51 protein-coding genes, 1 tRNA gene and 4 pseudogenes (1 of these 56 only partly in view) are annotated in these 56,183 nt (G+C 63.8%); 33 read left to right on the top strand and 23 right to left on the bottom strand.

The window, feature by feature from the left end; all coding sequences use genetic code 11:
* On the bottom strand, window positions 1–423 hold the 5' portion of the coding sequence (locus tag EN885_RS22905) for a ferritin-like domain-containing protein (protein WP_095484717.1). The gene continues 84 nt to the left of window position 1, outside the view; only the first 423 of its 507 coding nucleotides appear in the window; it begins with the start codon at window positions 421–423; its stop codon lies off the left edge, out of view.
* Between the two features lie 407 nt (window positions 424–830).
* Between EN885_RS22905 and EN885_RS22900 the strand changes: the two genes are divergently transcribed.
* From EN885_RS22900 to EN885_RS22890, 3 genes and pseudogenes are all read left to right on the top strand, one after another.
* On the top strand, window positions 831–977 hold the full coding sequence (locus EN885_RS22900; RefSeq protein ID WP_023801394.1) for a hypothetical protein: 147 nt from the start codon (window positions 831–833) through the stop codon (window positions 975–977).
* Window positions 978–1,170: 193 nt separating this feature from the next.
* On the top strand, window positions 1,171–1,614 hold the full coding sequence (locus EN885_RS22895; RefSeq protein ID WP_095484718.1) for a DCC1-like thiol-disulfide oxidoreductase family protein: 444 nt from the start codon (window positions 1,171–1,173) through the stop codon (window positions 1,612–1,614).
* Between the two features lie 60 nt (window positions 1,615–1,674).
* Window positions 1,675–3,270: pseudogene (locus tag EN885_RS22890) on the top strand (DUF4166 domain-containing protein); the annotation flags it as partial.
* 44 nt (window positions 3,271–3,314) lie between these two features.
* Here the strand turns inward: EN885_RS22890 and EN885_RS22885 are convergent.
* From EN885_RS22885 to EN885_RS22875, 3 genes are all read right to left on the bottom strand, one after another.
* On the bottom strand, window positions 3,315–3,692 hold the full coding sequence (locus tag EN885_RS22885) for a DUF1850 domain-containing protein (protein ID WP_126104206.1): 378 nt from the start codon (window positions 3,690–3,692) through the stop codon (window positions 3,315–3,317).
* Window positions 3,689–5,779, bottom strand: coding sequence for a TRAP transporter permease (locus EN885_RS22880; RefSeq protein WP_126104207.1), 2,091 nt, complete (start codon window positions 5,777–5,779; stop codon window positions 3,689–3,691). Before EN885_RS22880 ends, EN885_RS22885 begins: the two co-directional genes overlap by 4 nt.
* 159 nt (window positions 5,780–5,938) lie before the next feature.
* Entirely contained in the window at window positions 5,939–6,898 is a 960-nt protein-coding gene (locus tag EN885_RS22875) for a TAXI family TRAP transporter solute-binding subunit (RefSeq protein ID WP_126104208.1), read from the bottom strand.
* Window positions 6,899–7,158: 260 nt separating this feature from the next.
* Between EN885_RS22875 and EN885_RS22870 the strand changes: the two genes are divergently transcribed.
* Together EN885_RS22870 and EN885_RS22865 are read left to right on the top strand one after the other, a co-directional pair.
* A complete protein-coding gene (locus EN885_RS22870; RefSeq protein ID WP_095485097.1) occupies window positions 7,159–7,512 on the top strand; it encodes a YciI family protein in 354 nt (117 codons plus the stop codon).
* The gene (locus EN885_RS22865; RefSeq protein ID WP_128242796.1) at window positions 7,512–8,768 is read left to right on the top strand and encodes a DUF6596 domain-containing protein; all 1,257 of its coding nucleotides are present in this window, start codon (window positions 7,512–7,514) and stop codon (window positions 8,766–8,768) included. The genes EN885_RS22870 and EN885_RS22865 overlap by 1 nt, the downstream gene beginning before the upstream one ends.
* Before the next feature lie 15 nt (window positions 8,769–8,783).
* Here EN885_RS22865 and EN885_RS22860 read toward each other — a convergent pair whose 3' ends face one another.
* The 5 genes from EN885_RS22860 to hrcA form a co-directional block, all read right to left on the bottom strand.
* A complete protein-coding gene (locus tag EN885_RS22860) occupies window positions 8,784–9,410 on the bottom strand; it encodes a glutathione S-transferase family protein (RefSeq protein ID WP_128242789.1) in 627 nt (208 codons plus the stop codon).
* Between the two features lie 340 nt (window positions 9,411–9,750).
* Window positions 9,751–10,731 carry a cysteine synthase A gene (cysK, locus tag EN885_RS22850; RefSeq protein WP_095484723.1) on the bottom strand — a complete coding sequence of 327 codons (981 nt, stop codon included), beginning with the start codon at window positions 10,729–10,731 and terminating at the stop codon, window positions 9,751–9,753.
* Between the two features lie 226 nt (window positions 10,732–10,957).
* Window positions 10,958–11,575, bottom strand: a complete 618-nt coding sequence (locus EN885_RS22845) for a LysE family translocator (RefSeq protein WP_095484724.1) — start codon at window positions 11,573–11,575, stop codon at window positions 10,958–10,960.
* A 217-nt stretch (window positions 11,576–11,792) separates the two neighbouring features.
* Window positions 11,793–11,990, bottom strand: coding sequence for a hypothetical protein (locus EN885_RS22840; RefSeq protein ID WP_029347942.1), 198 nt, complete (start codon window positions 11,988–11,990; stop codon window positions 11,793–11,795).
* 148 nt (window positions 11,991–12,138) lie between these two features.
* Window positions 12,139–13,266 carry a heat-inducible transcriptional repressor HrcA gene (hrcA, locus tag EN885_RS22835; protein WP_127205582.1) on the bottom strand — a complete coding sequence of 376 codons (1,128 nt, stop codon included), beginning with the start codon at window positions 13,264–13,266 and terminating at the stop codon, window positions 12,139–12,141.
* Window positions 13,267–13,400: 134 nt separating this feature from the next.
* On the opposite strand from hrcA, the gene rph reads away from it, so the two are divergent.
* The 6 genes and pseudogenes from rph to EN885_RS34325 all read left to right on the top strand — a co-directional run.
* Window positions 13,401–14,117, top strand: coding sequence for a ribonuclease PH (rph, locus tag EN885_RS22830; RefSeq protein ID WP_095484726.1), 717 nt, complete (start codon window positions 13,401–13,403; stop codon window positions 14,115–14,117).
* Between the two features lie 14 nt (window positions 14,118–14,131).
* The gene (locus EN885_RS22825) at window positions 14,132–14,542 is read left to right on the top strand and encodes a VOC family protein (RefSeq protein WP_095484727.1); all 411 of its coding nucleotides are present in this window, start codon (window positions 14,132–14,134) and stop codon (window positions 14,540–14,542) included.
* A complete protein-coding gene (gene rdgB, locus EN885_RS22820) occupies window positions 14,542–15,204 on the top strand; it encodes an RdgB/HAM1 family non-canonical purine NTP pyrophosphatase (protein ID WP_128242787.1) in 663 nt (220 codons plus the stop codon). Before EN885_RS22825 ends, rdgB begins: the two co-directional genes overlap by 1 nt.
* Window positions 15,201–16,364, top strand: coding sequence for a radical SAM family heme chaperone HemW (gene hemW, locus EN885_RS22815; protein WP_128242786.1), 1,164 nt, complete (start codon window positions 15,201–15,203; stop codon window positions 16,362–16,364). The genes rdgB and hemW overlap by 4 nt, the downstream gene beginning before the upstream one ends.
* Window positions 16,365–16,431: 67 nt before the next feature.
* Entirely contained in the window at window positions 16,432–16,755 is a 324-nt protein-coding gene (locus EN885_RS22810) for a low molecular weight protein tyrosine phosphatase family protein (RefSeq protein WP_128242785.1), read from the top strand.
* 72 nt (window positions 16,756–16,827) lie between these two features.
* A pseudogene (locus tag EN885_RS34325) lies at window positions 16,828–16,947 on the top strand (transporter); the annotation flags it as partial.
* Window positions 16,948–17,020: 73 nt separating this feature from the next.
* Here the strand turns inward: EN885_RS34325 and EN885_RS22800 are convergent.
* Window positions 17,021–17,212 carry a hypothetical protein gene (locus tag EN885_RS22800; RefSeq protein ID WP_101954466.1) on the bottom strand — a complete coding sequence of 64 codons (192 nt, stop codon included), beginning with the start codon at window positions 17,210–17,212 and terminating at the stop codon, window positions 17,021–17,023.
* 167 nt (window positions 17,213–17,379) lie between these two features.
* Between EN885_RS22800 and rsmI the strand changes: the two genes are divergently transcribed.
* From rsmI to EN885_RS22770, 6 genes are all read left to right on the top strand, one after another.
* Window positions 17,380–18,309 carry a 16S rRNA (cytidine(1402)-2'-O)-methyltransferase gene (gene rsmI / locus EN885_RS22795; protein ID WP_128242784.1) on the top strand — a complete coding sequence of 310 codons (930 nt, stop codon included), beginning with the start codon at window positions 17,380–17,382 and terminating at the stop codon, window positions 18,307–18,309.
* On the top strand, window positions 18,302–18,679 hold the full coding sequence (locus EN885_RS22790) for a YraN family protein (RefSeq protein ID WP_126104219.1): 378 nt from the start codon (window positions 18,302–18,304) through the stop codon (window positions 18,677–18,679). Before rsmI ends, EN885_RS22790 begins: the two co-directional genes overlap by 8 nt.
* Window positions 18,680–18,931: 252 nt before the next feature.
* Window positions 18,932–20,071, top strand: coding sequence for a TRAP transporter substrate-binding protein (locus EN885_RS22785; RefSeq protein WP_128242783.1), 1,140 nt, complete (start codon window positions 18,932–18,934; stop codon window positions 20,069–20,071).
* A gap of 75 nt (window positions 20,072–20,146) precedes the next feature.
* Window positions 20,147–20,815 carry a TRAP transporter small permease subunit gene (locus tag EN885_RS22780; RefSeq protein ID WP_095484735.1) on the top strand — a complete coding sequence of 223 codons (669 nt, stop codon included), beginning with the start codon at window positions 20,147–20,149 and terminating at the stop codon, window positions 20,813–20,815.
* A complete protein-coding gene (locus EN885_RS22775; RefSeq protein ID WP_095484736.1) occupies window positions 20,812–22,563 on the top strand; it encodes a TRAP transporter large permease subunit in 1,752 nt (583 codons plus the stop codon). The genes EN885_RS22780 and EN885_RS22775 overlap by 4 nt, the downstream gene beginning before the upstream one ends.
* 177 nt (window positions 22,564–22,740) lie before the next feature.
* Entirely contained in the window at window positions 22,741–24,774 is a 2,034-nt protein-coding gene (locus EN885_RS22770) for a winged helix-turn-helix domain-containing protein (protein WP_128242782.1), read from the top strand.
* 17 nt (window positions 24,775–24,791) lie between these two features.
* Here the strand turns inward: EN885_RS22770 and EN885_RS22765 are convergent, their stop codons facing one another.
* Together EN885_RS22765 and EN885_RS22760 are read right to left on the bottom strand one after the other, a co-directional pair.
* The gene (locus EN885_RS22765) at window positions 24,792–25,118 is read right to left on the bottom strand and encodes a hypothetical protein (RefSeq protein WP_126104223.1); all 327 of its coding nucleotides are present in this window, start codon (window positions 25,116–25,118) and stop codon (window positions 24,792–24,794) included.
* A gap of 288 nt (window positions 25,119–25,406) precedes the next feature.
* Window positions 25,407–26,213, bottom strand: coding sequence for an undecaprenyl-diphosphate phosphatase (locus EN885_RS22760; RefSeq protein ID WP_126104224.1), 807 nt, complete (start codon window positions 26,211–26,213; stop codon window positions 25,407–25,409).
* 192 nt (window positions 26,214–26,405) lie between these two features.
* Between EN885_RS22760 and EN885_RS22755 the strand changes: the two genes are divergently transcribed.
* The 13 genes from EN885_RS22755 to EN885_RS22695 all read left to right on the top strand — a co-directional run bounded on the left by EN885_RS22755 (window position 26,406) and on the right by EN885_RS22695 (window position 38,067).
* Window positions 26,406–27,098: a glutathione S-transferase family protein gene (locus tag EN885_RS22755; RefSeq protein ID WP_095484740.1), complete on the top strand. Its 693-nt coding sequence runs from the start codon at window positions 26,406–26,408 to the stop codon at window positions 27,096–27,098.
* Window positions 27,079–28,239 carry a tRNA epoxyqueuosine(34) reductase QueG gene (gene queG, locus EN885_RS22750; protein ID WP_126104225.1) on the top strand — a complete coding sequence of 387 codons (1,161 nt, stop codon included), beginning with the start codon at window positions 27,079–27,081 and terminating at the stop codon, window positions 28,237–28,239. Before EN885_RS22755 ends, queG begins: the two co-directional genes overlap by 20 nt.
* The gene (locus EN885_RS22745) at window positions 28,236–29,138 is read left to right on the top strand and encodes an SDR family oxidoreductase (RefSeq protein ID WP_126104226.1); all 903 of its coding nucleotides are present in this window, start codon (window positions 28,236–28,238) and stop codon (window positions 29,136–29,138) included. The genes queG and EN885_RS22745 overlap by 4 nt, the downstream gene beginning before the upstream one ends.
* Before the next feature lie 138 nt (window positions 29,139–29,276).
* Window positions 29,277–30,395 (top strand): penicillin-insensitive murein endopeptidase, encoded by a 1,119-nt coding sequence (gene mepA, locus EN885_RS22740; RefSeq protein ID WP_128242781.1) that lies wholly within the window; start codon window positions 29,277–29,279, stop codon window positions 30,393–30,395.
* Between the two features lie 188 nt (window positions 30,396–30,583).
* A complete protein-coding gene (locus EN885_RS22735; protein WP_128242780.1) occupies window positions 30,584–31,600 on the top strand; it encodes a glucokinase in 1,017 nt (338 codons plus the stop codon).
* Window positions 31,601–31,728: 128 nt separating this feature from the next.
* A complete protein-coding gene (locus EN885_RS22730; protein WP_128242779.1) occupies window positions 31,729–33,582 on the top strand; it encodes an ABC transporter ATP-binding protein in 1,854 nt (617 codons plus the stop codon).
* Complete coding sequence (dapB, locus tag EN885_RS22725) at window positions 33,579–34,421, top strand: 4-hydroxy-tetrahydrodipicolinate reductase (RefSeq protein ID WP_126104229.1); 843 nt, start codon at window positions 33,579–33,581, stop codon at window positions 34,419–34,421. Before EN885_RS22730 ends, dapB begins: the two co-directional genes overlap by 4 nt.
* A gap of 32 nt (window positions 34,422–34,453) precedes the next feature.
* On the top strand, window positions 34,454–35,074 hold the full coding sequence (locus tag EN885_RS22720) for a 2,3-bisphosphoglycerate-dependent phosphoglycerate mutase (RefSeq protein WP_126104230.1): 621 nt from the start codon (window positions 34,454–34,456) through the stop codon (window positions 35,072–35,074).
* Between the two features lie 67 nt (window positions 35,075–35,141).
* Window positions 35,142–35,226 (top strand) — tRNA-Leu (locus EN885_RS22715).
* A gap of 359 nt (window positions 35,227–35,585) precedes the next feature.
* Entirely contained in the window at window positions 35,586–36,551 is a 966-nt protein-coding gene (locus tag EN885_RS22710; protein WP_128242778.1) for a glycine betaine ABC transporter substrate-binding protein, read from the top strand.
* Window positions 36,548–37,240 (top strand): L,D-transpeptidase, encoded by a 693-nt coding sequence (locus tag EN885_RS22705; protein WP_128242777.1) that lies wholly within the window; start codon window positions 36,548–36,550, stop codon window positions 37,238–37,240. The genes EN885_RS22710 and EN885_RS22705 overlap by 4 nt, the downstream gene beginning before the upstream one ends.
* A gap of 145 nt (window positions 37,241–37,385) precedes the next feature.
* The gene (locus EN885_RS22700; protein WP_337124585.1) at window positions 37,386–37,604 is read left to right on the top strand and encodes a hypothetical protein; all 219 of its coding nucleotides are present in this window, start codon (window positions 37,386–37,388) and stop codon (window positions 37,602–37,604) included.
* 223 nt (window positions 37,605–37,827) lie between these two features.
* A complete protein-coding gene (locus EN885_RS22695) occupies window positions 37,828–38,067 on the top strand; it encodes a hypothetical protein (RefSeq protein ID WP_126104234.1) in 240 nt (79 codons plus the stop codon).
* Between the two features lie 302 nt (window positions 38,068–38,369).
* Here EN885_RS22695 and EN885_RS22690 read toward each other — a convergent pair whose 3' ends face one another.
* The 4 genes and pseudogenes from EN885_RS22690 to EN885_RS22675 form a co-directional block, all read right to left on the bottom strand.
* Window positions 38,370–39,191: an aspartate/glutamate racemase family protein gene (locus EN885_RS22690; RefSeq protein ID WP_245493127.1), complete on the bottom strand. Its 822-nt coding sequence runs from the start codon at window positions 39,189–39,191 to the stop codon at window positions 38,370–38,372.
* 11 nt (window positions 39,192–39,202) lie between these two features.
* A pseudogene (locus tag EN885_RS22685) lies at window positions 39,203–40,449 on the bottom strand (D-amino acid dehydrogenase).
* A gap of 196 nt (window positions 40,450–40,645) precedes the next feature.
* Window positions 40,646–41,395 carry a GntR family transcriptional regulator gene (locus EN885_RS22680; RefSeq protein ID WP_128242775.1) on the bottom strand — a complete coding sequence of 250 codons (750 nt, stop codon included), beginning with the start codon at window positions 41,393–41,395 and terminating at the stop codon, window positions 40,646–40,648.
* Between the two features lie 282 nt (window positions 41,396–41,677).
* Window positions 41,678–43,642, bottom strand: coding sequence for a BTAD domain-containing putative transcriptional regulator (locus EN885_RS22675; RefSeq protein WP_128242794.1), 1,965 nt, complete (start codon window positions 43,640–43,642; stop codon window positions 41,678–41,680).
* Between the two features lie 312 nt (window positions 43,643–43,954).
* Between EN885_RS22675 and EN885_RS22670 the strand changes: the two genes are divergently transcribed.
* The 3 genes and pseudogenes from EN885_RS22670 to EN885_RS22660 form a co-directional block, all read left to right on the top strand.
* Window positions 43,955–45,043: a pyridoxal-phosphate dependent enzyme gene (locus tag EN885_RS22670; protein WP_128242774.1), complete on the top strand. Its 1,089-nt coding sequence runs from the start codon at window positions 43,955–43,957 to the stop codon at window positions 45,041–45,043.
* A gap of 20 nt (window positions 45,044–45,063) precedes the next feature.
* Window positions 45,064–46,335, top strand: coding sequence for an aminotransferase class I/II-fold pyridoxal phosphate-dependent enzyme (locus EN885_RS22665; RefSeq protein ID WP_206616838.1), 1,272 nt, complete (start codon window positions 45,064–45,066; stop codon window positions 46,333–46,335).
* 106 nt (window positions 46,336–46,441) lie between these two features.
* Window positions 46,442–47,009 (top strand): annotated as a pseudogene (locus tag EN885_RS22660) (pyridoxal-dependent decarboxylase); the annotation flags it as partial.
* A 110-nt stretch (window positions 47,010–47,119) separates the two neighbouring features.
* Here the strand turns inward: EN885_RS22660 and EN885_RS22655 are convergent.
* From EN885_RS22655 to EN885_RS22620, 7 genes are all read right to left on the bottom strand, one after another.
* Complete coding sequence (locus EN885_RS22655) at window positions 47,120–48,763, bottom strand: ABC transporter substrate-binding protein (RefSeq protein WP_128242773.1); 1,644 nt, start codon at window positions 48,761–48,763, stop codon at window positions 47,120–47,122.
* A 172-nt stretch (window positions 48,764–48,935) separates the two neighbouring features.
* A complete protein-coding gene (locus EN885_RS22650) occupies window positions 48,936–49,907 on the bottom strand; it encodes an alpha/beta hydrolase (protein ID WP_128242772.1) in 972 nt (323 codons plus the stop codon).
* A 33-nt stretch (window positions 49,908–49,940) separates the two neighbouring features.
* The gene (locus EN885_RS22645; RefSeq protein ID WP_128242771.1) at window positions 49,941–50,621 is read right to left on the bottom strand and encodes an isochorismatase family protein; all 681 of its coding nucleotides are present in this window, start codon (window positions 50,619–50,621) and stop codon (window positions 49,941–49,943) included.
* A gap of 17 nt (window positions 50,622–50,638) precedes the next feature.
* On the bottom strand, window positions 50,639–51,943 hold the full coding sequence (locus EN885_RS22640) for a Xaa-Pro peptidase family protein (protein ID WP_095484758.1): 1,305 nt from the start codon (window positions 51,941–51,943) through the stop codon (window positions 50,639–50,641).
* Between the two features lie 292 nt (window positions 51,944–52,235).
* The gene (locus tag EN885_RS22635; RefSeq protein ID WP_128242770.1) at window positions 52,236–53,213 is read right to left on the bottom strand and encodes a GlxA family transcriptional regulator; all 978 of its coding nucleotides are present in this window, start codon (window positions 53,211–53,213) and stop codon (window positions 52,236–52,238) included.
* 321 nt (window positions 53,214–53,534) lie between these two features.
* Window positions 53,535–54,716, bottom strand: a complete 1,182-nt coding sequence (locus EN885_RS22625; protein WP_128242769.1) for a cystathionine gamma-synthase — start codon at window positions 54,714–54,716, stop codon at window positions 53,535–53,537.
* Complete coding sequence (locus EN885_RS22620; RefSeq protein WP_095484762.1) at window positions 54,713–56,137, bottom strand: pyridoxal-phosphate dependent enzyme; 1,425 nt, start codon at window positions 56,135–56,137, stop codon at window positions 54,713–54,715. The genes EN885_RS22625 and EN885_RS22620 overlap by 4 nt, the downstream gene beginning before the upstream one ends.
* Window positions 56,138–56,183: the final 46 nt, after the last annotated feature.

The raw sequence follows: 56,183 nt of genomic DNA, 5'->3' as shown, positions 1-56,183 counted from the left end.
GGCCAGGACATTGGCGCAGTCGCTGCGGCCAAGCTGCTTGGCCCAGGCAATCAACGTGCCGTAACGAGTTATCTCATAGTGCTCGACCGCTTGCGCGGATGCGATCAGGGCGGCGTCGAGAACATCCTTGTCGTCGATGTCGCCGCTGACTTCATCGGCTTCCTCGAGAATGCCGTCGATGGCCGGACAGTTGACCGTCTTGGCCTTCACGCCGTGCAGTTCGAACACGTTCTCGACGCGCGCGATATGGCCCTTGGTCTGCCCGAGGTGCTTCTCCAGGCCGGCTTTCAATTGCGGATTGGTCGCCTTGTCGATCATCTTCGGCAGCGCCTTCTCGATCTGTTTTTCGGCGTAATAGATGTCGCGCAGCGTGTGGACGAAGAGGTCGTCCAGCGTCTTGATGTCTTTCGAAAAGAAACCCATGGCTTTTGCCTTTCCATCGTTCTCGCTGTGTTGGGATTCGGCGGCGGTTCCGCACGGAAGCCGCTGTCTGCTGGAGCCGGGTTGGTGCGGCTCTTGTCGTCAACGTGCGGCTATCGGACGGGTTCCTGACTTTCCCTGGGCAAGCACGGAAATTTCGCGGCACCGGCCAAGGCTGAAACAGAAGCGCGCCGCAGCGACATCCAAACGAAACATATGTGATGCAAAAGTCACATCGACCGAAATGTCGACGCACTGCATGGAAAGACCCCGAATCAGCCGCATTGCGGCCATGAACCAAGGCATTTTCGACCAGATATTAACATCGTGTTCACCGACTATTCACGCCTCGACGCTATGATCCTCGCAATTCGGAAGGGACATCCGAAATCGGGACAGGGACAGGTAAAATGAACTTCTTGACGCACCTCATCGGCTACGCTGCCGCCATCCGCGAATTCGTCGCGCCGACCTACCGGCCGGAGCGCTATTACATGCGCGGCCCAGGCCCTGCTTGCGCACGCCGCGGCCACACGCTCGGCATCAGCGCGCACTGATGACGACCATGGAAAGCCGTCATGACAGCCGGATCTGCAGGCCGGCCGCCGATCACCGTGCGACCACCTATCGCACGGAGCGTTCTGCGCTCGCCGACCGGCGGCGTGCGACAACAAGGTTCTGAGATTCTGGGGCTTTGATCTCGCCTCCGGCAAGCTTAGTGTCGTTTGACACCAAGCAGCCGGGACCCGCGTGACCACCCAGCCAAACCATCCTCCTGAAAAGCCAGCCTTCGATGCAAGCCATCCGTTGATCGTGTTCGACGGCGTCTGTGTGCTGTGCTCGGGCTTCGTGCGCATGGTGGTCAGGCTCGACCGCAAAAGCCGCTTCCGCTTCGCCACGGCGCAGTCGCCGCTCGGCGAAGCGCTGTTTCGAAAATACGGGCTGCGGACGGATAGCTACGAGACCAATCTGGTCCTCATCGACGGCGCCGCCTTCACCCGCCTGGACAGTTTCGTCGCCGTCATGGCCGAACTGGGCTGGCCGTGGCGGGCGGCGAGGTCTTTCCTCCTGCTGCCGCGCCCGCTTCGCGACTGGCTCTATGACCGCATTGCGAAGAACCGGTACGCGCTGTTCGGCAGGAAAGAGAGTTGCGAGATCCCCTCCGCTGAACTGAAAGGGCGGCTGATTGGCTAAGCGAAGGCTCCTGGGAAGCTTCTGCGCTACCCGAGGCGGCAGCGCTTGGGAGAGCAGCCGATGAAGGTTCTCATCGTCGGCGGCTACGGCACATTTGGCGGCCGCATCGTCGAACTGCTGGAGAACCAACCGCGCCTGACGCTGATCATCGCCGGCCGCTCGCTTGCCAAAGCCAATGCCTATTGCGGGAGCCGTCACGGCGCTGAGGCGCGGCTCGTGCCGGCGCAGTTCGACCGCGACGGCGATCTTGCGGCGCAACTGGCCTCATTGCGTCCCGACACGATGGTCGACGCCAGCGGTCCGTTCCAGGCCTATGGCGAGGGGCGCTACCGCGTTATCGAGGCCTGTATCGCCCAGGGCGTCAACTATCTCGATCTCGCCGACGGGTCGGATTTCGTCGCCGGCGTTTCTGCATTCGACGCGGCGGCGCGCGAGACCGGTCTTTTCGTGCTGTCCGGAGTTTCCAGCTTTCCGGTGCTGACGGCAGCGGCGGTGCGCCGGCTATCTCTTGATATGGCGCGGGTCGAGACCATTCGTGGCGGCATCGCGCCGTCGCCCTTTGCCAGGGTCGGCGAAAACGTCATCCGCGCCATTGCCGGCTATGCCGGACAACCAGTGCAGCTCGCACGCGACGGCGAACCGTCGCAGGGCCACCCGTTCACCGAACAGATGCGTTACACGATCGCGCCGCCCGGCCGCCTGCCGCTGAGGAGCACGTTGTTCTCGCTGGTCGACGTGCCGGACCTGCGGGCGCTCGCCGATCTCTGGCCGCAGGCACAGACGATCTGGATGGGCGCCGGGCCGGTGCCGGAAGTGCTGCACCGCGCTCTGATCGGTCTCGCCTGGCTCGTGCGCGCCGGCCTGGTCCGCTCGCTCTTGCCCTTGGCTTCGCTCATGCACCGGGCGAGCAACCGGCTGCGCTGGGGCGAGCATCGCGGCGGCATGTTTGTCGCGGTGGAAGGCGCGGATCGGTCGCGTACGCCGGTCAGGCGCTCATGTCATCTGCTGGCGGAGGGCAATGACGGGCCGCTGATCCCGTCGATGGCGGTCGAGGCGCTGGTGCGCAAGGCGCTGGACGGACATATGCCTGCGCCAGGAGCGCGGGCGGCCGTGCGCGACCTGGAACTCGAGGACTATGAAGCGCTGTTTACCAACCGGACGATCCATACCGGCTTCAGGGACGATACCGCCGATGCGGACAAGCCGCTCTACGCCGCCTTGCTCGGCGACGCCTGGCAAAACCTGCCCAAGGAGATCCGCGCCATGCACGATGGCACGACCAAGGCGCAGGGACGCGCCAGCGTCGAGCGCGGAGGCAATATGTTTGGCCGGCTTGCAGCCTGGCTGGTCGGGTTTCCGAAGACCCGTGACGACATCCCGGTCGATGTCCGCTTCCACGCCAACGAAAACGAAGAAACCTGGACGCGGACATTCGGCGGGCAGGGTTTCTCCAGCCGCCAGTTCGCCGGATGCGGCCGATCCGAGCGGTTGCTGTGCGAACGCTTCGGCCCGCTGACCTTCGCCATGGCGCTGGTCGCCGAGGAGAACCGGCTGTCGCTCGTGCTGAGCCGCTGGAGCATTATTGGCCTGAAGCTGCCGATGTGGCTTTGCCCGCGCTCGACATCTTTTGAGAGCGTGGAGAACGGCCGCTTCCGCTTCCATGTCGAGATCTCGCATCCGCTCACTGGATTAATCGTGCGCTATCGCGGCTGGCTCGAACCCTCGCACGGTTCCAACACGATCGTGCCGCCGGCCGCCTTGCCCAGTTCGCGGCAGTCTTCAACCGTGCACAGTGTCCAGCCTTCGCCGGTGGCGCCGGATGCGGCGAGCACGAGGCGCGGCTGAGGCTTGATCGGGGGCGTGTAGGCCCACCAGCCGTCCCGCAGAAGCGCGCCCTCGGGCGGCTCCATGCCGGCGCCCGAGCCCTTGATCCGTGCCTCGACGATTTGCAGGCCGGAAGGCATCACCTTCCAGTCTTCCTGCCAATGCGTCTTTTCCACCGAATGCGTCCAGGACAGCGTGAAAGCGGCGACAGCCAGCGTCACCGTCTTGCCGGCGGCCAGGATACAAAGGCTCATGCGGTCCCGGACGCCTGCCGTGCACGCCAGCAGTGCCAGCCGATCCAGACAAGAGAGAGCGCCCAGCCGGCCTCGTCGGTGAGCGGCAGCGCGGCAACCAGCAGCGCGCCTGCGCAGAAGGCGACGAGACGTTCCCACCAGGCCATGCGCCGGGCGAGGAACCCGACAGCGGCCGCGCCCCACAGGACGATGCCCATGCAGGCCTTGGCGACGATATAGGCGACCTCGACGGGATAGCCGAACTGGGCGGCGATCGGACCGGCGTCCTGCAACATCAGCGCCGGGGTGTAGACCGCCATGAACGGCACGACGAAGCCGGCGACGGCAAGCTTGGTGGCTTGGATGCCGATCTTGAGGCCGCTCTCCTTGGCCATTGGCGCGGCGGCGAAAGCGGCCAGCGCCACCGGCGGGGTGAGGTCGGCCATGATGCCGAAATAGAAGACGAACATATGGCTGACCAGCAGCGGCACGTCGAGCGCCAACAGGGCCGGCCCGGCCAGCGACGAGGTGATGATGTAATTGGGGATGGTCGGGATGCCCATGCCGAGCACCAGGCAGGTCAGCATGGTCAGCAGCAGCGACAGGAACAGGTTGTTCTCGCCGATGGAGATGATCCAGCCGATGAAGGTCGAGGCGATGCCGGTGAGCGTCAGCGTGCCGATGACGATGCCGACAATGGCGCAGGCGATGCCGACCGGCAGCGCGTTCTTTGCTCCCTCGGCAAGCGAGTCTATGCATATCTGCAACGTCTCGCGTCCGCCCCTGAAGGTGAAGCAAGCGATGACGAGCGCCGCGATCACAAGGCTGAGGATGTTGACGCCGAACTTCATGAAAGAGGCGGCGGCAAGCCCCAGCGCCAGCCAGAAGACAATGCGGAAGGCAAGCGGCCCGATCAACGCCGCCAGCGGCGTGCCGAGGATGAGCACGATGGTCAGCGCCAGCCCCATGGTGCCGGCGAAGATCGGCGTATAGCCGGCAAACAGCAGATAGATGAGCGCGGCAAGCGGCAGCACCAGCGGCCAATGTCTTCTCACCGCGTCCCACGGATTGGGCAGATCCGCTTTGGCCATGCCGTGCAGGTCGGCCTTGCCGGCTTCCAGATGCACCTGCCAGAAACAGGCGCCGAAATAGAGCAGCGCCGGGATGATCGCCGCCTTGACCACTTCGGCATAGGGGATGTTCAGCGTCTCGGCCATGATGAAGGCGACCGCACCCATCACCGGCGGCATGATCTGGCCGCCCATCGAGGAGGTCGCCTCGACGGCGCCGGCGAAAGCCGGGCGGAAGCCGAAGCGCTTCATAAGCGGGATGGTGAACTGGCCGCTGGCCACCACGTTGGCGACGCCGGAGCCGGAAATGGTGCCCATCAGCGCCGATGACAGGACGCAGACCTGGGCCGGGCCGCCGCGCCACGACCCGACCAGGCCAAGGGCGAAATCGTTGAACAGCGCGATCATGCCGGCGCGTTCGAGAAAGGCGGCGAAGACGACGAAGATGAAGATGTAGGCGGCCGAGACGTAGACCGGCGTGCCGTATATGCCTTCCGTGCCAAAGGCGAAGGTGTCGACGAGCTGGGCGAAATCATAGCCGCGATGGATGAAGGGCGACGGTAGGTGATTGCCGGCAAATGCGTAAGCGAGGAAGATCAAGGCGATCAGGGCAAGCGGCAGCCCCATCAACCGCCGCGCGGCCTCGAAGACCAGCACGACCAGCACCGTGCCGACGATCAGGTCCGGCGTGGTGAGGAAGCCGGAGCGCCGGATGAGGTCGGCATAGAACACCCAATTATACAGGCCGGTGGCGAATCCGAGCACGCCGAGTGCCCAGAACGCTGCTTTCGCCGGGATGCTTGTGGCGCGCAGATTGGCGATCAGGCCAAAGCCGAGCAGCAGCAAGAAGCCGACATGCATGGCGCGCACCACCTGGCTCGGCAGGCTGCCATAAGCGGCGATGTAGATCTGGAAGATGGAAAAGGCGACGGCGATGAGAAAGGCGGCCTTGCCGGCGATGCCTTCGCCGAAACCCGGCGGCAGCCCTTCGACCGGAGCTTCGGCGGTGGGGGAGAGAATGGTCGGGGTATCGGTCATTGGCGGGGTTCCTGGCGGGCGCCCCTCCCCTCGAGGGGAGGGTGGACAGCCGCCGAAGGCGGATGGACGGGTGGGGTCGTTGCGGCAGTGCGCGGCCTGAACCGACCCCACCCGCCTCGCTTCGCTCGGCACCCTCCCCTCAAGGGGGAGGGAGCGCCCTTACTTCACCAGCCCCTTCTCCTTGTAATACCTCTCGGCGCCTGGATGCAGCGGCACCGGCATGCCGTCGAGCGCCTTGGCCGGGTCGATCGCCTTGGCGGCGGCATGGGCAGCGGTGAGCTGGTCGAGATTTTCAAACAGCAGCTTGGTCATCTGATAGGCGGTCTCGTCGGAGACGTCGGCGCTGGTGATGAGGAAGTTGCCGACGGCGGCGGTCGCAACATCCTCGGTCTGGCCCTCATAGGTGCCCTTAGGAATGGTCACCGAAAGATAGGGCGAGCCGATCTTGGCGACATCCTCCGCCGGCACGGCAACGACGTTGATCGGCACCGAGGTGGCGAGGTCGCGGATCGAGGCGACGCCGAGGCCGGCCGATTGCAGCGTGGCGTCGAGCTGGCGGTTCTTGATCAGCTCGACCGATTCGGCGAAGGGCAGATACTCAACCCGTCCGAGATCCTCGTATTTCAGCCCGGCGGCGGCGAAGATGGCGCGGGCGTTGAGCTCAGTGCCGGAGGCCGGCGCGCCGACCGACAGGCTCTTGCCCTTGAGGTCGGCGAGCGTCTTGATGCCGGACTCCTTACTGGCAACGATCTGGATGTAGTTGGGATAGATGGCGGCGATGCCGCGCAGCTTGTCGAGCTTGCCCGGATAGCCGGCTTCGGTATTGCCCTCGGCGGCCAGCTTGACGGAATCGCCGAGCGCGAAGGCGATCTCGCCCTTGCCCTGCTGCAACAAATTGAGGTTCTCGACCGAAGCTTTCGTCGCCTGGACCTGGGTGCGGGCACCTTCGATGCCCTTGCCGTAGATTTCCGACAGCGCGACGCCGAGCGGATAGTAGACGCCCGAGGTGCCGCCGGTCAGCACGTTGATGAATTCCTGCGCCTTGGCCGACACCGCGCCAAGGCCCAGCGACAGCGCCAGCGCGCCGGCGGCAACAAACTTCGTCCTGAAATTGAGCATACGATTTCCTCCCTGAAATATCAGCGGCCGTGCCACCCTCCCAGCACGAGCCGAGGCGAGTTTAGACAGCGGGCGGGAAATGCCAACCCGCAATAGTATCCATTAGACGAACGGCTGAGTGATGCCGCAACGCATGGCCGCTTGCGTAAAACGCCATCGGAGCCGAAAGATTTTTCCGACGCCTGTCGAAATCGGGCCGGGCCGCGCGACATACGTCCGGCTCGCAATGATGCGGCCCTGTGAACATGGGAGAGAAGACCATGCGATACATGCTTTTGATCTACGTGAACGAAGCCGCGATGGCGGCCGCGCCGACCGACAAGACCTACGAGATCAGCGCAGCCTATGGCGCCTATACCGAGGCGTTGAAGAAGTCCGGCGCCTGGTTGGCCGGCGACCGGCTGAAGCCGACCCAGGCCGCGACCTCGGTGCGGATGGCCAATGGCAAGACCAACGTGCTCGACGGCCCGTATGCCGACACCAAGGAACAGCTCGCAGGCTTCTACATGATCGAGGCCGAGGATGCCGATGCCGCGATTGCCTGGGCGGCGCGCTGTCCGGGTGCCAGCACCGGCACGGTGGAGGTGCGGCCGATCTGGGAACAGACAATGTGATATCGGAACGGCCTGACATCGCGCGGGCGGCGGCGGAAGCGGCCGCCCGGCAAAGCTACGGCAAGCTGATCGCCTATCTCGCCGCGCGCATGCGTGATGTAGTCAGCGCCGAGGACGCCCTGGCCGACGCCTTTGCGGCGGCGCTGGAGCGCTGGCCGCAAACCGGCGTGCCGCAGAAGCCCGAAGCCTGGCTGCTGGCGGTGGCGCGCCGGCGCCGCGTCGACGCCATCCGGCGGCGGCTGACCAGCGAGGCGGGCCGCGACCATCTCAGGCTGATCGCCGAGGAGATGGAGGCTCGCATCATCGATGAAGACCTGCCCGACGAGCGGCTGCGGCTGATGTTTGCCTGCGCCCATCCGGCGATCGAGGCGGGCGTGCGAGCGCCGCTGATCCTGCAGGCCATTCTGGGCTTCGACGCGGCGACGATCGCCTCGGCCTTCCTGGTGTCACCGGCAACGATGGGCCAGCGCCTGGTGCGCGCCAAAAACCGCATCCGCGAGACCGGCATTCCGTTCCGGGTGCCTGAAAGAACCGAGCTCGGCGAGCGGCTGGATGCGGTGCTGGAAGCGATCTACGCCGCGTTCGCCGAGGGCTGGTCCGACCCGGCCGGCACCGAAACCCGGCGCCGCAATCTCGCGACCGAAGGCATCTGGCTCGGCCGTCTGGTGGCGTCGCTGATGCCGGATGAGCCGGAAGCGCTTGGCCTGCTGGCGCTGATGCTGTTTGCCGAGGCGCGGCGTGCGGCGCGGCGCAGTGCCTCCGGAGACTATGTGCCATTGGCCGAGCAGGAGCTTGCGCTGTGGGACGGCGCCTTGATCGACGAAGCTGAGACACTGCTCCGGCGCGCCGCGACCAAGGGCGTCGTCGGTCGCTACCAGCTCGAGGCGGCCGTGCAATCCGCCCATACGACAAGACGGCTGACCGGCCGGACCGACTGGGTCGCGATCAGACATCTCTACGACGCGCTGTCGGTGATTGCCGCCTCGCCGGTGGTATCGATCAACCGCGCGGTGGCCATTGCCGAAGCCGACGGCGCCGCGGCGGGATTGAGCGCACTTGATGAGCTTGGCGATGACAAGCGGCTGCATGATTATCAGCCTTATTGGGCCGCCCGCGCGGGCCTCCTGGCCAGGCTCGGCAAAACTCGGGAAGCGACTGAGGCCTATGACCGGGCGATCGGCCTCGAACGCGATCCTGCCGTGCGCCGGTTCCTGCAGGAACGACGGGCTGGGCTCAGCCGCGCGGCAAAAGACTGACGCAACACGATCCGTTCAGGCCGGCCACATGGCGTGGGAGGCGTTCAGCGTCCTCATCACCTGATGCTCCCGCAACTTGGCCCACAGGCGTTCGATGTTCGGCCAGGCGCTGGGGACCTTTTCAATCTCGGGATGCCAGGCCACCAGCATGATAAGATAGATGTCGGCCAGCGAGAGCCGGTTGCCGACCAGCCAGTCACGGCCTTCGAGGGCAGCATCGAGAATGGCCAAGCCGCGATCCATTTCCGAGATCGCCGCCTGCTTGACGGCGTCCACGCCGCCGGGATCGGCGGTGTAGCGATGAGCGTAGAAGAACCGCAGGTCAGCCTGATAGATGACCGACGACATGAAGGTCATCCAGCGCAGGAAATCGGCGCGGGCGGGCGAGTTCGCTGCCGGCGCCAGAGCTGCCTCCGGGTGGCGTTCGGCAAGCAGGATGCAGATCGCCGCCGACTCGGTCATCGAGCTTCCGTCCGGCAAGACCAGGACCGGCACCTGGTTCAAGGGGCTGATGTCGAGAAAGGCCTGATCGGGCGAGGTCGATTTCGGAACGTCGACCTGGTCGAAAGGCACACCCGCCAAAGCGAGCGCCGCCTCGACGACAAAGCCGCCGGTATTGGCACGGGTATAGAGCTTGTACATGAAATCCTCCGCCAGCCGATGCAAGGCCGGCGACGATCTGACCGGAAGCGCCACTTTACTCAAGCGAGCGGCGGCCGCCACAGGTATTCAGCGGTCCAGACCGAAGTGTCGCCGCGGAACTTTTGATGCCGGCGGGACAGCGCCCCCTCTGTCCTGCCGGACATCTCCCCCACACGGGAGGAGATCGGCCATCATTCCGACTTTCGCCAACCGCCAACGTTGCAGGAGTGAGCTGCGCGCTGAAGCTGCCAATCTCCCCCCAAGTGGGGGAGATGCCCGGCAGGGCAGAGGGGGGCGCGAAGGAATGCTACGAATCTATCGGAATTCCCGTGTCGAGGACCTAAGCACCCAGCCCTTCGAACAGGATCGTCGACAGATAGCGTTCGGCGAAGGATGGAATAACGACCACCAGGTTCTTGCCCTTGTTCTCCGGCCGAGAGCCAACGACGATCGCCGCCTGGAGGGCGGCGCCCGAGGAGATGCCGACCGGCACGCCTTCGAGGCGGGCGACGAGCCGGGCATTGGCGACCGAATCCTCGTTGGAGACCTTGACGATCTCGTCATAGATCGTCGTGTCGAGGATCTTCGGCGCGAAGCCGGCGCCGATGCCCTGGATCTTGTGCGGGCCGGGCTGGCCGCCCGACAGCACCGGCGAGGCTTCCGGCTCGACGGCGACGACATGCACGGAGGGCTTGCGCTGCTTCAGCACCTGACCGACGCCGGTGATGGTGCCGCCGGTGCCGATGCCGGCGACGAAGATGTCGACCTCGCCTTGGGTGTCATTCCAGATTTCCTCGGCCGTGGTGCGGCGGTGGATTTCCGGATTGGCCGGATTTTCGAACTGCTGCGGAATGATGGCGTCGGGCAGTGTCGCGGCCAGCTCGTCGGCCTTGGCGATGGCGCCCTTCATGCCTTTCGGCCCTTCGGTAAGCACCAGTTCGGCGCCGAGCAGCGCCAGCATTTTTCTGCGTTCGACCGACATGGTCTCCGGCATGGTCAGGATCAGCTTGTAGCCCTTGGCGGCGGCGGCGAAGGCGAGCGCGATGCCGGTGTTGCCCGAGGTCGGCTCAATCAGCGTGGTCCTGCCGGGCGCAATCCTGCCCGATGCCTCCAGCGCCTCGATCATCGAGACGCCGATGCGGTCCTTGACCGAGCCGATCGGGTTGAAGAATTCGAGCTTGGCCAGCAGATTGGCGACGACGCCCTTTTCATTGGCGAACTTGTCGAGCCGCACCAGCGGGGTGTCGCCGATCGTTTCGGTGATCGAATTGTAGATGCGGCCGCGGCCGGGCACATGCGCGGTGGTGGCGGGCTTGTTCATTGGTTTCGCTCCCCGAGTTCAGATGGGCCAGAGGTCAGACCGGCCAGAGTCAGGTTGGCCAGAGTCAGTCAGGCAAGTGTCAGGCGGGCATAAGATAGGGCCATCCGCCGCGCAAGATAGTCTGTCGGTTGAAAATATCCGAGTGGGACGCATGCTGAAAACAGCTTCGGCCTGGAAAAGCATTTCAGGCGGTGTCCTGTTTAGGAATGGCTCGACCGCGAGATGCCTATTGCCGGGCGGCGATCGCAGCCGCTGCTCCGACCATGAAACCGGCGGCGGTGCGGTTCAGCACCCGCAGCGCACGCGGCGACTTCAGGAGCCCGCGCGCCTTGGCCGCCAGCGCCAGATAGGGCACCAGCACCACCAGCAGCACGAAGAGCGTCAGCGCGACGAGGATGCCGTAATCGGCGAGCGTGATGGTCTTCAGATCGACGATGGTCGGCGTGATGGCGAGATAGAAGATCATCGTCTTCGGATTGCCTAGCGTGACGGCGAGGCCGGCAATAAAGCTCGACACCAGCCCGCCCCTGCCTTTCTTCGCCTCCACCGTTTCGGGCGTGATGCCGCTCGTCCAGAAGCGCCAGCCAAGGAAAGCGAGATAGGCGACGCCCAGCCACTTGATTACCAGGAAGGCCATGCCGAAGGTCTGAGCGACGAGGGCCAGGCCGAGCACCACGGCGGTGAGATAGGTGAGATCGCCGAGCATCAGCCCGAAAGACATGGCGAGCGCCGAGCGAAAGCCGGAACCAAGCGCACGCGCAATAAGCGCGGTGAGACCTGGGCCAGGAATGGCGGCGGCGATGCCGAGGGCCGCGCTGTAGGCGAGGAATCCGGTGAGGGTCATGATTTCGGCCTTAGCGCATGACCCCAAAACGGAATCGACTTTTAAGACTGCGCCTTGTCGCACAAAGGCTGGCAGGCGTGTACTCCCTGAGGCCCGGATTCGATTGCACCAGAACTACCGGCCGGGCGAACTCGCCGATCAGGACGGACTTTTGCCGTAGGTGACGCGCATGACGCGCACACGGAGAGTTGAAACGGAATCGATCGGTTTTCAGAACTCAGTTTCCGGCTGCGTAGAAATCGTCGTCGAGGCGCTTTTCCAGCGCGACGAGATCGGCCGGCAGCGGCAGGCCCATGGCGCGCATTTCCCTCAGCTTTTCGCGTAGCTGCTCCTGCACTTCATGCTGATCCTCGGGCTGGTTGATCATCTGCTCGAGCAACAGGCTGATCTGGGCCTTGAACGATTCCAGCGCCATTTTTTTCTCCTTAGGTCCGGCCTAAGCGCGTCGCGTTTGAAGGGTTCCTGCGACGCGCTTTGCTTTCTTGTTTTTATGCATGTCGTTATCCCAAAACCGCTTGCGCATCACAGGTCAAGCCCGAGGGCAGGCTTTTGGGCGACATGCATTATCGCAGCATGCGGGAAATAAGCTGCGCGGTATAGTCGACCATCGGCACGATGCGTGCGTAGTTCAGCCGGGTCGGGCCGATGACGCCGAGCGCGCCGATGACGCGGGCATCCTTGTCGCGATAGGGCGCCACGACCAGCGACGAGCCCGACAACGAAAACAGCTTGTTTTCCGAGCCGATGAAGATGCGCACGCCGGACCCTTCCTCGGCAAGATCGAGAAGCTGGATCAGCCCGTCCTGCGTCTCCAGATCCTCGAACAAGTGCCGCAACAACTCGATGTCGGCCTGGGCCGTGACGTTTTCCAGCAGATTGGCGCGGCCGCGCACGATGAGACGCGCCGGCAGGCCGCTGTCGGCGCCTGCCCAGACCGCCAGGCCCTTTTCGACCAAGTCCTGCGACAGCGTGTCGAGGGCGGCCCTGGTTTCTTCCTTGATGCGGGCGATCTCGATCCGCGCCTCGGCCAGCGTGCGGCCGCGGATGTGGGCGTTGAGGAAGTTCGAGGCTTCATGCAATTGCGAAACGGTGATGCCGGCGGGCAGATCGACGACGCGGTTTTCGACGTCGCCGTTCTGCGATACCAGCACGGCCAGCGCCTTGGTCGGCTCGAGCTGGATGAACTCGATGTGCTTCAGCGCCACCTCGTTCTTGGCGGCAAGCACGAGGCCGGCGCCGCGCGACATGCCTGATAGCATCTGGCTGGCTTCGGTAAGCATATGCTCCAGCGTCGCGCCCGAGCCGGAGGCGCGCACCTGTGCCTCGATGGTGCGGCGCTCCTCATCGGAGAGGTCGCCAAGCTCCATGAACGCATCGACGAAGAAGCGCAGGCCGGCCTGGGTCGGCAGCCGGCCGGCCGAGATATGCGGCGCGTAGATCAGTCCGAGATGCTCGAGATCGCTCATCACGTTGCGGATGGTCGCGGGCGACAGCGAAGACGGCAGAATCCGCGACAGGCTGCGTGAGCCGACCGGCTCGCCGTCCTTCAGGTAGGAATCGACGATGCGCCGAAAGATGTCGCGCGAGCGCATGTCGAGCGATTGAAACGCGGGCGATTGAAACCCGGGCGATTGAAATGCGGGCGACTGAAGCACGGGCGACTGGGAACTGGGATCGACTGCCTTGGTCATTCGAGCCAAATACCTCCGGCCCAAAGATATAGACTTCGGCGGTGCCCGCGCAACCGGCCATTTTCCTTTGCGCCCTGCGCGCCATGCGGCTACAAGCCGGCCACGATTCCGAAAAAGATAGGAAAAAAGCCTGAATGCGCCCTTCCAAACGCCAATTCGACGAAATGCGCGCCATCTCCTTCGAGCGTGGCGTCTCCAAGCACGCGGAAGGTTCGTGCCTGGTGAAATTCGGCGACACACATGTGCTGTGCACGGCCAGCCTCGAGGAAAAGGTGCCGGGCTGGATGCGCAATTCCGGCAAGGGCTGGGTGACGGCGGAATACGGCATGCTGCCGCGCTCGACCGGCGAACGCATGCGCCGCGAAGCTTCGTCCGGCAAGCAAGGCGGCCGCACGCTGGAAATCCAGAGGCTGATCGGCCGTTCGCTGCGCGCCGTGGTTGATCTGCAGGCGCTCGGCGAGCAGCAGATCACCGTCGACTGCGACGTGATCCAGGCCGATGGCGGCACGCGCACCGCTTCGATCACCGGCGGCTGGGTGGCGCTCTACGACTGCCTGCGCTGGATGGAAGCTCGACAGATGGCCAGCGTCGCCAAGGTGCTGAAAGACCATGTCGCGGCGATCTCCTGCGGCATCCATGACGGTCAGCCGGTCATCGACCTCGACTATCTCGAGGATTCCTCGGCCGGCACCGACGCCAACTTCGTCATGACCGGCAAGGGCGGCATCGTCGAGATCCAGGGCACGGCCGAGGGTGAGCCTTTCTCTGAAGAGCAGTTCACGGCGCTGATGGAACTGGCCAAGAAGGGCATTGCGCGACTGGTTAGCCTACAGCAGATGGCTGTAGGTTAATTTTCGGTTCTGTCATGATTCCTACCGCCATCCTCGAATCAGCCCTCTATGTGACCGACCTCGATGCCGCGGAAGACTTCTATTCCGGCGTGCTTGGGCTCGATCTGCTGGGCAAGGTCGACGGCAGGCATCTTTTCTTCCGTTGCGGGGACGGCGTGCTGCTCATCTTCAACGCGGAGGCGACCAAGGTGCCGCCGGCGCCCGACGCCAGGCTGAAAGTGCCGCCGCACGGCACGGTCGGCGACGGCCATCTCTGCTTTGCCGCAAGCGCGGACGAGATAGTGCGCTGGAAAGCGCATCTCGAGCAGAAGAAAATCGCCATCGAAAGCGAGTTCGAATGGCCGCAGGGCGGCCGGTCGATCTATATTCGCGACCCCTCCGGCAATTCGATCGAATTCGCCGAGCCAAGAATCTGGGGCATCTGATGCATTCGCTTGATGGACATAAGATCGTCGTCGCCAGCCACAATGCCGGCAAGCTGCGGGAATTCGCCGATCTGATGGCACCATTCGGCATAGAAGCGAAGTCGGCCAAGGAATACGGCCTGCCGGAGCCGGACGAGACCGGCACCACCTTCGAGGAGAACGCCTTAATCAAGGCTTCAGCCGCAGCCAAGGCGACAGGCCTGCCGGCATTGTCGGACGATTCCGGCCTATGTGTCGATGCGCTGGGCGGAGCGCCCGGCGTCTACACCGCCAACTGGGCCGAGGCGCCGGACGGGTCTCGCGACTTCGGCATGGCGATGCAGCGAGCGGAAGTGGCGTTGCAGGAAATCGGCGCGGTCGCGCCGGCTCAGCGCAAGGGCCGCTTCGTCGCCGTCATCTGCCTCGCCTTTCCAGACGGCGCGGCCGAATATTTCCGCGGCGAGGTCGAGGGCACGCTGGTATGGCCGCCGCGCGGTGAACTCGGTTTTGGCTACGACCCGGTGTTCGTGCCGGACGGTTTCGAAAAGACCTTCGGCGAGATGACCGCTGAGGAAAAACATGGCTGGAAGCCCGGCCAGCCGACGGCATTGTCGCACCGCGCCCGCGCCTTCCAGAAATTCGCGCAAGCCAGACTGGATTTGGCACGATCGGGCGTGAAATGACCATGCTGCTCGACCGTAGCCCCGGCTTCGGCGTCTACATCCACTGGCCGTTTTGCGCGGCCAAGTGCCCCTATTGCGACTTCAACAGCCATGTCCGCCACCAGCCGGTCGACCAGGAGCGTTTTGCGCGCGCCTTCGAGACCGAGCTTGCGACGATGCGCGACCGGACCGGACCGCGCGAGGTGACCAGCATTTTTCTCGGCGGCGGCACACCGTCGCTGATGAAGCCGCAAACCGTGGCGACGGTGCTGGACGCGGTGGCGAGGAACTGGACGGTGCCCGATGGCATCGAGGTGACGCTGGAAGCCAACCCCTCTTCGGTCGAGGCCGAGCGCTTTCGCGGCTACCGGGCGGCAGGCGTCAACCGGGTGTCGCTCGGCGTGCAGGCGCTGAACGACAAGGATCTGCGGTTCCTCGGCCGGCTGCACGATGTCGATGAAGCACTGCATGCGATCGGCCTGGCGCGTGAAATCTTTCCGCGGCTGTCCTTCGACCTGATCTACGCACGGCCCGGCCAGACACCGGAAGCGTGGCAGGCCGAGCTCGAGCGGGCGATCGGCCACGCCGCCGACCATCTGTCGCTCTACCAGCTGACCATCGAGGAAGGCACGCCATTCCACGCGCTCCATGCGGCCAGGAAATTCGCCATTCCCGACAACGACCACGCCGCCGATCTCTATGCGCTGACGCAAGAGATCACCGCCGCGCATGGACTGCCGGCCTACGAGATTTCCAACCACGCCAGATCAGGTGCCGAGAGCCGGCACAATCTCACCTATTGGCGCTATGGCGAATATGTCGGCGTTGGTCCCGGAGCGCATGGCCGCTTCGTCGAGAACGGCCGCCGCGTGGTGACGATCGCCGAAAGAATGCCGGAGACCTGGGCCAATCTGGTCGAGGCCAAGGGCCATGGCATCACCGGCGGCGAGACCCTGACGCGCTCGGAAGAGGCCGACGAATTCCTGCTGATGGGGCTGAGGCTGGCCGAGGGAATCGACCTCTCCCGCTACGAGGCGTTTTCCGGCCGCGGCCTGTCGACCGCGCGGCTGTCGGTGCTGCAGGGCGAGGGGCTGGTGGCGCCGATCGGCAATGCCCGCCTGCGCGCCACGCCGGCTGGCATGATCGTGCTCGACGCCGTAGTGGCGGATCTGGCGCGGTAGAGCATGATCCCGAAAAGTGGGATCCGGTTTCGGACCAGATCATGTTCAAACTGGAAGATGGGACCCGTTGAAGAACGTCCTCTTCGTCTGCAGCCAGAACCGCTTGCGCAGCCCGACCGCGGAACAGGTGTTTTGCGGCCGCAGGGATATCGAGGTCGCATCGGCCGGTACCAACCATGATGCCGACAACCCGTTGACGCACGACCTCGTCTCCTGGGCCGACATCATCTTCGTGATGGAAAAGGCGCACCGCGCCAAACTGCAGAAGAAATTCAAGGCCAGCCTGAAGAAGGGTCGTGTGATCTGCCTCGATATTCCGGACGATTATGAATTTATGGACCCGGTCTTAGTTCGCCTTCTGGAAGCGCGCGTCTCGAAATATCTGGGTTGATGATGTGGCTGAGCGTTTTCACCGGCGCTTTCGTGAGAAGTGTCTCGGCCAATCGCGAGGTTGCGGTAGTCAAGCGTCGTGCTTGTGGCGGCGCTTGGCGTGGTCTTTCTCGGCGTCCGTCTCACCGGAGCGAGCCGGCTCGGCGTCGCCCTTATCGCGGCGGGCACGGTTTTGATCGCTTATGGGGTGTGAGGGCGCTCCATTGCGGGAGCTTTTCGTTTCAAGGCGGGTGATGAAAATGTCGAAGCGATTGGGCATCGTCTGGTCAGTGCTCCATCGTGCTACCGGTCGAAGGCTCGATTTCCAGGTTGGTTGCCTTTGAAGGACGACGCTTTCGCGGCTTTTTGGCCAGGCCCGCGCCGGCTTTGGCAGGCTGGCGCTTGTCCTTTCGCGCGGCAAAGCGCTTGCGCCCTGCATAGTAGGGTTCGAAAGCGTCCTGTATCTTGAGGCTGTCCATCCTGCTCCTCCCGAGATCAGGGGTAAATCTGCCGGGCATGGTTTCGTTCCGTACTGTGGCGAAGGCATGGCGGCCGCTTCACTTCGGCGCAGGTTTTGCAACCAGGCGTGAGCCGTGCCAAACAGGGCCGGATGCATTCAAGTGTCAGAGCTTGACAGGGGACACCGGTGGCCGGCGAGTTGGCAAAACGCAGCTATGTAATCGGCCAGACCGAGATATCAGCCCGCCCGCTCGCGCCGGCGCTCTATTTGGTGGCGACGCCGATCGGCAATCTCGCCGACATCACATTACGCGCGCTTGAAACGCTGGCCGCCGCCGATATCGTCGCCTGCGAGGATACGCGGGTCAGCCGTGTGCTGCTCGACCGCTACGGCATCCGCCGTCGCACCACTGCCTATCACGAGCACAATGCCGGGGAGGCCGGGCCGAAACTGATTGCGGCCTTGCTGGCCGGCCAGAGCGTGGCGCTGATCTCGGACGCCGGCACGCCGCTGATCTCCGATCCCGGCTACCGGCTGGTCGGCGAAGCCCTCGATCAAGGCATTCGCGTCGTGCCGATCCCCGGCCCGTCGGCGCCGCTTGCGGCGCTGACGGCCTCCGGCCTGCCCTCCGACGCGTTTCTGTTTGCCGGCTTCCTGCCGGTGAAGACCGGACAGCGGCTGACGCGGCTGGAAGCGCTCAAAACCGTGCCGGCGACGCTGATCTTCTTCGAATCACCGCGCCGGCTGGCCGAGACGCTCAGTGCCATGGTCGAGGCGCTGGGCGGCGCCCGCAAAGCTGCGATCGGCCGCGAATTGACCAAGACTTTCGAGGAAATGCGGACCGGCACCTTGCAGTCGCTCGCCGAACACTATGAGGCAGCCGACACCCCGAAGGGAGAGATCGTCATCTGCGTCGGCCCGTCGGAAGCGACCGCCGACGAGCCTGAAGACATTGATCGGCTGCTACTTTCGCTTGCCGCCGAGATGCCGGCCTCCAAGGCGGCGGCGGAAGCCGCCAAGATGACCGGCGGCCAGAAGCAGGCGCTTTACCGGCGACTGCTCGAGCTCAAGGAGACCGGGAAGAACGGGGAGATCAAGAAAGACGGCGATGGCTGAACGCCCGGTCGCCAGCCGCCGGCAGGCCTATCGGCGCGGCCACCGCAGCGAGTGGCTGGCGGCCGCGGCATTGATGGTGAAAGGCTATCGGATCCTGGCGCGCCGCCATCGCACGCGGTTCGGCGAGATCGACCTGATCGCGCGGCGCGGCGACCTGGTGCTGATCGTCGAGGTGAAGGCGCGCCGCACGCTGATGGAAGCCATGGAGGCTATCGCTTACGAGTCGGAGCGCCGCATCGAAAGCGCTGCCGATCTTTGGCTGTCGCGCCAGTCCGACTATGGACGATTGTCGGTGCGCTTCGACATGGTCGCGGTGCTGCCGTGGCGCTGGCCGGTGCATGTCGAGAATGTTTTCTACGGGCGAAACTAGCTCAGGATTCATTGATCAGCGCCAGAATGTAACAGTAGCCGCAACACTTATCGCCGGGAAGAACGTGTGGGCGCTATCGTCGCGCGCGTAACTGCTATTCGCCCATTGCTTGGGAAAGTACCGGCCCCTGTCCTTAAGAGAGAACCGCACTAGTTTAGGCGAATGGGACGTGCGCTGCAATTTTTGCTGGGCCGTCTTTGAGTAGTATTGTCGGACGTGGGCTTGAAAAGCCGACACCTTCGGGAGGAACCGATGACCAAAGCAAGTATCCAGAATATGAGGTCGCGCCGCAAGTTCCTTGGCGAGGCGGCCGTGGCAGCTGCGGCGATCGTTGCCGCGCCGAGCGTCGTCAAGGCACAGGGGCCGGTCAGCATGCGCTGGCAGAGCACATGGCCTTCCAAGGATATCTTTCACGAATTCGCGCTCGATTTCGCCAAGAAGGTCAACGACATGACCGGCGGCGACCTGAAGATCGAGGTGCTGCCGGCGGGCGCCGTGGTGCCGGCCTTCGGCCTGCTTGACGCGGTGTCGCAAGGAACGCTCGACGGCGGCCACGGCGTGGTCGTCTATCACTATGGCAAACAGTCGGCGCTGGCGCTGTGGGGTTCCGGTCCGGGCTTCGCCATGGATGCCAATATGCTGCTCGCCTGGCACAAATACGGCGGCGGCAAGGAGCTGCTCGCAAAGCTCTACGCATCCATCGGCGCCAATGTCGTTTCGTTCCTCTACGGGCCGATGCCGACACAGCCGCTCGGCTGGTTCAAGAAGCCGGTGGCGAAGGCCGAGGATCTCCAGGGCCTGAAATTCCGCACCGTCGGCATCTCGATCGACGTCTTCACCGCGCTCGGTGCCGCAGTCAACGCGCTGCCGGCCGGCGAGATCGTCGCGGCTCTGGATCGCGGCCTGATCGACGCGGCCGAGTTCAACAACGCCTCGTCCGATCGGGCCCTCGGCTTCCCGGACGTCTCCAAGATCTGCATGCTGCAAAGCTATCACCAGAATGCCGAGCAGTTCGAGATCTTGTTCAACAGGGCGAAATACGACGCCTTGCCTGACCAGATGAAGGCTATCATCACCAATGCGGTCGAGGCGGCCTCGCAGGACATGCACTGGAAGGCGATCGACCGCTATTCGAAAGACTATGTGGAGATGCAGACGACCGATAAGGTCAAATTCTACAAGACGCCGGAGGCGATCCTCAAGAAACAATTGGAGGTCTACGACGAGGTCGTGAAGAAGAAGGCGGCGGAAAACCCGGCTTTCAAGGAAATCATCCTCTCCCAGATCGCCTTTGCCGAGCGGGCAACGCGGTGGGAGCAGGACACCGTCGTCGGCCGGCGACTGGCGTTCGATCACTACTTCGGACAGGGCGGTGTGGCGAAGGAGTTCTGACCCGTGAGTTCGGGCATCACCGGGCAGCGGCCCGGTGATGCTTCTGACCAAGGTACCCGTCATCCGGGGGCGCGCATGAACGTCCAGCATTTCCTGAATACAGTCGATGCAATCAGCACGTGGGTCGGCAAGGCCGCGGCGTGGCTTATCATCGGGCTGATGACGCTGGTCTGCGTCGAGGTCTTCAAGCGCTACATCCTGAACATGCCCACGGCGTGGATATTCGACGCCAGCAACATGTTCTACGGCTCGCTGTTCATGCTCGCCGGAGCCTATGCGCTGGCGCAGAATGCACATGTGCGCGGCGACTTTCTATACAGCTCGATGCGGCCCCGCACCCAAGCCGCGCTCGATCTGTTGTTGTATGTGGTTTTCTTCCTGCCGGGGATCGCGGCCCTCGTCTATGCAGGCTACGACTATGCCGCGATTTCATGGCGGATCGGGGAGCATTCGACCGTGACAGCGGAGGGTCCGCCGATCTACCACTTCAAGTCGGTCATTCCGCTGGCCGGCGCCTTGGTGATGCTCCAGGGTGTGGCCGAGATAGTGCGCTGCATCGTCTGTCTCAGGGCCGGGCAATGGCCCAGCCGGCGCAAGGACGTTGCGGAGATCGACGTCGTGGAGGAACAGCTCGCGCTCAGCGAATATGTGGATGAAGAGACGCGCAAGACCGCGATCGAGCGCGCACAAAAGATAGACGAGCAAGCGCGCCAGCGCGGAATGGGTGGAGACCTGCAGAGTTGAGCGATCCAGCCCTCGGACTCACGATGCTCATGCTCATCGTGGTCGTCATAGTCATGGGTTTCCCGACAGCCTTCACGCTGATGGGCCTTGGCATGTTCTTCGGGTTCTACGCGTTCTACAACCCTGCGGAGCACTGGATCGACAACCGCGTCTTCGATCTGATGGTCCAGCGCACCTATGGGGCAATGACCAACGACGTCCTGATCTCCATCCCGCTTTTCGTGCTCATGGGATACGTGATGGAACGCGGGGCGCTGGTCGACAAGATGTTCTACAGCATCCAGCTTTCGTTCCGACGAGTACCGGCGTCGCTGGCCATCGCTACGCTCATTGTCTGCACCTTCTGGGGCATCGCCAGTGGCCTCGTCGGCGCCGTTGTGGTTTTGATGGGGGTGATTGCCTTCAATCCGATGCTGCGCGCCGGATACGATGTGAAGCTCGCTTCCGGCGTGATCACCGCGGGCGGCACACTGGGCATTCTGATCCCGCCGTCAGTCATGATCATCGTCTATGCGGCAGTTGCAGGCCAGTCCGTCGTGAAGCTCTACGCTGCGGCGATGTTCCCCGGTTTTTTCCTCGCCTTCCTCTATCTCGTCTACATTCTTGGCTGGGCGACAATCAGTCCGAAGATCGCCCCGCCTTTGCCGGAGAATCAAACAAAGGTTCCGGTGCCTGCGTGGATGGGAAGCCTTCAGACAGTTTACTCGCGCAACATGCTTGTTGGACTTCTTTCCGCCTTGTTCTCGCCGTCCAGGGCGATGGCGCTCGAGACGGAGAACGGACGCCTCACATATTGGGAGCTGTTCAAGAATTTCTGCGCTGCGCTGGTGCCCCTCGCCTTGACAGCACTCACCCTCCTGCTGGTGTGGTGGTATGTCGTCATCCATCCGCAGGCATCGGCCGACGTCGAAGCTCCAGAGGGATTGGAGCAGCTCGGCGCTCCGGCGGTGGAGGAACTCGGCGCACCCGCAGTGGACGCAGGGCCGGCAACCAGCTTCTACGCCACCTTCGGCATCATCGCAGCACTCGCCGCAGTGGTGCTCGTCCGTTACTACCGGAACATGACTGCCGAACGGCTCGAGGTCGTAAAGCTCCTGGTCTCGTCGGTCATGCCGCTGGCCATACTTACTGTCGTCGTGCTCGGCGTCATCCTGTTCGGAATCACGACGGCGACCGAGTCCGCGGCAGTCGGCGCCGCTGGTGCCTTTCTGCTGGCGTTACAGGCGCGAACGCTCGACTGGAAGCGCATCAAGGAAGCAGTGTTCCTGACGGCCAAGACCACAGCCATGGTTTGCTGGCTCTTTGTCGGCTCGGCGCTGTTCTCCGCCGTTTTTGCGATCCTCGGCGGCCAGGCACTTCTCGAGCAATGGGTGCTCGCGCTTGACCTGACGCCCGTGCAATTCATGATCCTGTCGCAGGCGATCATCTTCATTCTCGGCTGGCCGCTCGAATGGACCGAGATCATCATCATCTTCGTGCCGATCTTCCTACCGATGCTGACGCACTTCGACATCGATCCGGTTCTCTGGGGCGTTCTCGTTTTCGTCAATCTGCAGGCGGCGTTCCTGTCACCTCCGGTCGCGATGTCGGCCTACTATCTCAAGGGCGTTTCGCCCCCGCATGTCACGCTCAACCAGATATTCGCCGGGATGATGCCCTACATGCTGATCGTCATCCTCTGCATGGTCCTCATGTATATCTGGCCCGGCATGGCGCTTTGGCTTCCGAATTATCTTTACGGCAGCTGAGAAGACTCCGCCATTTCCGGACTTTTGCGATCGCAGCGCGAAGGTTTCTTCCCGGGGAGATAATGCCGACTTTCAAACGCCAGTTGACTTTCGGCGACAGGCGCCGATTCTCAAGGTCAAGGCGGCCTGCCGAGCAACATGCCGCCCGAACGATCAGAACGATGATCGAGAGCAGCTTTGACCCTGGTCAATCCGCCGAGCCTTGTTCTAAACGGTGTCGAGTTCGATTTCGACGCCGGTCTCCTGCACGGCGAGCATGGTGAAGATGTCCCGCTGAGGCCTCAATCGCTCGCGGTGCTGAAGCATCTGGTCGCCAACGCCAACCGTGTTGTGACCAAGGAGGAGCTCCTGGACACCGTCTGGCCCAGCATCGCGGTGACGGAAAACAGCCTTTCCCAGTGCATCAGCGAAATCAGGAAAGCCATCGGCGACGAGAAGCAGAGCCTGCTAAAGACAGTCGCGCGACGGGGATATCGCTTTGTCCCCGAAACCGAAGCGCCCGGCATACCGCACGATTCCTACCCGCAGATTTACGGCACTGCCTCTTCTGATCCGCGCGAAATTAAAGCCCGGCGCGGCCTGATGTTTGTAGTCGCTGTACTGGCGATCGCTGCCGCAGTCGCGGTGTTCATCTGGAGGCCCACATTTGAAACGGAAGTGCCGACCTCCCTGTCGATCGCGGTTCTGCCGTTCGCAAATCTCAGCGAAGCCGAGGCACAGGCTTATCTTGCCAACGGTTTCGCGGACGATCTGACGACAGAGCTGGCGCGCGTTCCCGGCCTGTTCGTGGTCTCGCGCAATGCCGCGCGTGCATATCGCGACAGCGGTCTGCCGCCGGCGAAGATCGCAAAAGAGCTCGGCGTCCGCTATCTGCTGGAGGGCTCCGTTCGACGTCTCGGCGATGAGGTGCGCATCAATGCGCATTTGGTTGATGCCTCGACTGTTGGGCAGATCTGGGCCGAGCGGTTCGAAGGTCCATTCACCGACGTGTTCAAGCTCCAGGATCAGGTGATCGGTCAAATTGTCGCCGCGCTGCAGCTGAAGCTGGTCCCGGGAAAAGCAAACCTCGCCGTGTCCGGTGATACTGACGACCCGGAAGCTTACCAGGCGTTTCGACGCGCTATCGAGGCGCGACGAAGGGATACACCATCGGGCACGGTGGAAGCATCGGGCTTCCTTCGCCAAGCCTTGGCGCTGGACGCCGATTTCGGCGCGGCGGCCGCGGAATTGGCGTGGCTCCACTGGGACGCCGACGAGGTAAGGAGGCAAGCTCTCGGGATCAGTTGGACCGAAATCGACAACGAGCTCTACGGCAGTCTGGCCATCGCTGCCGGAAATCCGTCTCCCGGTTACTATCAGCTGATTTCCGAACTTCTGGTCCGAGAGCATAGGTCCGACGAGGCGGTGGCTGCCCTGCAAAAGGCGATAGCGCTCGACCCGAGCGATTCCTGGACCTACGAAGGGCTGAGCCAGGCCCTCAACTTCAACGGCAGGCCGGCCGAGGGGCGAACCTTTCTCGATGCGGCCTTACGCGTCGATCCCGGATGGACGGAGTGGCGACACTATCAGGCTGGCTTGGCGGCGTTCGGCCAAGGCCGCTACGAGGAGGCGGTCGCGCAGCTTAAGCAGGTCGATGTCCGCTCCCCCAATCCGTGGACGAAGTTCTACGGCCTGCATGTTCTTGTCGCGGCGCTTGCGCATCTCGATCGCCTGCCGGAAGCGGCCTCGGCCCTAGGGCAGCTCCGACGCATGCTGTCGGACATGCAAGAGGGGCAGCCCAACTTGCTGATCGCGCAGCAGTTCTTCGTCTACAAGCGGCCGGAGGACATCGCTCGCCTGCTCGATGGCTTGAGGAAGGCGGGGGTTTCTGAGCTTCCCGCCGGAATGGAGCCGGAATCCGCTGAACGGATGAACGGCGTCGACATCGGGAATCTCATAATCGGACACGAGCTAACGGGACGCCAGATTCTGCCCGATGTCTTAGCCTACCATGCTGTGGTTGCGGCAGACAGCAGCGTGACCAGAACAGTTGGTGAGGAGGTCGTGACCGGTCAGATGTGGGTGCAGGGCGACAGCTTGTGCAGCGCGTATCCGCGTAAACTGACGGGCTGTGGCGCTGTGTTCCGCAACCTGAGCGGCATATCTGGAGCCAGGAACGAATACATACTTCTGTCTCGCTTCAAGCGTTACGAATTCTCGGTGACGAAGTAGCAGCAACTTCGCCGCGCCTACAGCGGCCATGAGAGATTGAGGTCCATTTCGCTCACGCCTTCGGTACCGTACGGGCCACACTGCTTCAATGCGTCAGCGAAATCCTTGGCTAAGGCCTGGAACGTCTCGGTCTGTGGCGCAACGTCGACGATTTCGATGGCACTGACTTGACCCTCGCGCGTGAAGCTGACGTGGACATCGGCGCTGAAGCTGATTCCGCGCATCGCCGTCTGCGTAGGCCAGCAGCTTGCTGCCCGTTCGAGAATGTGACGGCTCAGATCATCACCAGCGGACGCGGTGGTCGCCGCGCCGATCACGAGAATTCCCAAGATGCGGTTGATCATCTTTTATCTCCTCAGTTCGACGCCCGAACCGTGTGGGGACGGCTTGGTGGGGACGGCTTGTGAGAGAGAACGCGAGGGGTCGTTCGAAGTCATGAAATCGACGTGAAAAAGTTCTGAAGAGTGGTGAACGCAGTCGATTTTGGCTACGGAATGCACGCAAGCGGCAAGAACGATCCTGCGAGGTCGGCATGGGTCGGGGGCAGGTCTACGTTGGTCGTCCCCACCATCAACGGCATTGCTACGCCAGCGAACAAATAGAGCCTTGGGCGGTAAATTAACTGTGCCGCCTCACCCCCAGATAAACAGCGCAACCAGCCCGACGGTGCCGATGACCACCCGCCACCAGCCGAACAGCGAATAGCCGTGGCGCGAGACGTAGTTGAGCAGGAAGCGCACGACGATCAGCGCCGCGACGAAGGCCGCGATGAAACCGGCGGCGATGACGGGCAGATCGGCGCTGGTCAGCACATTGCGGTTCTTGAAGAGGTCGAAGGCGAAGGCGCCGACCATCGTCGGCATGGCGAGGAAGAAGGAGAATTCCGCAGCCGCCCGCTTGTCGACGCCCAGAAGCAGCGCGCCGACGATCGTCGAGCCGGAGCGCGACGTGCCGGGGATCAGCGAAAGGCATTGGAACAGTCCGATCTGCAGATAGAGCCTGAGCGGAAACCGCTCGACGTCGTGGTAGAACGGCTTCAGCTTGAGACGATCCACCCACAGCAGGACCACGCCGCCGATGATCAGCATGATGCAGATCAGCCTCGGCGATTCAAACAGCACCGTCTTGATGAAGTCGTGCGCCAGCGCACCGATGACGGCCGCCGGCAGGAAGGCGACGAGGATGCCGAGGACGAAATGCCGCGTCACCCGATCACGCGGCAGATCGACCAGCATCTGCCACAGACGATGGAAATAGACGCTGAGGATCGCCAGTATCGCGCCGAGCTGGATCAGGATCTCGAAGGCCTTGCCGGTCGAGTGGAAGCCGAGAAAATGGCCGGCAAGCAGGATATGGCCGGTCGACGAGACCGGAATGAACTCGGTCATGCCCTCGATCATGCCGAGCAGCAGCGCTTCGACGATGGTCTGGCTTTCCATGGCAACCTCGGCGTTCGAGTGAGAGCTTGAAGAACGGCTTGCGAAAGGGCTTGCTTGTCATGGCGCGGAACTCCTCCTATAGGTCGCAGCACCCTGACAGCCCTTTGAATCGGGGCGGCCCTCTGAATCGGGGCGGCTAAGACTTACCGGCGCAGCCGGCGATTTGCCAGTGCGCTCTATTATCGCGGGACCATGCTGACGCTTTTCCACCACCCGATGTTCGCCTCCTGCCGGTTCGTGCGCCTCGCCTTCGGCGAATATGGCGAGGAGCTGGCGCTGATCGAGGAAAAGCCGTGGACGCGGCGCAAGGAGTTCCTGGCGCTGAACCCGGCCGGCACGCTGCCGATCCTGCTCGCCGAAGGCGACGTGCCGATCGTCGGCGCCATGGTCATCGGCGAATATCTCGACGAGACGCGCGGCGTGCTCAAGCGCGACAAGCGGCTGTTCGCCGAGGATCCGATGGGGCGCGCCGAAATCCGCCGGCTGACCGACTGGTATCTCAACAAGGCCGACAGCGAGGTGACGCGGCATCTGGTGCGCGAGCGCGTGCTGAAGCCGGTCATGCCGGAAACGGCGGGCGGCGGCTCGCCCGATTCGGCAGCGATCCGTGCCGCGCGCGCCAACATCCGCCAGCACATGAAATACACCAACTGGCTGGCCGGCACCCGCCAATGGCTGGCCGGCAACAAGGTCACCTATGCCGATCTCGCGGCTGCAGCTGCGCTGTCTGTGCTCGACTATCTCGGCGAGATCGACTGGCGCGAACACGCTGCCGCGCGCGAATGGTATGCACGGGTGAAATCGCGGCCATCGTTCCGGCCGCTTTTGTCCGACCGGGTGCGCGGCCTATCGCCGGTGTCACATTATGCGGACCTCGATTTCTAAAGCGGAAAACCTGCGCGCGCTGATCGACCGCGAGGCACGGCGCGCCGGTTTCGATGCCGTCGCCGTCACCACGCCCGATGCCATTCCGCAGGCGCCGGCCCGGCTTGCCGAATTCGTCGCCGACGGTTTTCACGGCTCGATGGGCTGGATCGCCGAGACGCTCGAGCGCCGCGGCGAGCCGACAGCACTTTGGCCCGAAGTTCGCTCCATCATCGTGCTCGCCATGAACTATGGCCCCGACCACGACCCGCGCGCGGTCCTAGTGAAGCGCGACCGCGGCGCGATCTCGGTCTACGCGCAGAACCGCGATTACCACGACGTGATGAAGGGCCGGCTGAAAGAGATTGCCGGCAAGATCGTGGCGCGCGCCGGTGGCGATGTAAAAGTGTTCGTCGATACCGCCCCGGTTATGGAAAAGCCGCTGGCAGAAGCCGCCGGCCTCGGCTGGCAAGGCAAGCACACCAATCTGGTCAGCCGCGAGCACGGCTCCTGGCTGTTCCTCGGCACCATCTTCACGACGGCCGAGCTTGCACCTGACACGCCCGAGGACGATCACTGCGGCTCCTGCCGCGCCTGCCTCGACGTTTGCCCGACCGACGCCTTTCCGGCACCCTACCGGCTCGACGCGCGACGCTGCATCTCCTATCTCACCATCGAGAGCAAGGGGCCGATCCCGCACGAGTTCCGGGAAAAAATCGGTAACCGCATCTATGGCTGCGACGACTGCCTGGCCGCCTGCCCGTGGAACAAGTTTGCCCAGACTGCGTCGGAGGCAAAGCTCGTCGCCCGCGCGGACTTGCGCGAGCCGCCGCTCGCCGATCTCTTGGCGCTCGACGACGCGGCTTTCCGGTCCTTGTTCACCGGTTCGCCGATCAAGCGCATCGGCCGCGACCGCTTTGTCCGCAATGTGCTGATCGCCGCCGGCAATTCCGGCGATTTCTCGCTCGGCAAGGCCGTGCGCGCGCTGCTCGGCGATGCCTCGCCTCTGGTGCGCGGGGCGGCGGTATGGGCGCTGTCACGGCTTGTGCCGGCTTCGGAATTTGCCAAACGCGCCTCGGCCGCGTTGAAGGCAGAAAGAGACGAGGCCGTGCAAAGCGAATGGCGCCTGGCGCTGGCAAATCAAATCGAGGCGCATGCATGAGCGAGAAGCAGATCTTCATTTTCGGCGCGGGCTATTCGGGCAAGGCATTTGCCCGCGCCAACAAGGATGCCGGCACGATCCTTGGCACGACACGCGCGCCGGAGAAATTCGAAGCGTTGCGGCAAGCCGGGATCCAGCCGCTGCTTTTCGATGGCGCGCTGACGCCCGAAATCCGTGACGCGCTCGAGAAAACAACCCATCTCGTCGTCTCGGTGGCGCCGGAAGAGGCCGGCGACCCGGTGTTGAATGCGGCGCGCGAGACAATTAGGACGGAGATGCCGGCGCTGAAATGGATCGCCTATCTCTCCACCGTCGGCGTCTATGGCGACCATGGCGGCGGCTGGGTGGACGAGACCGCCGAATGCCGGCCGGTGTCGAAGCGCTCGATGATGCGTGTCGCCGCCGAGCGGGACTGGCTGAGACTGGGTCGGGACATCGGCCGGCCGGTGGCGATCCTGCGGCTTTCCGGCATTTACGGACCGGGCCGCAATGCCTTGGTCAATCTAGAAAACGGCACCGCGCGGCGGCTGATCAAGCCGGGCCAGGTGTTCAACCGCATCCATTGCGACGACATTGCCGGGGCGCTTTGGCACTTAATCGAAGACAATCGCGGCGGCATCTTCAACGTCACCGACGACCTGCCAGCGCCGCCGCAGGATGTCGTCGCCTATGCCGCCGGGCTGATGGGCGTCACACCGCCGCCCGAAATTCCGTTCGAGACCGCGCAACTTTCGCCCATGGCGCGGTCCTTCTATGGCGAGAACAAGCGTGTCGCCAACACGGCGATCAAGGCTGCCGGCTATCGCTTTCGCTTTCCCGACTACCGCTCGGCCTTCGACCAAATGTGGTCTGACGGCAGATGGCGCGACGGCGAGGCGCGCAGCCCGATGCGGTCGTGATCGAAACCTTACGCCGGGCATGATATGATTCGACTTAAATTCGCAGAGGGGTTCTGCTTCATGAAACTGTTGAAGCAATCATTGCCCGGCAGAGCATTGCTGCTAAAGCGCGCCGCGACGCGCTTTAGATCTCTGTTTATGCCTGTCGTTGTCCCAAAGCCGCTGCGCACCCTCGGTTCAAGCCCGAGGGCATGCTTTGGGCGACATGCATTAGCAGCGCTCGCCGTCCTCGCCCTGGCGGGGCTTGCGGCGCGACCTGCCGCCGCCGAAGGCCTGGCGAAAGACCTGTTCGGCGCCAAAAAGCTGCCGGCCGTGGCTGCGCCGCAATCGATCGGCTTTTATTCCAAGGGCTGCTTTGCCGGCGGCGTCGCCATCCCCATGGACGGCCCGAAATGGGAGGTGATGCGGCCTTCGCGCAACCGTCGCTGGGGCCATCCGACGATGATCGCGCTGATCGAGAAACTGTCGCGCGACGCCGCGGCCGACGGTTGGCCCGGCCTGCTGGTCGGCGACATTTCGCAGCCGCGCGGCGGGCCGATGCTAACCGGCCATGCCTCGCACCAGATCGGCCTCGACGCCGACATCTGGCTGACGCCGATGCCCGACCGCAAGCTTTCGATCGACCAACGCGAGAACATGAGCGCTACCTTGCTTGTCGATGAAAAGACCCATCTGGTGAAGGATGCGCTCTGGGTGCCGGCGCATATGCGACTCCTAAAGCGCGCAGCAAGCTACGCGGAAGTCGAGCGTATCCTGGTCAATCCCGGCATCAAGAAGAAGCTCTGCGACACGGTGAAAGGGGACCGCGCATGGCTTCGCAAGGTCAGGCCGTTCTGGGGCCACGACTATCACTTCCACATCCGCATCGGCTGCCAGCCCGGCTCGCCCAATTGCAAAGCGCAGGAAAACACGGCGCCCGGCGACGGCTGCGACCAGTCGCTGGCATGGTGGTTCACCGAGGAACCGTGGCGCCCCAACAAGAACCCGGACAGGCCGAAAGCGCGCGACGTGATGACCATGGCGAGCCTGCCCGCGGCATGCCAGGCCGTGCTCGACGGGCCAGAACCGGCTTCGGCGGAGGCGGTCACCTATTATGGCGACGGCGTGCCGGTCGCGGCTGCACCCGCTCTCACGGTGGCTCCGGCGCCGGCGCGGGCATCCGTAAGCGGCGCGGCAGCGCTTCCGGCCTCGATCAACGCGTTCGCGGCAACGCCCGAGATCGGCATTCCATTGCCGCGACCGCGGCCGGGGAACTGACGCGATATCGGGGAAGGCGGTCGAGGAGTGCAGCGATCCGGGTTGTCGGCACGCACGCCTTCGTCCCCGGTTCGGTCTGACCTGAATCTGGGTCGCCTCATTTCGAAAACCGATTTCCCTTTCCCAGGTCATGCGCTAGTCAACAAAAGAACGGCGGAACGCCACTGGGAACCGGGACGGACAAGAGCATGCCAGACGACGACACAGCGCTGCAGTTTCCGGTCCTGATCGGCGACATAGGCGGCACCAATGCGCGCTTTTCGATCGTGCTCGACGCGAACTCGGAACCAACCGAGCCGCAGATCGTCCAGACCGCCAACTTCAACACCATCGACGACGCGATCCAGGCAGCGGTGCTCGTCCGCTCGCCGGTCCGGCCCAACTCCGCCGTGCTGGCGGTGGCCGGCCCGGTCGACAGCGACGAGATCCCGCTCACCAATTGCCCGTGGATCGTCAAGCCGAGAAAGATGTTTGCCAGCCTCGGCCTCAGCGACGTCGTGGTGCTCAATGATTTCGAGGCGCAGGCGCTGGCCGTCGTGGCGCTTGGCGAAGAGCATATGGAAAAGATCGGCGGCGATGCGCCGGAGCCCAACGCCGGACGGGTGGTGCTCGGTCCCGGAACCGGGCTTGGCGTCGCCGGCCTGGTCCACGCGCTGAACCATTGGATTCCGGTGCCCGGTGAGGGAGGGCACATGGACATCGGACCGCGCTCGCCGCGCGATTTCCAGGTCTTTCCGCATATCGAGAAGCTCGACGGCAGAATCTCCGGCGAACAGATCCTGTCCGGACGCGGCCTCGTCAATGCCTACCGGGCGGTGGCCAAGGCGGACGGCAAGCCGACGCCTTTCACCACGCCGGCCGAGGTCACCGCCGCGGCGCTGGCCAAGTCAGATCCGGTGGCCGAGGAAGCGCTGTCGATGTTCGTCACGTGCCTGGGGCGCACTGCCGGCGACCTTGCGCTGGTGTTCATGAGCCGCGGCGGCGTCTTCCTGACTGGCGGCATCGCCCAGAAAATCCTGCCGGCGCTGAAAACGGGCGAGTTCCGCGCCGCCTTCGAGGACAAGGCGCCGCATAGCGAGATGATGCGCACCATGCCCGTCTATGTGATCACCCATCCGCTGGCAGCGCTTTCCGGTCTTGCCGCCTATGCCAGAAACCCGTCGCTGTTCGGCGTCCAGACGGCGGGGCGACGCTGGCGGGTTTAGGTGACGCCCTGAGCCGCGATGAAGTTTTGCCGGCCTCGGCCATAGGCAAGCCGCCACCGGGGCGCTAAGAGGATTGCCGAATTAGTCCGGCCGCGAGGCCGAAACCGACATCACGGAACGATCCCGACTTGAACCAGCCGTCCAACCACCAAGCCAAGGCCCGGCCCGGCGAGATCGTGGCGGTGGTCCGCCGCATCATCGCCGAGAACAGCCGCGAGTATCGCTGGTATTATGCTCTGGCCGTTCTGTGCCTGGTGATAGTTGCAGCTACGACCGCCTTCACCGCCTGGATCATGAAGGACGTGGTCGACCAGATCTTCTACGAGCAGCGCGGCGATCTCATCGCGCTGATCTGCTTGTTGATCCTGGGCGCATTCATGCTGCGCGGGCTGGCCACTTACGGCCAGGCGGTGACGCTGGCCAGGATCGGCAACAATCTGGTGGCGCGCTACCAGCGCCGCATCTTCGCTCATCTGATGAAGCTCGGCGTCGGTTTCTTCAACGACACGCGCTCGGGGCGGCTGGCCGCCCAGATCAACGAGAACGTCAACGGCATCCGCGACCTGCTCTCGATGACGCTGACGTCATTGGCACGCGACGCCGTATCGCTGGTCGCGCTGATCGGCGTCATGATCTGGCAGGATCCGATGCTGTCCCTGATGTCGCTGCTGGTCGGGCCGCCGCTGATCTACACGGTCGTCTACCTGACCCGCAGAATACGACGCGCCACGCGCGAAGCGGTGCAGATCAACTCGCGGCTGATCGGCGCCATGCAGGAAGCAACGCAAGGCATCGCCATCGTCAAGGCGTTCACGCTGGAAGACGAGCTGTCGCGTCGCATCAGCGATCTTGTCACCGGCGCCGAGCAGCGGGCAAACCGCATCGCGCGCGTGTCGGAACGGTTGACGCCGATCTCGGACATGCTGGCCGGCTTCGCCGTCGCCGGCGTCATCGCCTATTCCGGCTACCGGGCAGCCGTCAGCGGCCAGCCGCCTGGCGCGGTCTTTTCCTTCATCACGGCGCTGATGCTCGCCTACGACCCGGCCCGGCGGCTGGCGCGCATGCAGGTCGGCATGGAACGGGCGCTGGTCAATGCGCGCATGATCTACGAGCTGCTCGACCTCGAGCCGCAACAGGGCGACGCGCCCGGAGCGGTCGAAGCGAAGATCACCAGGGGCGAGGTGCGCTTCAACAATGTGTCGTTCGGCTATGTCGCCGACGCGCCGGTGCTGCAGGATCTCAGCTTCGTCGCCGCTGCCGGCAAGATGACGGCCATCGTCGGCGCCTCGGGCGCCGGCAAGTCGACGCTGGTGGCGCTGCTGCAGCGCTTCCATGATGTCGAAGCGGGTAGCATCGAGGTCGACGGCCAGGACATTTTAGAGATGACCAAGCAGTCGCTGCGCAGCTCCATCGCCTATGTCTCGCAGCAGCCCTATCTGTTCGAAGGCACCATTCGCGACAACATCCGCTACGGGCGGCTCGCCGCCAGCGACGCCGAGATCGAACTGGCCGCGCAGCAAGCCGAGGCCGACGGCTTCATCCGCCAGCAGCCGCAAGGCTATGACACCCCTGTCGGTGAAGGCGGCGTGACGCTGTCGGGCGGCCAGCGCCAGCGTCTGTCGATCGCCCGCGCCATCGTGCGGCAGGCGCCGATCCTGCTGCTCGACGAGGCGACCTCGGCGCTCGACAACGAGGCGGAAGCGCGCGTCCAGCAGGCGCTGACCCAGGTGACGGAAGGGCGCACGACCATCGTCATCGCGCATCGGCTGTCGACCGTGGTCAATGCCGACCACATCGTCGTCATGGAACAGGGGCGGCTGGTCGAGCAAGGCACGCATGCATCGCTGATGGCCGACCCGCACAGCGTCTATGCCCGCTTTCACCGGGTGCAGGGCAACAAGGGGCTGGGGCTTGTCGACGACGGCAAGCCAATCCAAACTTCGGTGCGCCGCGCGAAAAAGGCGGTCGGGAGAACTTTATGAGCGGTACGGCCACAAACGATCCCCCCGTCAATGAAATGGGCCTGGTGGTGGTCGGCGCCGCCGGCCGGATGGGCCAGGCGCTGATCCGCGCCATTCACACGATACCGGGCGCACGCGTCGCCGGCGCGATCGAGCGGGCCGGCTCGCCCCATCTCGGCAAGGATGCCGGCGAGCTTGCCGGCATCGGCAATATCGGCGTGGCGATCGGCGACGACCCGCTGCCGGCCTTCGCCAAGGCCGACGGCGTGCTCGATTTCACGAGCCCGGCAGCGACGGTCGAATTCGCCGGCTACGCGGCGCAGGCGCGCATCGTCCATGTCATCGGCACCACCGGCTGCTCGGCGGACGACAATGCCAAGATAGAGGCGGCGGCGCGCCACGCGACGGTGGTCAAGTCAGGCAATATGAGCCTCGGCGTCAATCTGCTGGCGGTGCTGGTCGAGCAGGCGGCGCGCGCGCTCGACGCCGACGATTTCGACATCGAGATCCTGGAAATGCATCACCGGCACAAGGTCGACGCGCCGTCGGGCACGGCGCTGCTGCTCGGCGAAGCCGCTGCCGTCGGGCGCGGCATCGATCTTGACGGGAACAGCGTGCGGTCGCGCGACGGCCACACCGGCGTGCGAAAGACCGGCTCGATCGGTTTTGCCACGCTGCGCGGCGGCTCGGTGGTCGGCGACCACTCCGTGGTGCTGGCCGGCACCGGCGAGCGCATCACGCTCGCCCATCACGCCGAGGACCGGGCGATCTTCGCTCGCGGCGCGGTCAAGGCCGCACTGTGGGCGCGCGGCAGGAAGCCGGGACTGTATTCGATGCGGGACGTGCTCGGACTCGCCTGAGACGATCTGATCCACAAACTGAAGGAGCAAAAATGTCGGGAACTCTCGTGCTCGTGCGCCATGGCCAGAGCGAATGGAACCTGAAGAACCTCTTCACCGGCTGGCGCGACGTTGACCTGACCGAGCTGGGCCACGCCGAGGCCAAGGAGGCGGGCGCCAAGCTGAAGGCGCGCGGCATGAAATTCGACATCGCCTTCACGTCGTCGCTGATCAGGGCGCAGAAGACCTGCCAGCACATTCTCGACGCGGTCGGCCAGAGCGATCTCGAGACCATCCGCGACCAGGCGCTGAACGAGCGCGACTATGGCGACCTCTCCGGCCTCAACAAGGACGATGCGCGCAAGAAATGGGGCGAGGAGCAGGTGCATGTCTGGCGCCGCTCCTACGACGTGCCGCCGCCCGGCGGCGAAAGCCTGAAGGACACCGGCGCGCGCGTCTGGCCCTATTATCTGCACGACCTGCAGCCGCATGTGCTGCGCGGCGGCACCGTGCTGGTGGCGGCGCACGGCAATTCGCTGCGTGCGCTGATCATGGCGCTGGACGGCAAGTCGGGCGAGGAGATCGTCAAACTGGAGCTCGGCACCGGCGTGCCGGTCATCTACAAGCTCAACGCCGATTCGACCGTGGCATCCAAGGAAGTGCTGGAGAACTGAGCCGGCGAGTGCGTTTCAAAAAAGCGCGTTGACACTCACCGTTTGCCCGCCTAAAGAGCCCGCACCAGCCCAGATGGCGGAATTGGTAGACGCGCACGGTTCAGGTCCGTGTTCCGCAAGGAGTGGAGGTTCGAGTCCTCTTCTGGGCACCAAATCCCTTTGTAAGTTCTTGATTTCCCGGAAACTGCGGTTTCCGGGCCGTCGGCTGCACATGACCTTGCGAATGACCTCACCCAACAAGGTGTCCTAGCACGCCCTACAGTTCGTAAGGCGTGTGCCCGCGGACAACTTGAAAGTTGGCGCGCGACCCCCGGTTGTAAGCATCTTCCCATACGGTATGTCATCGAGTAGCGTGCAGGAGCGGCATGTGACGGCGCCCCCTTTGGCGAATGCATTGTCGCACCTTCAGCAGTTGCCGTCGGAAGATGGGGCTGCTGTCACAACCCGGTGCTTGCCGTGACAAGTCGTTCCCGTCCCGGTTCGTTTCAGCACCGAAGCGAGGGGGGAAGAAATGCACGACCGATTTCGGCAGTGTCTGCGGAAAATGTCGCTGGCGGCATTGACGATGCTGGCGGTCCCGGCCCAAGCGGCTGATCTCGTCATTGCAATGCCGAACTGGCCGTCGGGCCAGGCGACGGCAAACATTCTCAAGGTCAGCCTGAAGGAACATTTCGGGCTCGATGCCGATGTGCGCGAGATGGGGACGCTTATCGCCTTTGCCGGCCTCGATTCGGGCGAGGTGGATATTCATCCCGAAATGTGGCTGCCCAACCTCGACAACATGGTGAAGAAGTATGTGGACGGTGCCGGCACGGTAGCCATCAGTCCCATCGGTGTGCCGGCGTGGCAAGGCATATGCGCTACCCGCAAAACTGCCGACAAGTTTGGCATTCGCGACATTTCGGACCTCACCGACCCGCGCAAAACTGCCGCGTTGGACACTGATCGGGACGGACATGGGGAACTGTGGATTGGCGCGGAGGGTTGGTCCTCGACGGCTATCGAGCGTGTCCGCGCCAACAGCTATGGCTATGCCAAGACAATGACATTGCTGGAGACGCCGGAGGATGTCGGAATGGCGGCTGTCGATGCCGCGGTCGCTACGGCTCATCCGATGGTGTTTGCCTGCTACGCGCCGCATCACGTGTTTGAGCTGCACGACATTGTCCGGCTTACCGAGCCGCCTTTTGACCCGGCAAAGTGGAAGATCGTGCTGCCTTCCGAGGACCCGCTCTGGGTCTCGAAGTCCAGCGCGCCAGTGTCATGGGATACCGCACATTTCCATATCGCTTACGCCACCTCACTGCGCAAAAAATATCCGAAGGTGGTCGAGTTCCTGGAACGGGTCGCGCTCAAGCCCGAAGACGCCGCGAAGATGAGTTATGCGCTCCAAGTGGAGCGTCAGGATCCTTACGAGTACGCCAAACAATGGGTTGCTGCACAGGGCGCTCGGGTGAACGGGTGGGCAAATCCATGAACGGCAAGCTGATGATCGCGGGATGCGCCATTCTCCAGCGTCGCTCCCTGACGGCAATTGTCGCGGCAGCGTTCGGTCTTGTCGCAGTGGCGGCGCTGGCTGCGGGAACACAGGTTTTCGATCCGAAAACCCGCAAATGGGTGGACTACGACCGCAGCAAGGCACGCAAATACTATGCCGCGCACAATGAAGTGCCGGAGGCGTTTCGGCCGCAGATGGTCAAGTTCCGCACCGCGGAAGTGCCCGGCACGATCATCATCGATGGCAACCAGCATTTTCTCTATCTTGTGCAGCCCGGTCAGCGGGCCATGCGCTACGGTATCGGCGTCGGCCGGGAGGGATTTGGATGGGCCGGAATCGTGCGCGTCGGCCGCATGGCGGAATGGCCGACCTGGACACCCCCGGCCGAAATGATCGCTCGTGATCCGAATGCGGTCAAACATGCGGGAGGCATGCCGGGAGGACCGGACAACCCGCTTGGCGCCAGGGCGCTCTATCTGTATGAGCGCGACCAGGACACGATCTACCGGATACACGGCACGCCGGAGCCCTGGACGATCGGGCTCGACGTGTCATCAGGGTGCATCCGGATGAGGAACGACGACATCACCGATCTCGCATCGCGCGTCAAGGTTGGAGCCAAGGTCATCGTTCTCATGCAGGGGGCGGCACTTTACAAGGGTGTGTAAGGCCGGGAAGCGGCATTCGGAGAGGGACCAAGCAATGTCGGCAAAACATGCAGTGAGAACGTCGATCCGGGCAACAGCAATTGGATTTTTGGTGGGAACACTGAGCGCTTGCGTCAGCGCCCCGCCGCCGCCTCCCCAGGAACAGATGTCCAGGACCAAGGTCGAGACGGCCCCGGCGGACCTTCAGCTTCTTTGCGCCGACGCGGCCGCCAAGGCGAGCGGCGTCGACAGCACGAAGATACTTCCGGTTTCGTCGAGCAAGATCGATCCCCAAACCTATCAGGTCGAGCTCGATGCCGGCGGCAAGAAGACAAGCTGCCTTGTCGATACCGAAGGCAATGTCAAATCGGTTCAGCCTGCCTGATCCGCTCTGGTCGAGGAATTTTTGGGCGATCTGACGATTGCCGCGAACCTGGCGTCGACTTCGGACATGACGATGTTGGTAGCGATCAGCCGTGATGAAGCCCGGCCGACCGCAGCTTGCCTCAACCGAGTTGCATCATCGTGATTGGCAGGTTCGGGCATCCGCTGTACCATTTCCTACGCCGGTCGCCGACACAGCGTGTTCCGGCAAGGGAGAAACGTCCATGTTCCGATCAATTTCGCTTGCGGTCTTCCTGGCGGTCGTTCCTGCGACAGCCTTTGCAAACTCATGCCCGACCATCATGGCCGCGATCGACGCGGCGTTGCCGACCGCCACCCTCTCCGAGGCCGATAAGACCAAAGTCAAGGAACTGCGCGCCCAAGGCGAGACATTGCACGCCGCCGGCGATCATGCAGGATCAGAGGCTGCGCTCAACCAAGCCAAGACGATGCTCGGCATATAGCTGCAACGAACGCTGCTTTCCTGGCCGATTTTCTTGGCCGGCTGCCGGGCTTTTGTTCGGTTTTTGGCCGGCGAGGATCGTGGCCCCGACCGGTTGAACCAAGCCCGACCTGGATGGGATCAGCCCAGCCCAATGCGCTTTGCGCCTTGCCGGAACATGGCCTCGGCGTCGGGCTCGAAGCGGAAGGTGCCGATAAAATCGTCGGCGCAGTATTTTGGCAGCGTCTTGCGCAGCGCGGCGGAAAAGTTTCGCGCTTCGTCAAGCCGCCCCGCCAGCGCAAGGCAGTGCGCGGCGATCGCCAGTCAGTTGCTTGGCAATCCAAAAAGCCTTCCGGCGGGCACGACGTCATTGATCCCGGCGAGCCGCAGACAATGCCAGGCCATGGCGTGGTTGCTGGACGTGACCGGCACGCCGATGCGCTGCTCGAGCCCGGCTGCCGCTTCGGCGATGCGCAGGCTGGTGCATGATACGAAGACCGCGTCCACTCCCGGCGTGGCAGCCATCCGCTTGGCCGCGGCTCCGATCGCTGTGACCGAGATGCGGGCGGCATCGCGATCGTCGCGCCGGTCGAAGGTCGCGACGGCTGATATGTCGACGCCGCGCCCGCTGAAATAGGCGACGAGGTTTTCATTGATCTGCGGCGCGTAGGGCGTCAGCAGGCCGATGCCTTTGACATCGAGAGCCTTGAACGCCGCAAGTGCGGCGGTGACGGGTGTGGTACAGGCGACATTTGGCCGTGCCTTCCTGATCTCCGCGAAAACCGCCTCTTCGCCGAGCGTCATCGTCGCCGAGGTACAGCCGAAGGCAACGACGTCCAGGGGAATGCTCGGCAAGATGAGATCGACGGCCGGCGCGATCCTGGGGCCGATGGCGCGCAAGGTGTCGGTGGTTATGTCGTTGTCGCTGAAGACGCGGGATTCGTAGAAGGCGACACCGGGCTGGCGCACGAGCGCGCGGAATTCATGCTCCAGGGTCTGATCCGTGGCCAGCACCACAAGGCCGATCGCCGCGCGTGACGCCAGACCGCCGTCGAGTTCCGATGGCAGCACGCCGAGGTCAATCGGTCCGGAAGACGCTAGGCGCGTGGCGGCGAGGTTGAGAGACATGACGGCGTCGAGAGACATGGCATTCCCCTTCAAAGTCGGTTCAAAAGACCATCCATTGGAATGGCCGGCGCCCGGTCGGCGATCAGATCGGCGGTGATCCGGGCCGACCCGTGCGACATGGTCCAGCCGATGTGGCCGTGCCCCGTGTTGAGGAAGAGGTTGCGCAAGCGTTGCCGTCCGAAGGCGGGAAGATTGTTCGGCGTCATGGGCCTCAGACCCGCCCACATTTCCGCGCGATGGTAGTCGGCGCCCTCGGGGTAGAGGTCCTCGGCAACCCCTTTCATGAAGGCGAAATCGGCGGGCTTATGGCTGGTGTCGTAGCCGGCGAACTCCGCCGTTGCGGTGACGCGGATGCGGTCGCCGAAGCGCGAGATGGCAACCAGATTGTGCTCGTCGACGGAGGCGATGGTCGGCGGCAGCGGACGATTGCCGATCGGGATCGTCAGCGAATAGCCCTTGATCGGGTAGATCGGCAGTCGAATGCCGATCTTTCTTGCCAGAACAGGACTGTGGCTCCGAGCGCAAGCACATAGGCATCACCCTTGAAAGGCTCTTTGTCGGTGAGCACCTGCGCGACAGCGTCGCCGGTCGTTTCGATACCGGTGATCTTCGTGCCCGTGTGGATGGCGCCGCCGCGGGCGATAATCTTGGCGGCGAGGGCCCTGGTGAACTTTGCCGGGTCGCCGGTCTCGTCGGTCGGGCAATAGATGCCGCCGGCAATCTTGTCCTTGGCGGACGCCAGAGACGGATCGAGCGCGACGATCGCGTCTCTGTCGAGCACCTTGATCTCTTGTCCGTCCGACTGCAGCAGCTTCATATGCTCGACACCATTGTCGAGCGCCTGCTGGCTGCGGTGGAAATAGACGATGCCGCGATCGTTACGGTCGTAGTCGATTTGCTCGTCGGCAACGACCTCGCGCAGCACTGCCTGCGAGTAGGCGGCGAGGCGATGCTTGAGCAGCGTGTTGCGCCGCGCCTTGGCGGCCGTGCATTCCATGAGAAACAACCAGGACCACGTATAGAGCCGCGGATCCGCCGAGAACTTGAAGCGCAGCGCCTGGTCCTTGAGCACCAGCGATTTCAGCAAGGTTATCGGCGCCTTGGGGGACGACCAGACAAAGGAATGGCCTGGCGCGATCATACCGGCATTGCCCCAACTCGTTTCAGCGGCGACCTGCGCATTGCGTTCAATGAGCGCGACGTCGTGACCGTCCCTTTGGAGTTGATAGGCTGTCGTGACACCAACGACGCCGCCACCCAGCACCACTATGCGCATGCCTGCCATAATCCGCGATGAGATCACAAAGTGAGTACACTTTAGAAGGTTGGTTTGGAATTCACAAGAGGCCTGAAGAGATGGGCGAGGCGACGAAGCTGCCGATCTCCCCCATGCGGGGGAGATCGGCTGTTCCGCCGCTCACGCTCGTTCCGCCTCGCTGTGTTCCTCTTCCCCGCTCTCCGCGATGGTCCTCCTACGCGGTAGTGCCGAAAAAGATCCGCGCTAAGCCACGCGCGGCCACCTCCATTGCATGCGCCGAACTCAGCGTGATGTGCTTTTCGACCAGGGCTGCCCCGCCCGCGGCATCGCGACGGCGCAGGGCATCAATGATCGCTTCATGCTCCTGGTAGCTGTGGCTGCGGCGCGGCATGGACTCCAGATCGATGCGCCGGAAAAAGCGAATCCGCGAACATAGGCCATCGAGCGCGTTGACCATCTGCACATTCTTCGACAATTGCGTCAGGGCCATGTGGAAACTTTCATCGGCAACGGCAACCTTCGCCCACGACCCTTCCCCCTCCAGGCTGCTATGCTTTGTCCATGCGTCGACCGTCGCCTGGATTTCGGTGTCGGTTGCCCGCTCACAGGCCAGGACGAATGCGGCCCGCTCGATCGCCGCGCGAAGTTCGTAGAGATCGCGCACGGCTTCCGGCGTGAGTTCGCGGGCATAAAATCCCTTGTTCGGAACGGATGCCACGAAGCCGTCGCGCTGCAATCTGTTGAGAGCCGCGCGCACCGGCGTGCGACTTACGCCAAGTTCAGTCGCGAGTTCGACCTCGTTGATCTTCTCTCCCGGCCGGAAACGATAGTCGATCGCGAATTCCTTGATCGCCGCGTAGACCCGATCGACACTGTCGGCAGCGCGGACGATGCGCTCTCGCTCCTTTGCGCGCGTTTGGACTTTTACCCCGTTATTGACGTCATTCCTGGGGTTCGTTGTCATCCTGTCCTCATGCCTTCGCACGCAGCTGAAGCACGCGTCTGAAGAGGCCCATGCGACGCGCTTTATTTTTTGTATGCATGTCATTACCCCTTTTGGGCGACATGCATTAGCCTCCCGAGAAGGTCAGCTCCCATAAGATACATAGCTGGGTCGTAAAGTGTACTCAGTTATCCGCACCGAGGAAGGCCGGGCGAGGATCGCGGCCACGATCGGTTGTAGTGTCAGACGGAGGCATGGCTCGGGCTCATTCGCTTCACAAGCACCATCCCGACCTGGGATGGATCAGCCCAGCCCAATCCTTCTCGCCCCTTGCCGGAACATGGCCTCGGCGTCCGGCTCGAAGCGGAAGGTGCCGATAAAATCATCGGCGCAGTAGTTCGGCAGCGTCTTGCGCAGCGCGGCGGAAAAGTTTCGCGCTTCGTCAAGCCGTCCCGCCAGCGCAAGGCAATGGGCGGCGATCGCCAGGATGATGGCATGAGCATTGGGACGGGCGGCGGCTTTCAGCGCCCATTCGGCGGCCTCGTCGAACTGGCCGAGCCGGACATGCGCCATCGCCCTGGCCCCCAGCATGCCGAACAGCAGCGGATCGAACGGGCTCAGATGGCGCGAATGGTCGGATGAACCGATCGCCGCTTTTGGGTCACCCGACTGCGAGTGTACAAACGAAAGTGCGTAGTGGCCAAGCGCGAAGTTCGGGCTGAGGTCGACGGCCCGCTCCAACTCGATGAGGGATCCGTCCTGCTCGCCGCGCAGCCACAGAGCCCGGCCCATGGCCCAGTGGGCGGCCGGATTGTGGTCATCGACCAGAAGACTTTGGCCGGCGGTTTCGAAGGCCAGCGCGCTTTCCCTGTCGCGGTCTCCCCAGCGCTGAAAGGCGTTTTGCCAATGGGTGAAGGACAGGCCGGCATAGGCACGGGCAAAGGTCGGATCGAGCTTCAGGGCCATGCCGAAGAAATGCCGGGCCTGTTCGTTTTCCGTGCGGGTGAAGCGATACATGTGCCAGAGGCCGCGATGGTAAGCCTCCCAGGCATTCAGCGAGTTGGGCGCTTTCAGCAAAGCGCGGTTGCGCTCGACCATCTCGATTTCGGCCGAGATCGACGAGACAATGCTGTTGCCGATATCGTCGAGGACGGCAAAGATATCGTCGGGCTTGCGCTCGAACGTCTCGGCCCAGACGATCCTGACCGTGCGAATCTCGACAAGTTCGACTGAGACCACGACGCGGCCTGCCTGGCTGCGCACGGTGCCGGTGGCGACATAGTCGACGTTAAGCCGCCGGCCGGCGTCTTCGGGCGCGATGTTTTTTTCCGCCAGCGCAAAGACCGAGCCGCGGGCGATGACGAAGAAGTCCCTGAGCTTGGCCAAACGGGTGATGATGTCGTGGGTGAGGCCGTCGGCTAATCCACCGCGAGAGGGGCCACCGCGAGCACTGCCGATGCCGGCTTCCTCGATGAAAGGCATCACGGCAAGCGAAGCCTTCTGCGATGCAGCAGTATCGGGATGGGGAAGCACAATCGACGCCTGGGGGGCCGCGGGCAGAAGTGCCGGTCGCGCCCAGAGCGTCGCGGCAGGTCGTTCGCTGCGGATCGTCCGCCATGCCTCACGAACGGGACTGAAATCCAGATCCTCCGAAGCAAACAGCTGCTCCGCGGAAGCGAGATGTTCCTCGCACGCGCCGATCTGGCCGCGCCGTGCAAGCCCTGCCAGAAGAGCCGCATGCGCGCGCCCGTCGAACGGATTAAGTTCCACCCACTTTTCCAGATGCGGAGAGGTTTCGTCGGCATCTGCCGGGAGATTGTTGACGAGATGTTCCAGGATGGCGGCATGGCATGATCTGAACCGGCGGCGTTGCGCGATCAGCCAGCTGTTGAAATGCGGGCTGCGGTCGATCTCCAGCCCGTCGAGGAAATCGCCGACGAACAGGCCGGACAAGACCTGCAGCCGCTCCAGATCGAGCGTCTCGATTCCTTCAGCGGCGGCCGAGGCAATATCGATCGCGTCGACGAGACTGCCGTTGAGATCAAGCGCGACCGTATCGCCAGACGTCTCGATCCTGGCGGGGTCGTCGAGAATGCTTCTGAGCTTGCTGAGGCACCAGCGAAGCTCGCCCCTCGGATCGTTCGGCACGTCCCACAAGAGCTCGCACAGACGGCTGCGTCCGACGGCATGCGGCGCTAGCGCCAGATAGGCGAAGAGCGCGTGCAGCTTGCGCGATGCCGGCAGTTGCACGACGGCACCGTCGCGCATGATCGTCAGCGGCCCGAGCAGCCGCACGGACAGCCCGGCCGTTGCGCCGCCCAGGCTCGATCGAGCGGATTCCACGTGCGTTTCCACGCTTGCTCCCACGCTGGCCTATCGCCCTCTGCTTTATCATTGAAAGCGATAGAGTGCATCCGGCAACGAATTTTCCGCGCCGGACGCCACTGCCGCTTTCCGAGCCGCATTGCCGGCAAAGGCACCTTACCGCGGTAAGGTCTCGAAACCTCGCCGCCCAAGCCGCCGGTTTGTAACCGGCTCGTGACGACAACTCGTGACAATAACAAAAAGAGGAGAACAGCCATGTTGTATCAGCAAAAAATCAGGACCACGGCCGGCCGCGGCCGCCTGTTCGACAGTATTCTCGACACCGTCGGCGATACGCCGGTGATCAGGATCAACAATCTCGGCCCCGATGGTGTGACGATCTATGTGAAGGCCGAGTTCTTCAATCCGGCGGCGTCGGTGAAGGACCGGCTGGCGCTCAACATCATCGAGGAGGGTGAGCGCAGCGGCGCCCTGAAGCCGGGCCAGACCGTCGTCGAGGCGACCAGCGGCAACACCGGCATCGGGCTGGCCATGGTCTGCGCGCAGAAGGGCTATCCGCTGGTGGTGACGATGGCCGACAGTTTCTCCATCGAGCGCCGCAAGCTGATGCGCATGCTGGGCGCCAAGGTGGTGCTGACGCCGCGCGCCCAGAAGGGTTTTGGCATGTACAACAAGGCGGTGGAACTGGCCGAGGCCAATGGCTGGTTCCTGGCCCGCCAGTTCGAGACCAAGGCCAATGCCGCCATTCACGAGGCGACGACGGCGCGCGAGATCATCAACGACTTTGCCGGATCGCGGCTCGACTGCTTCGTCACCGGTTACGGAACCGGCGGCACCGTCGTCGGTGTCGGACGCGTGCTGCGCCGCGAGCGCCCGGAGACGCGGATCGTGCTGGCCGAGCCCGCCAACGCCCAGCTCATCGGCAGCGGCAAGGCACAGGAGCGCGGCGCCGACGGTGGGCCCGCCGCCAGCCATCCGGCGTTCGAGCCGCACCCGATCCAGGGCTGGACCCCCGACTTCATTCCCAACGTGCTGCAGGAGGCGGTCGACGCCAGCCTCTATGACGAGGTCGTGCCTGTTCCCGGCCCCGAAGGCATCAAATGGGCCAAGGCGCTGGCGCAAAAGGAAGGGATTTTCACCGGCATCTCCGGCGGAGCCACTTTTGCCGTGGCACGCCAGATCGCGGAAAAAGCCGCACCCGGCTCGGTGATCCTATGCATGCTTCCCGACACCGGCGAGCGTTACATGACGACGCCGCTGTTCGACGGCATCGAGGCCGAAATGGACGCGGAGGAGATGGCTCTTTCGCAGTCGACACCCAGCGGCCAGTTCCCGGCCGAGTAGCGGGAGAGGGAGAAACCACCATGGACGCGACGCCAAAATCCTCCGGCATGGCTTTCGAAGAAACGCTCGACATGCGCCGCCTGCAGCAGGGGGAGCGCGTCGTGCCAATCGCCACCGTGTCCAGCCGGATGCTCGCCGTCACCGAGGAAATGCGCACGGTCATGGATTTTGCGCGAAAAGTCCTGGAGGGCGACGGCCTGGGGCCCGATGCCTGCGATTTCATGTTCGGCAATCCGCAGGAAACGCCGTTGCGTGGATTTGTCGATGCATTGATCCGCCACGTCGAGCCACAGGATGTTCACTGGTTCGGTTATAAAAAGTACGATGCGCTGGCGCGCGAAACGGTGGCCCGCTCGCTCAGCCAGGCGCGAAGCCGGAACTACAAGCCAGACGACATTGCGATCACCGCGGGAGGGTTCGGCGCGATAGCGGCTGCGTTGCTCGCCGTGCTCGAGGTGGGAGAGGAGGTCATCTATCCGCGTCCCGGCTGGTTCGCCTATGGTGCCCAGATTCGCGGCGCGGCAGGGACACCCGTCGCCGTCGACCTAGCACCGGGAACCTATGACCTCGATCTCGAAAGGATTGAGGCAGCGATCACCCCGCGCACCCGCGTGGTGGTGGTCAACACGCCGCACAACCCGACCGGCCGCATCTTTCCCCGTGCTCAACTCGACGCGCTCGCCGACAAGCTCGCGGCCGCGTCCGAAAGATTTGGCAAGGTGATTTATCTCCTTGCCGACGAGCCCTATGCGCGACTGGTGTTTGACGGCCATGCGCATATCAGTCCGGCCGAGAGCTACCCGCACACGCTGATCGCCTATTCCTTCGGCAAGACCTTGCTCGCGCCCGGCGAGCGCCTGGGCTGGCTCGCACTCGGGGCGGACATGCCCGAGGCCGATCGCATACTGTTGCGCGAGGCTGTCGATATAGCGCAGGTTTCGCACGGTTGGGCTTTCGCCGGCCGTACCCTGCAGCGGGCACTGCCTGATCTCGAGAAGCTCAGCATAGATGTCGCAGCCCTCGCGCGGCGCCGCGATCGCATGGTCGAAGGCTTGAGGGCAGCGGGATACGACCTGCCGGTGCCTGAAGGTACCTTCTATCTCATTCCACGCTCCCCAATACCGGACGACATGGCCTTCGCGGCACGCCTCGCAACTGACGGTGTCTGGGTGCTGCCCGGCAGCGTCGCCCAATTGCCTGGACGTCTGCGGATCAGTTTGACTGCAAACGACGGCATGGTGGAGCGCTCTTTGCCCGTCTTTGCGCGAGCGATCCGGGAAGTCGCAGCCTAACTCCTGGCGAGCAGGAGCTCACACAAGGGCTTCTGGTCCATCGCTTGAGCGATGGCTGGCGGCCGTTGCAATCGACTGCTGAATGCCAAATTAATAGGTCCTGATCCTAGTCAGGGATGCTTCAGCGCATCGCAAAACCTTCGCGGTCACGCCGGAATATCTGGAATTGACGCCGCGCGGCCTCGCCTCCGGACACTGGCTGCATGATTACGGCCTGCAGACGTCACGTGGCTTTCGCGCGCTGAAAGTGTGGATGGCGCTGAAGGAGCACGGCATCGAGAAGTTCGGCCGCCTGATCGACCAGAACATCGCGCAGGGACATTATCTCAGCACGCTGATCGAGGCCGAGCCGCTGCTGGAACTGGTCGCGCCGGCGAACATCAACATCGTCTGTTTTCGCTACCGCGGCGACGAGTTGACGGGCGAGGCCCTGAAGGCGCTCAACACCGAGATCATGCTGAGGCTGCAGGAAGAAGGCATCGCCGCCCTTTCGGATACGACGGTGCATGGCCAGCATTGCCTCAGGGTGGCGATCAACAATCACCGTAACCCGGCGCGAGGATCTAGACCTGCTGGTGCGGGAGACAGTGCGCCTCGGACGTGAGATATCAAGGTCCGGCGTGGCTCTCCCTTCTCCCCTTGTGGGAGAAGGTGGACGCGAAGCGGCCGGATGAGGGGTGTTCCAGCTTGGCACCGATCGCTTCGTCCAACACCCCTCAACCGTCTTGGCGCTGCGCGCCAATCCACCTTCTCCCACAACAAGGGGAGAAGGGAAGACCCGCGATCACGCGTCGAGCCAGACCTTCTCGAAATGCTGCTCGAGCGACTGGTGCTGCTCACAGCCATGCACGCCCTTGCGATAAGTCCGGTAGACCGAGCGCCAATAGGGCTGAATGATGATGCCGGAGTCGCGCAAATTCTGTTCGATCTTGGCCATGATCTCCTTGCGGGCGCCGGCGTCGGGTGTGGCCAGCGCCTTGTCGAGCAAGGCGTCGAACTCCGGATTTGCGTAGGCGCTCTCGTTCCAGGCAGCGCCCGATCTGTAGGCCAGAGCCAGCACCTGGACGCCCAGCGGCCGGCCGAGCCACTCGGTGCAGGAGAAAGGATATTTGCTCCAGTCGTTCCAGAACGTCGCCGCCGGCAGCACGGTGCGTTTGACCTTCAGTCCGGCGTCGCGCATCTGCGCGGCGATGGCATCGCCGGTGTTCTTCTGCCAGTCGACATCGACGGATATCAAGTCGTATTCGTGGTCGGACTTGCCGGCCTCGGCAAGCAGCGCCTTGGCTTCGTCGACATTGCGCACGGCCGGGCCGATATCGGCATATTCGGCGTGCATCGGGCCGACATGGTGGTTCTCGGCCGGCTTGCCGCGGTCGTTCATGCCGATCTTCAGGATCGCGCTGTTGTCGACGGCGAGCTGGGCGGCCCGACGCACCCTGATGTCGTCATAGGGCGGATTGCCGACGTTGAAGCGCGCGACGATGGTCGAGCCGGTGGCAAGCTCCGAATTGCTCAGATCCATGGCGTCCGTTTGCGAAACCGTGTCGGCGGCGGTTTCGTGGTTGGTGTCGATCTCGCCCGATTCAAAAGCCGAGAACATGGCATTGGGATCGGAGCCGTAGTCGACCCATTGGATGCCATCGAGATAGAAGTCGCCTTTCCACCACGGCTTGTCCTTGCGGCGGACCTCGGCGCCGACCTCGGCGTTCCATGCCACCAGTTCGCAAGGTCCGGTGGTGATCGCCAGCGCCTTCAGCGGATCGCCGTCGCCGTCGTAGCTGCGGTGCATGATCAGCGCCGGATAATCGGTCATGCCGGCAATCAGCGATATATCGGGCTTCGGCAAATTGAGCCGGACGGTAAAGTCATCGACACGCTCGATGCCGCCGTCGACCGGTTTCTTGGTAGCGGCGTCGACCAGCGCGCCCATGCGCTCGGCGACCGAATTACCGGCGACGCCGGCATCGCACCAGCGCGTCAGATTGTGGACGATGTCGGCGGCGTTGAAGGTATCGCCATTCGACCAGGTGATGCCCTTGCGGACGTGCAGCGTGAGCACGCGGGCGTCGTCGCTGGTCTCCCAGCTCTCGAGCAGCCACGGCTCGAAGGTGAAATCGCGGTTCCAGCGCACCAGATATTCGTTGCACTGACGGGCGACATTGGCCATTTCGACGCCGTCGAAAGTGCGCGGGTCTTTCCAGCCCTTGACGTTCATGGCGACGCGCAAGACGCCGCCGCGCCTCGGCTCCTCGGCCGCCCTGGCCGGGGAGGGCGCAAGGCCGCCCAGCGCCAGCGCGCCGGCGGCGCTGACGCCAAGCGCTGCCATGGTGGCGAGATATTCGCGCCGGTTCATGCCGCCTTTCTTGAAGCCGTCGGCGACGGGCTCGGCCTGCGGATGCAACGCTCTGTCGGTCAGCATGAATTTCATCGTCGGTCCTCCCTGTCGGCGCCCGGTCGACCGCTTCGCGGGGGCGGATGCGGTTGCCGGGCGCCTTTGGTCATAGGCGATGATAGTGCGGGCTTCAGCGAAGAAATGTTCGCATTTCCGCAGTTGTTGTGCGCTGTTCCGCAGACGGAAGGTCCCCCTCATCGCGGCTTCCCTACAACCAGCCGCCCTTGCCGAGCGTGGCGATGGCGGCGACGATGCGGGTGAACGCTTCGCCGGCCCGCGGCACGGTTTTGCGGGCGCGCAGGAAGCTATGCACGAGGCGCGGCTCTTCGTGCCACCAGGCACGGCCGCCGGCGGCGAGGATGCGGTCACGATAGGCCTCGCCGTCCGATGACAGCGGATCGCATTGCGCGGTGACGACGACCGTCGGCGGCAGGCCGGAGAAGTCGCTGTCGCGCAGCGGCGCGAAGGTCGGGTCGTCTGGCGACTGTGCCTTGCCGGAGCGGACCTGGCGATAGAATCCGATGTCGCTGAGCGTCAGCAGCGGCGCTTCGGCGTGCTCGACATAGGAGCCGGCGCTCTCATCGCCGCCCAGCTCCGGATAGATCAGCACCTGGCCGATTGCGTGGCGAGGATTATGGCGTGCCGCATGCGCCACCCCAGCGGCAAGATTGCCGCCGGCGCTCTCACCGCACAGCACGATCGGCAGGCCCTCTGTGTTAGCCGCCCATTCGAACACCGCCAGCGCATCGGCGAAGGCGGCCGGATGCAGATGTTCGGGCGCCAGCCGGTAGTCGGCGGACAGCACCGCAAAGCCGGTGCCGGCGCAGATCTCGGCGCAGATATCGTCATGGCTGTCGAGCCCGCCAAGCACGAAGCCGCCGCCGTGATAATAAACGACCATCCCTTGCGGTGCCTTGCCCGCCAGTTGGTAGCGCCGGATCGGGATCGCATGGTCGCCGGCGGCAACCGCGCTGTCGCTGGCTTCGACGCCTGCGGGAGTGCCCGCGTGAAACGCCCGGCACATCGCGTCATAGACCGCCCGCTGCTTGTCGACCGGCAGATCCATTTCGGGCGGATACCATGCGTTGACCCGGTCGATATAGGCCCACAGCGCCGGGTCGAGCAGCGTCGCGTATTTTCCCCGTTTTGCTGTCTCGGGCTTTTCGGCGTCGCTGACCATTGCCATCCGGTCCCACTAAATCCGCTGGAAGCGTCAGAGCTCGTCGTAGAGCCGGGCCGCGTTTTCGTAGGTGAAGCGCAAAGGCACGGAACCCACGACCTGCCATGCATCGACGGTCTCGCCTGCGATCAGGCGGCAGGCGCCGTCGGTGGTGGTGACGGCGCCGCCATAGAGCCGGTTGGCTAGGTTGAGGATGGCAGTCTGGTGCATCGCCGTGCTGCCGCTGCCGCAGGCATCCTTGACCAGCAGCACCCGAAAGCCTGATGACACCGCATCCCTGACGGTGGCGTCGATGCAGGCCTCGGTCCACACGCCGGCAACGACCAGCCACTCGATGCCTTCCGCCTTGAGCCGGCCGGCTGCAGGGCCTGCACCGAAGGCGCTGGCCTCAGTCTTGACCAGCATCATCTCGCCGGCGACCGGCGCCACTTCCCGACAGATCGCGGCCAGCGGATCGTCCTTGTCGGAGAAAGCCGACCTGCCATTCGCATCGACCGGATGGAACCGCCGCGCCTCCCTGGTGAGATCGACGATATAGGCCGAATGGTAGAGCAGCACATCGTTGGCCCGCGCCGCCGCCTGCAGACGCTGGACATTGGCGAGAATGCCGGCAAAACCCTCGACCAGATAGCGCCTGTCCTGCCGATGCTCCTCCTGGAGGTCGACGAACACCGCGGCCACCGTGCCGCGCTCGATCGAGACCGGGCCTTTCATTCAAACCTGCCCTTCATTCAAACCTGCTTGTCAAGAAAATCGTCCTCATAGGGAAAGCGCGACAGAAGCTCGGTGCCGGTCTCGGTGATCAGTATCTCGTCCTCGAGCTTGACACCCTCGCGTCCGCCTTTCTCGCCGATATAGCTCTCGACGCTGACCACCATGCCGGGCACGACAAAACCGTCGCGGCCATAGGTCTCGTAGTCCATGGCGTGCGCGATGAACGGCGTCTCGCCATGCATGCCGACGCCGTGCATGACAGAGGTATAGCGCTGGTCGACGAAGCGGTCCGGGATCTTCCAGGCCTTTTCAGCAATCTCGCGAAACGCCATGCCGGGTTTCACGATCGAGATGTTGTGCTGAACCTGGTCGTGGGCCATGCGGTAGAGCGATTTCTGATAATCCGTCGGCTTGCCCGGCCCGCAGCGGAAGGTGCGCGAGAAGTCCGAATAATAGCCGTAGCAGCCGATCGTATCGGTATCCAGCGCCAAAAGTTCGCCCGGCCTGATCTTGCGGCCGCTCGCTTCGTTGAACCATGGGTTGGTGCGCTGGCCGGAGGTCAAGAGCCGGGTTTCGATGAACTCGCCGCCTTGGCGGATCACCTCGTGATACATGATGGCGAACAGGTCGTTTTCGGAAACACCGGGCTTGATCGCCTCGCGCACCGCATAGACGGCGGCCTCGGCGCCGGCCATCGACACCTGCAGGCATTTTACTTCTTCGGGCGTCTTGACCGCCCGCACGGCGAGGATTTCGCCTTGGCAATCCCTGACCTCGCAGCCGCGCTTTTCCAGCGCCAGCGCCTGCAGATGGCCGCAGCGGTCGAGGCCGAGCTTCATCGAGCCGCCGCCATGCGCCTTGAGCAGCTCGGCGATCTCGTCGGCGAAGGGACCCGCTGTTTCATCGTCGCGGCCCGACACCGAGGACCACACCAGCTTGGAAGGACGCGCCTCGTCGATCGTGTCGAGCACCATCGAGACATGGTAGCTCTGCGGATATTCGAACAGCACGATCGGCCCTTCGGTGGGGATGAAGAAGTAGCGGGTCGAGTTGCGCAGGAAATAGCCGAACATGTTGCGCGAGCCGGTGGCGTAGCGCTGGTTGTAGGGATCGAACAGCACCACGCCGCCATAGCCGGCCTCGCGCATCCAGGCGCGCAGTTTCGCCAGCCGCCCCTTGCGCAGCGCGTCGGCGTCGATGAAGGACGGCTCGGTATCGGACAGCCACATGCCGCCGGCCGGATCGGCCGCCGCCGGGTGGCGCATGCGGTCTTTGAAATCCACGTCCTCGGTGCTGTCGGGATCAAAAACGACAATGCTCATGGGGTGCCTCCTGGAAACGGGGAAGATGAGCCATGCCTTGCGCAGAGGCTGTGCGGAATCCCGCAGGTGTTGTGCCGGATGCCGCTTGAAGTCGTCCGTAGCGCTCTACGGCGCCCCCTCTGTCCTGCCGGACATCTCCCCCTCAAGGGGGGAGATCGGCCGTCATCGCCGCTTTCGCGAATTTCGACCGTCGCAGGAGGAGCGGAGCATCGAAGCTGCCAATCTCCCCCCTTGAGGGGGAGATGCCCGGCAGGGCAGAGGGGGGCGCTGTCCCGCCAACGTCCGAGAGGACCTAGCGCCTGCGCGCCACCTTCGGCGCGTGCCCATGCTCCTCCCGAAATGCCCGCGCAAAACTCGACATCGAGGCGAAGCCGCAGGCGAGCGCCACGTCGCGCACCATCAGCGTCGAATGCGCCAAGAGATCGGCGGCGCGCTTCAGCCGCAGGCGGCGGTAATAGCCGTTGGGCGAGATGCTGAGCTCGGAGCGGAAATTCCGCTCGAGCTTGTCGGAGGAGACGCCGAGCTTATCCGCCAGCGCCGCCATGCCGAGCCGCTCTTCCACCGCATCCTCCATGATGGCGATGGCCGACAGCACCAGCTCGTTCTGGACCCCGGTGCGCAAGCGCAGCGGCATCAGCTTGCGGTCGACGCTGGAGCGCAGCGGACTGTGCACGAACCATTCGGCGACGCCGGCCGCAAGCTCGGCGCCATAGTCGTTGGTGATGATCTCCAGCATCATGTCGAGGCTGCCGACGCCGCCGGCCGAGGTGAAGCGCTTGCGGTCGATGACGTAGAGATCGCGCCTCAGCTCGATGTCCGGGAACGCCTCGGTGAAGGCGGCCTGGCTTGTCCAGTGCAAGGTGCAGGCATGGCCGTCAAGCAGGCCGGCCCGCGCCAGGAAGAAGGCGGCATCCGCCACCGCGCCGATATGGGCGCCGCTGCGCAGGCTTTTGCGGATCCAGCTCACCGCATCGTCGGCGACGAGATGATCGGCATTGCCGCCCGAGCAGACGACGATGCGGTCGACCTTCGGCGCATCGCCGGCGAAAAAGCCGGGCTGGATGACGACGCCATTCGAGGCCTCGACCGGACCTGCGGCAGCGCCGACGATGATCCAGCGATAGCATTCCCGCTTCGCCAGCACATTGGCAGCACGCAGCGGCTCGATGACCGAACTGAACGCCATCATCGGAAAGCCGGGGAAGACCAGGATGGCGAAGGTGAGCGGGGTGTCGCTTGCCGTCGGTTGGTTGCGTTGTCGGTTGTTCATAGCTTCCGGAGCCAGGCAGCAAGGTGGATCAAGAAGCTACAATTCTGCCAGATGGCGCCAAGGTCAACGGAATTGAATGTAAGACACAAGATGCAGAACAAGCGCCGCTCGGTGGCGATCCTTCACGCCCCCTCTGTCCTGCCGGACATCTCCCCCACAAGGGGGGAGATCGGCAGCTTCGCCGTCCCGTCCGTGTTTCAGCGTTGGAGGTTGGCGAAAGCGCAAGATGACGGCCAATCTCCCCCCTCGTGGGGGAGATGCCCGGTAGGGCAGAGGGGGGCACTGTCCCGCCGACGTCTCGCAAGGTTCTTGTTGCCGGGCTCAACTCGCCAGCGCCTGATCCAGATCCGCGATCAGATCGTCACCATCCTCGATCCCAGCCGACAACCGCACCAGCGAATCCGAAATCCCGATCTCCGCGCGTTTTCCCGCCGGGATCGAGCCGTGCGTCATCAGCGCCGGGTGCTCGATCAGGCTTTCGACGCCGCCGAGGCTCTCGGCCAGCGTGAATAGTTGCGTGTGCTCGAGGAAGCGTTTCGTGCCCGCGAGGTCGCGGTCGAGCTCGACCGTTATCATGCCGCCGAAAGCGTGCATCTGCCGCCTGGCGATGGCGTGCTGCGGATGGCTGGGGAGGCCGGGATAGATGACGCGGCGGATGTCGGGGCGGCTTTCCAGCCAGTGCGCGATCTTCTGGCCGTTCGAAGAATGGCGCTCCATCCTGAGCGCCAGCGTCTTGAGACCGCGCAGCGCCAGAAAGCTGTCGAACGGCCCGGATATGGCGCCGATGGCGTTCTGCAGAAACTTCAGCTGGTCGGCGAGATCCTTGTTGTCGCCGACCACGGCGACGCCGCCGACCATGTCGGAATGGCCATTGAGGTATTTGGTCGTCGAGTGGACTGATATGTCGATGCCGAGTTCCAGCGGCCGTTGCAGATAGGGGCTGCAAAAGGTGTTGTCGGCGACCGAGAGCACGCCCCTGCGCTTGGCCAGTGCGGCCACCGCTTCGAGGTCGACGACACGCAGCAGCGGGTTGGTCGGTGTCTCGACCCAGAGCATTTTGGTTTCCGGGCGGATCGCCGCCTCGACCGCCGCAAGATCGGTGAAGTCGACGAAGTCGACCTGCAGGTTTGCCGAGCGTTTGCGCACCCGCTCCAGCAGCCGGAAAGTGCCGCCATAGATGTCGTCGGTGGCGACGACATGCGCGCCGGAATCGAGCAGCTCGAAAATGGTGGCGATCGCCGCCAGCCCGGAAGCGAAGGCGAAGGCATTGGTTCCGCTTTCGAGGTCGGCCACCGCGCGCTCGAAGGCAAAGCGGGTCGGATTCTGGCTGCGCGCATATTCAAAGCCCTTGTGCACGCCCGGGCTCTGCTGGCCATAGGTCGAGGTCGCATAGATCGGCACCATCACCGCGCCGGTCGTCGGGTCGTGGCTCTGGCCGCCATGGATCGTGCGCGTCGAGAAGGCCAGACGGTTCCTGCCCGATACGGTGGCTTTGATGGTCATCGGGCGCGCCTCAGATGGTTGATCAGGTCGATGCGGGTTATCAGCCCGATGAACTCGTCGCCGTCGAAGACGATGGCGACCTCGTTGCGATCGAAGACCGGCAGCAGCGCGTCGAGCGTCTGGCTGGCCTGCAGCGTGTGCAGGGTGGAGGTCATCGCCGTGCGCACAGGGGCTTTGAAGCGGTCCCAGCGGCTGTCATAGGGGCCTTCGACGTGGGCGAGGATATCGCTTTCGTCGACGATACCGACGAGCTTGCCCTCATCCAGCACCGGCAATTGCGAGACATCCGAACGGCGCATGCGGCCATAGGCGTTGAGCAGGCTTTCGTCGGGGCCGACAAACACGGTGTCGCCGGTGCGGTGCGAGCGCATCACCAGATCGCGCAGATCGCCATGCTGCTCCTGCTCGGCAAGGCCCTGCTCGGCCAGCCAGAAATCGTCGAACACTTTCGACAGATATTTGTTGCCGCTGTCGCAGACGAAGGTGACGACGCGCTTCGGCACGGTCTGCTCGCGGCAATAGCGAAGCGCGGTCGAAAGCAGCGTGCCGGACGACGAGCCGGCGAGGATGCCTTCCCTGGAAAGCAGGTCGCGGACCGCCAGCATGCTCTGCTTGTCGGTGATCGAGTAGGCCTTTTTGACCAGCGACAGATCGGCATTGGGCGGGACGAAATCCTCGCCGATGCCTTCCACGGTCCAGCTTCCGGCCTCTGTCATCTTGCCGGTCTTGATCAGCGGCGCCAGCACCGAGCCGACCGGATCGGCGAGAATCATCTCGGTTTTCGGCGAGACCTCAGCGAAATAGCGGCCAAGCCCGGTCAGCGTGCCGCCCGAGCCGACGCCGACGACCACCGCATCGACGTCACCATCGAGCTGTTGAAAGATTTCCGGGCCGGTCGTGGTTTCGTGGGCCAGCGGATTGGCGGGATTGGCGAACTGGTTGGCATAGAAGGCGCCGGGCAGCTCGGCGGCGATCTTTTCGGCCATGTCCTGATAGTATTCCGCGTGACCCTTGCCGACATCGGAACGGGTCATGCGCACTTCGGCGCCGAGCGCGCGCAGATGCTGGATTTTCTCGCGCGACATCTTGTCGGGCACGACGAGGATGATGCGGTAGCCCTTGGGGATGCCGACCTGCGCGAGGCCGAGACCGGTGTTGCCGGCGGTCGCCTCGACGATGGTGCCCCCGCGCTTCAGCTTGCCCTGTTTTTCGGCGGCGGCAATCATCGACAGCGCGATGCGGTCCTTGATCGAGCCGCCGGGATTCTGGCTTTCAAGCTTGATGAACAGCCGGCACTTGCCGATATCGAATTTGGTCAGCTCGACGACCGGCGTCTGCCCGATCAGATCGAGAACCGATGCATAGGGCGGACGCAGGCGGGACAGTTCATCGTCCCGTGCCACGATCTTATGCTTGCTCATATCAGATGCTCCATGGTCAAGCGACCGCCTTGGGCAGGCTGTCAGC

Source organism: Mesorhizobium sp. M6A.T.Cr.TU.014.01.1.1 (assembly GCF_004022765.1).
Lineage (GTDB): Bacteria > Pseudomonadota > Alphaproteobacteria > Rhizobiales > Rhizobiaceae > Mesorhizobium > Mesorhizobium mediterraneum.
The sequence above is the reverse complement of the archived record's forward strand: the minus strand, read 5'-3'. Positions and strand labels throughout refer to the sequence as shown.

What these genes read in the sequence shown, in the direction of transcription:
- EN885_RS22880 (WP_126104207.1), bottom strand. Translation starts at nt 5,779, where the DNA reads ATGACCGATACCCCGACCATTCTCTCCCCCACCGCCGAAGCTCCGGTC.
- EN885_RS22710 (WP_128242778.1), top strand. Translation starts at nt 35,586, where the DNA reads ATGCACGACCGATTTCGGCAGTGTCTGCGGAAAATGTCGCTGGCGGCA.
- EN885_RS22705 (WP_128242777.1), top strand. Translation starts at nt 36,548, where the DNA reads ATGAACGGCAAGCTGATGATCGCGGGATGCGCCATTCTCCAGCGTCGC.
- mepA (WP_128242781.1), top strand. Translation starts at nt 29,277, where the DNA reads ATGCCTGTCGTTGTCCCAAAGCCGCTGCGCACCCTCGGTTCAAGCCCG.
- EN885_RS22670 (WP_128242774.1), top strand. Translation starts at nt 43,955, where the DNA reads ATGTTGTATCAGCAAAAAATCAGGACCACGGCCGGCCGCGGCCGCCTG.
- EN885_RS22765 (WP_126104223.1), bottom strand. Translation starts at nt 25,118, where the DNA reads ATGATCAACCGCATCTTGGGAATTCTCGTGATCGGCGCGGCGACCACC.
- EN885_RS22845 (WP_095484724.1), bottom strand. Translation starts at nt 11,575, where the DNA reads ATGACCCTCACCGGATTCCTCGCCTACAGCGCGGCCCTCGGCATCGCC.
- EN885_RS22695 (WP_126104234.1), top strand. Translation starts at nt 37,828, where the DNA reads ATGTTCCGATCAATTTCGCTTGCGGTCTTCCTGGCGGTCGTTCCTGCG.
- EN885_RS22840 (WP_029347942.1), bottom strand. Translation starts at nt 11,990, where the DNA reads ATGGCGCTGGAATCGTTCAAGGCCCAGATCAGCCTGTTGCTCGAGCAG.
- cysK (WP_095484723.1), bottom strand. Translation starts at nt 10,731, where the DNA reads ATGAACAAGCCCGCCACCACCGCGCATGTGCCCGGCCGCGGCCGCATC.
- EN885_RS22655 (WP_128242773.1), bottom strand. Translation starts at nt 48,763, where the DNA reads ATGAAATTCATGCTGACCGACAGAGCGTTGCATCCGCAGGCCGAGCCC.
- EN885_RS22620 (WP_095484762.1), bottom strand. Translation starts at nt 56,137, where the DNA reads ATGAGCAAGCATAAGATCGTGGCACGGGACGATGAACTGTCCCGCCTG.
- EN885_RS22790 (WP_126104219.1), top strand. Translation starts at nt 18,302, where the DNA reads ATGGCTGAACGCCCGGTCGCCAGCCGCCGGCAGGCCTATCGGCGCGGC.
- EN885_RS22720 (WP_126104230.1), top strand. Translation starts at nt 34,454, where the DNA reads ATGTCGGGAACTCTCGTGCTCGTGCGCCATGGCCAGAGCGAATGGAAC.
- EN885_RS22635 (WP_128242770.1), bottom strand. Translation starts at nt 53,213, where the DNA reads ATGAACAACCGACAACGCAACCAACCGACGGCAAGCGACACCCCGCTC.
- EN885_RS22885 (WP_126104206.1), bottom strand. Translation starts at nt 3,692, where the DNA reads ATGAGCCTTTGTATCCTGGCCGCCGGCAAGACGGTGACGCTGGCTGTC.
- rdgB (WP_128242787.1), top strand. Translation starts at nt 14,542, where the DNA reads ATGCATTCGCTTGATGGACATAAGATCGTCGTCGCCAGCCACAATGCC.
- EN885_RS22870 (WP_095485097.1), top strand. Translation starts at nt 7,159, where the DNA reads ATGCGATACATGCTTTTGATCTACGTGAACGAAGCCGCGATGGCGGCC.
- hemW (WP_128242786.1), top strand. Translation starts at nt 15,201, where the DNA reads ATGACCATGCTGCTCGACCGTAGCCCCGGCTTCGGCGTCTACATCCAC.
- hrcA (WP_127205582.1), bottom strand. Translation starts at nt 13,266, where the DNA reads ATGACCAAGGCAGTCGATCCCAGTTCCCAGTCGCCCGTGCTTCAGTCG.
- EN885_RS22825 (WP_095484727.1), top strand. Translation starts at nt 14,132, where the DNA reads ATGATTCCTACCGCCATCCTCGAATCAGCCCTCTATGTGACCGACCTC.
- EN885_RS22700 (WP_337124585.1), top strand. Translation starts at nt 37,386, where the DNA reads ATGTCCAGGACCAAGGTCGAGACGGCCCCGGCGGACCTTCAGCTTCTT.
- EN885_RS22755 (WP_095484740.1), top strand. Translation starts at nt 26,406, where the DNA reads ATGCTGACGCTTTTCCACCACCCGATGTTCGCCTCCTGCCGGTTCGTG.
- EN885_RS22760 (WP_126104224.1), bottom strand. Translation starts at nt 26,213, where the DNA reads ATGGAAAGCCAGACCATCGTCGAAGCGCTGCTGCTCGGCATGATCGAG.
- EN885_RS22650 (WP_128242772.1), bottom strand. Translation starts at nt 49,907, where the DNA reads ATGGTCAGCGACGCCGAAAAGCCCGAGACAGCAAAACGGGGAAAATAC.
- EN885_RS22780 (WP_095484735.1), top strand. Translation starts at nt 20,147, where the DNA reads ATGAACGTCCAGCATTTCCTGAATACAGTCGATGCAATCAGCACGTGG.
- dapB (WP_126104229.1), top strand. Translation starts at nt 33,579, where the DNA reads ATGAGCGGTACGGCCACAAACGATCCCCCCGTCAATGAAATGGGCCTG.
- EN885_RS22640 (WP_095484758.1), bottom strand. Translation starts at nt 51,943, where the DNA reads ATGAGCATTGTCGTTTTTGATCCCGACAGCACCGAGGACGTGGATTTC.
- EN885_RS22645 (WP_128242771.1), bottom strand. Translation starts at nt 50,621, where the DNA reads ATGAAAGGCCCGGTCTCGATCGAGCGCGGCACGGTGGCCGCGGTGTTC.
- EN885_RS22665 (WP_206616838.1), top strand. Translation starts at nt 45,064, where the DNA reads ATGGACGCGACGCCAAAATCCTCCGGCATGGCTTTCGAAGAAACGCTC.
- EN885_RS22900 (WP_023801394.1), top strand. Translation starts at nt 831, where the DNA reads ATGAACTTCTTGACGCACCTCATCGGCTACGCTGCCGCCATCCGCGAA.
- EN885_RS22875 (WP_126104208.1), bottom strand. Translation starts at nt 6,898, where the DNA reads ATGCTCAATTTCAGGACGAAGTTTGTTGCCGCCGGCGCGCTGGCGCTG.
- EN885_RS22860 (WP_128242789.1), bottom strand. Translation starts at nt 9,410, where the DNA reads ATGTACAAGCTCTATACCCGTGCCAATACCGGCGGCTTTGTCGTCGAG.
- EN885_RS22625 (WP_128242769.1), bottom strand. Translation starts at nt 54,716, where the DNA reads ATGACCATCAAAGCCACCGTATCGGGCAGGAACCGTCTGGCCTTCTCG.
- EN885_RS22800 (WP_101954466.1), bottom strand. Translation starts at nt 17,212, where the DNA reads ATGGACAGCCTCAAGATACAGGACGCTTTCGAACCCTACTATGCAGGG.
- EN885_RS22690 (WP_245493127.1), bottom strand. Translation starts at nt 39,191, where the DNA reads ATGTCTCTCGACGCCGTCATGTCTCTCAACCTCGCCGCCACGCGCCTA.
- EN885_RS22680 (WP_128242775.1), bottom strand. Translation starts at nt 41,395, where the DNA reads ATGACAACGAACCCCAGGAATGACGTCAATAACGGGGTAAAAGTCCAA.
- EN885_RS22735 (WP_128242780.1), top strand. Translation starts at nt 30,584, where the DNA reads ATGCCAGACGACGACACAGCGCTGCAGTTTCCGGTCCTGATCGGCGAC.
- queG (WP_126104225.1), top strand. Translation starts at nt 27,079, where the DNA reads ATGCGGACCTCGATTTCTAAAGCGGAAAACCTGCGCGCGCTGATCGAC.
- EN885_RS22785 (WP_128242783.1), top strand. Translation starts at nt 18,932, where the DNA reads ATGACCAAAGCAAGTATCCAGAATATGAGGTCGCGCCGCAAGTTCCTT.
- EN885_RS22745 (WP_126104226.1), top strand. Translation starts at nt 28,236, where the DNA reads ATGAGCGAGAAGCAGATCTTCATTTTCGGCGCGGGCTATTCGGGCAAG.
- rph (WP_095484726.1), top strand. Translation starts at nt 13,401, where the DNA reads ATGCGCCCTTCCAAACGCCAATTCGACGAAATGCGCGCCATCTCCTTC.
- EN885_RS22675 (WP_128242794.1), bottom strand. Translation starts at nt 43,642, where the DNA reads ATGCGCGACGGTGCCGTCGTGCAACTGCCGGCATCGCGCAAGCTGCAC.